Source organism: Neomesorhizobium albiziae, from assembly GCF_900114255.1.
GTDB lineage: Bacteria > Pseudomonadota > Alphaproteobacteria > Rhizobiales > Rhizobiaceae > Neomesorhizobium > Neomesorhizobium albiziae.
Window position 1 is genome coordinate 1 of the sequence record NZ_FOSL01000010.1, and the last position, 56,431, is coordinate 56,431.

53 protein-coding genes (1 of these 53 cut by a window edge) are annotated in these 56,431 nt (G+C 64.7%); 22 read left to right on the plus strand and 31 right to left on the minus strand.

Annotation, left to right across the window (positions count from 1 at the left end):
- A partial coding sequence (locus F3H98_RS16545; protein ID WP_149761264.1) for a transposase occupies nt 1–318 on the plus strand: 318 nt, incomplete at its 5' end.
- A 184-nt stretch (nt 319–502) separates the two neighbouring features.
- Nucleotides 503–820: a hypothetical protein gene (locus tag F3H98_RS16555; protein ID WP_149761266.1), complete on the plus strand. Its 318-nt coding sequence runs from the start codon at nt 503–505 to the stop codon at nt 818–820.
- A 204-nt stretch (nt 821–1,024) separates the two neighbouring features.
- Here the strand turns inward: F3H98_RS16555 and F3H98_RS16560 are convergent, their stop codons facing one another.
- From F3H98_RS16560 to F3H98_RS16625, 14 genes are all read right to left on the minus strand, one after another.
- Nucleotides 1,025–1,627: a nucleotidyltransferase family protein gene (locus tag F3H98_RS16560; protein ID WP_149761267.1), complete on the minus strand. Its 603-nt coding sequence runs from the start codon at nt 1,625–1,627 to the stop codon at nt 1,025–1,027.
- 92 nt (nt 1,628–1,719) lie between these two features.
- Nucleotides 1,720–2,517 carry a class I SAM-dependent methyltransferase gene (locus tag F3H98_RS16565; protein ID WP_149761268.1) on the minus strand — a complete coding sequence of 266 codons (798 nt, stop codon included), beginning with the start codon at nt 2,515–2,517 and terminating at the stop codon, nt 1,720–1,722.
- Between the two features lie 119 nt (nt 2,518–2,636).
- Nucleotides 2,637–5,045 carry a phenylalanine--tRNA ligase subunit beta gene (gene pheT, locus F3H98_RS16570; RefSeq protein ID WP_149761269.1) on the minus strand — a complete coding sequence of 803 codons (2,409 nt, stop codon included), beginning with the start codon at nt 5,043–5,045 and terminating at the stop codon, nt 2,637–2,639.
- Nucleotides 5,042–5,473 (minus strand): ASCH domain-containing protein, encoded by a 432-nt coding sequence (locus F3H98_RS16575; protein ID WP_149761270.1) that lies wholly within the window; start codon nt 5,471–5,473, stop codon nt 5,042–5,044. The genes pheT and F3H98_RS16575 overlap by 4 nt, the downstream gene beginning before the upstream one ends.
- Entirely contained in the window at nt 5,470–6,555 is a 1,086-nt protein-coding gene (pheS, locus tag F3H98_RS16580) for a phenylalanine--tRNA ligase subunit alpha (protein WP_149761271.1), read from the minus strand. Before pheS ends, F3H98_RS16575 begins: the two co-directional genes overlap by 4 nt.
- Nucleotides 6,556–6,701: 146 nt before the next feature.
- Nucleotides 6,702–7,103 (minus strand): 50S ribosomal protein L20, encoded by a 402-nt coding sequence (gene rplT, locus F3H98_RS16585; protein ID WP_149761272.1) that lies wholly within the window; start codon nt 7,101–7,103, stop codon nt 6,702–6,704.
- 36 nt (nt 7,104–7,139) lie between these two features.
- Nucleotides 7,140–7,343, minus strand: coding sequence for a 50S ribosomal protein L35 (gene rpmI / locus F3H98_RS16590; protein ID WP_149761273.1), 204 nt, complete (start codon nt 7,341–7,343; stop codon nt 7,140–7,142).
- 190 nt (nt 7,344–7,533) lie between these two features.
- Nucleotides 7,534–8,268 (minus strand): aspartate/glutamate racemase family protein, encoded by a 735-nt coding sequence (locus F3H98_RS16595; protein ID WP_149761274.1) that lies wholly within the window; start codon nt 8,266–8,268, stop codon nt 7,534–7,536.
- 213 nt (nt 8,269–8,481) lie between these two features.
- A complete protein-coding gene (locus tag F3H98_RS16600; protein WP_149761275.1) occupies nt 8,482–10,041 on the minus strand; it encodes an ABC transporter substrate-binding protein in 1,560 nt (519 codons plus the stop codon).
- A gap of 361 nt (nt 10,042–10,402) precedes the next feature.
- Nucleotides 10,403–11,155: a hypothetical protein gene (locus F3H98_RS16605; protein ID WP_149761276.1), complete on the minus strand. Its 753-nt coding sequence runs from the start codon at nt 11,153–11,155 to the stop codon at nt 10,403–10,405.
- A 268-nt stretch (nt 11,156–11,423) separates the two neighbouring features.
- Complete coding sequence (locus F3H98_RS16610; protein ID WP_149761277.1) at nt 11,424–12,248, minus strand: galactosyl transferase; 825 nt, start codon at nt 12,246–12,248, stop codon at nt 11,424–11,426.
- Nucleotides 12,245–13,258, minus strand: a complete 1,014-nt coding sequence (locus tag F3H98_RS16615; RefSeq protein WP_149761278.1) for a polysaccharide pyruvyl transferase family protein — start codon at nt 13,256–13,258, stop codon at nt 12,245–12,247. Before F3H98_RS16615 ends, F3H98_RS16610 begins: the two co-directional genes overlap by 4 nt.
- A gap of 52 nt (nt 13,259–13,310) precedes the next feature.
- Complete coding sequence (locus F3H98_RS16620) at nt 13,311–14,795, minus strand: lipopolysaccharide biosynthesis protein (RefSeq protein ID WP_149761437.1); 1,485 nt, start codon at nt 14,793–14,795, stop codon at nt 13,311–13,313.
- A gap of 324 nt (nt 14,796–15,119) precedes the next feature.
- Complete coding sequence (locus F3H98_RS16625; RefSeq protein ID WP_149761279.1) at nt 15,120–16,274, minus strand: NAD(P)-binding domain-containing protein; 1,155 nt, start codon at nt 16,272–16,274, stop codon at nt 15,120–15,122.
- Between the two features lie 154 nt (nt 16,275–16,428).
- Here F3H98_RS16625 and F3H98_RS16630 point away from each other — a divergent pair, with 154 nt between their 5' ends.
- Nucleotides 16,429–17,334, plus strand: coding sequence for a LysR family transcriptional regulator (locus F3H98_RS16630; RefSeq protein WP_149761280.1), 906 nt, complete (start codon nt 16,429–16,431; stop codon nt 17,332–17,334).
- 9 nt (nt 17,335–17,343) lie between these two features.
- Here the strand turns inward: F3H98_RS16630 and F3H98_RS16635 are convergent, their stop codons facing one another.
- A complete protein-coding gene (locus F3H98_RS16635; protein ID WP_244621749.1) occupies nt 17,344–17,643 on the minus strand; it encodes a hypothetical protein in 300 nt (99 codons plus the stop codon).
- 200 nt (nt 17,644–17,843) lie between these two features.
- Here F3H98_RS16635 and F3H98_RS16640 point away from each other — a divergent pair, with 200 nt between their 5' ends.
- From F3H98_RS16640 to F3H98_RS16655, 4 genes are all read left to right on the plus strand, one after another.
- Nucleotides 17,844–19,064, plus strand: coding sequence for a helix-turn-helix domain-containing protein (locus F3H98_RS16640; protein ID WP_149761281.1), 1,221 nt, complete (start codon nt 17,844–17,846; stop codon nt 19,062–19,064).
- 10 nt (nt 19,065–19,074) lie between these two features.
- Complete coding sequence (locus tag F3H98_RS16645) at nt 19,075–19,731, plus strand: Vgb family protein (RefSeq protein ID WP_149761282.1); 657 nt, start codon at nt 19,075–19,077, stop codon at nt 19,729–19,731.
- Between the two features lie 148 nt (nt 19,732–19,879).
- Nucleotides 19,880–20,518 carry a cupin domain-containing protein gene (locus tag F3H98_RS16650; RefSeq protein ID WP_149761283.1) on the plus strand — a complete coding sequence of 213 codons (639 nt, stop codon included), beginning with the start codon at nt 19,880–19,882 and terminating at the stop codon, nt 20,516–20,518.
- 78 nt (nt 20,519–20,596) lie between these two features.
- A complete protein-coding gene (locus F3H98_RS16655) occupies nt 20,597–21,673 on the plus strand; it encodes a D-alanine--D-alanine ligase family protein (RefSeq protein WP_149761284.1) in 1,077 nt (358 codons plus the stop codon).
- Nucleotides 21,674–21,795: 122 nt separating this feature from the next.
- Here F3H98_RS16655 and F3H98_RS16660 read toward each other — a convergent pair whose 3' ends face one another.
- Nucleotides 21,796–22,449, minus strand: a complete 654-nt coding sequence (locus tag F3H98_RS16660) for a methyltransferase family protein (protein ID WP_149761285.1) — start codon at nt 22,447–22,449, stop codon at nt 21,796–21,798.
- A 202-nt stretch (nt 22,450–22,651) separates the two neighbouring features.
- Nucleotides 22,652–23,188, minus strand: a complete 537-nt coding sequence (infC, locus tag F3H98_RS16665; protein ID WP_149761286.1) for a translation initiation factor IF-3 — start codon at nt 23,186–23,188, stop codon at nt 22,652–22,654.
- Between the two features lie 308 nt (nt 23,189–23,496).
- Here infC and F3H98_RS16670 point away from each other — a divergent pair, with 308 nt between their 5' ends.
- The 7 genes from F3H98_RS16670 to F3H98_RS16700 all read left to right on the plus strand — a co-directional run bounded on the left by F3H98_RS16670 (nt 23,497) and on the right by F3H98_RS16700 (nt 28,565).
- Nucleotides 23,497–24,273, plus strand: a complete 777-nt coding sequence (locus tag F3H98_RS16670) for an alpha/beta hydrolase (protein WP_149761287.1) — start codon at nt 23,497–23,499, stop codon at nt 24,271–24,273.
- 6 nt (nt 24,274–24,279) lie between these two features.
- Entirely contained in the window at nt 24,280–25,422 is a 1,143-nt protein-coding gene (locus F3H98_RS16675; RefSeq protein ID WP_149761288.1) for a benzoate/H(+) symporter BenE family transporter, read from the plus strand.
- A gap of 117 nt (nt 25,423–25,539) precedes the next feature.
- On the plus strand, nt 25,540–26,010 hold the full coding sequence (locus F3H98_RS16680; protein ID WP_149761289.1) for a DUF2852 domain-containing protein: 471 nt from the start codon (nt 25,540–25,542) through the stop codon (nt 26,008–26,010).
- A 259-nt stretch (nt 26,011–26,269) separates the two neighbouring features.
- Nucleotides 26,270–27,028 (plus strand): M48 family metallopeptidase, encoded by a 759-nt coding sequence (locus tag F3H98_RS16685; RefSeq protein WP_149761290.1) that lies wholly within the window; start codon nt 26,270–26,272, stop codon nt 27,026–27,028.
- 126 nt (nt 27,029–27,154) lie between these two features.
- Nucleotides 27,155–27,409: a type II toxin-antitoxin system Phd/YefM family antitoxin gene (locus F3H98_RS16690; protein WP_149761291.1), complete on the plus strand. Its 255-nt coding sequence runs from the start codon at nt 27,155–27,157 to the stop codon at nt 27,407–27,409.
- The gene (locus F3H98_RS16695) at nt 27,406–27,837 is read left to right on the plus strand and encodes a type II toxin-antitoxin system VapC family toxin (RefSeq protein ID WP_210249687.1); all 432 of its coding nucleotides are present in this window, start codon (nt 27,406–27,408) and stop codon (nt 27,835–27,837) included. The genes F3H98_RS16690 and F3H98_RS16695 overlap by 4 nt, the downstream gene beginning before the upstream one ends.
- Before the next feature lie 68 nt (nt 27,838–27,905).
- Nucleotides 27,906–28,565: a phosphoribosylanthranilate isomerase gene (locus tag F3H98_RS16700; RefSeq protein WP_149761439.1), complete on the plus strand. Its 660-nt coding sequence runs from the start codon at nt 27,906–27,908 to the stop codon at nt 28,563–28,565.
- On the opposite strand, the gene F3H98_RS16705 is transcribed toward F3H98_RS16700, so the two are convergent.
- Entirely contained in the window at nt 28,562–29,182 is a 621-nt protein-coding gene (locus F3H98_RS16705; RefSeq protein ID WP_149761293.1) for a dihydrofolate reductase family protein, read from the minus strand. The two genes, F3H98_RS16700 and F3H98_RS16705, sit on opposite strands and share 4 nt — an antisense overlap.
- A 212-nt stretch (nt 29,183–29,394) precedes the next feature.
- Here F3H98_RS16705 and trpB point away from each other — a divergent pair, with 212 nt between their 5' ends.
- The 4 genes from trpB to F3H98_RS16725 are packed head-to-tail and all read left to right on the plus strand — an operon-like array spanning nt 29,395 to nt 33,780.
- Complete coding sequence (trpB, locus tag F3H98_RS16710) at nt 29,395–30,615, plus strand: tryptophan synthase subunit beta (RefSeq protein WP_149761294.1); 1,221 nt, start codon at nt 29,395–29,397, stop codon at nt 30,613–30,615.
- A gap of 2 nt (nt 30,616–30,617) precedes the next feature.
- Nucleotides 30,618–31,457, plus strand: a complete 840-nt coding sequence (gene trpA / locus F3H98_RS16715) for a tryptophan synthase subunit alpha (RefSeq protein WP_149761295.1) — start codon at nt 30,618–30,620, stop codon at nt 31,455–31,457.
- 37 nt (nt 31,458–31,494) lie between these two features.
- On the plus strand, nt 31,495–32,415 hold the full coding sequence (gene accD, locus F3H98_RS16720; RefSeq protein ID WP_149761296.1) for an acetyl-CoA carboxylase, carboxyltransferase subunit beta: 921 nt from the start codon (nt 31,495–31,497) through the stop codon (nt 32,413–32,415).
- Between the two features lie 33 nt (nt 32,416–32,448).
- On the plus strand, nt 32,449–33,780 hold the full coding sequence (locus F3H98_RS16725; RefSeq protein WP_149761440.1) for a bifunctional folylpolyglutamate synthase/dihydrofolate synthase: 1,332 nt from the start codon (nt 32,449–32,451) through the stop codon (nt 33,778–33,780).
- Nucleotides 33,781–33,957: 177 nt separating this feature from the next.
- Here the strand turns inward: F3H98_RS16725 and trxA are convergent, their stop codons facing one another.
- The 12 genes from trxA to F3H98_RS16785 form a co-directional block, all read right to left on the minus strand.
- Nucleotides 33,958–34,281: a thioredoxin gene (trxA, locus tag F3H98_RS16730; RefSeq protein ID WP_149761297.1), complete on the minus strand. Its 324-nt coding sequence runs from the start codon at nt 34,279–34,281 to the stop codon at nt 33,958–33,960.
- A 76-nt stretch (nt 34,282–34,357) separates the two neighbouring features.
- Nucleotides 34,358–37,891 (minus strand): double-strand break repair helicase AddA, encoded by a 3,534-nt coding sequence (gene addA, locus F3H98_RS16735; protein ID WP_149761298.1) that lies wholly within the window; start codon nt 37,889–37,891, stop codon nt 34,358–34,360.
- Nucleotides 37,888–41,025, minus strand: a complete 3,138-nt coding sequence (addB, locus tag F3H98_RS16740; protein ID WP_244621750.1) for a double-strand break repair protein AddB — start codon at nt 41,023–41,025, stop codon at nt 37,888–37,890. The genes addA and addB overlap by 4 nt, the downstream gene beginning before the upstream one ends.
- Nucleotides 41,026–41,115: 90 nt before the next feature.
- Nucleotides 41,116–41,844, minus strand: a complete 729-nt coding sequence (locus F3H98_RS16745) for a nucleotidyltransferase family protein (protein WP_149761300.1) — start codon at nt 41,842–41,844, stop codon at nt 41,116–41,118.
- On the minus strand, nt 41,841–43,352 hold the full coding sequence (gene tsaE, locus F3H98_RS16750) for a tRNA (adenosine(37)-N6)-threonylcarbamoyltransferase complex ATPase subunit type 1 TsaE (protein WP_149761301.1): 1,512 nt from the start codon (nt 43,350–43,352) through the stop codon (nt 41,841–41,843). The genes F3H98_RS16745 and tsaE overlap by 4 nt, the downstream gene beginning before the upstream one ends.
- A 9-nt stretch (nt 43,353–43,361) precedes the next feature.
- Entirely contained in the window at nt 43,362–45,917 is a 2,556-nt protein-coding gene (locus tag F3H98_RS16755) for a sensor histidine kinase (protein WP_149761302.1), read from the minus strand.
- A 193-nt stretch (nt 45,918–46,110) separates the two neighbouring features.
- A complete protein-coding gene (ahcY, locus tag F3H98_RS16760) occupies nt 46,111–47,511 on the minus strand; it encodes an adenosylhomocysteinase (protein ID WP_149761303.1) in 1,401 nt (466 codons plus the stop codon).
- A 298-nt stretch (nt 47,512–47,809) separates the two neighbouring features.
- The gene (locus F3H98_RS16765) at nt 47,810–48,112 is read right to left on the minus strand and encodes an HPr family phosphocarrier protein (RefSeq protein WP_149761304.1); all 303 of its coding nucleotides are present in this window, start codon (nt 48,110–48,112) and stop codon (nt 47,810–47,812) included.
- Nucleotides 48,109–48,510, minus strand: coding sequence for a PTS sugar transporter subunit IIA (locus F3H98_RS16770; protein WP_149761305.1), 402 nt, complete (start codon nt 48,508–48,510; stop codon nt 48,109–48,111). Before F3H98_RS16770 ends, F3H98_RS16765 begins: the two co-directional genes overlap by 4 nt.
- Before the next feature lie 265 nt (nt 48,511–48,775).
- Entirely contained in the window at nt 48,776–49,243 is a 468-nt protein-coding gene (locus F3H98_RS16775; RefSeq protein ID WP_149761306.1) for an HPr kinase/phosphorylase, read from the minus strand.
- Nucleotides 49,244–51,025: a sensor histidine kinase gene (locus F3H98_RS16780; protein WP_149761307.1), complete on the minus strand. Its 1,782-nt coding sequence runs from the start codon at nt 51,023–51,025 to the stop codon at nt 49,244–49,246. It lies immediately after the preceding gene.
- 26 nt (nt 51,026–51,051) lie between these two features.
- On the minus strand, nt 51,052–51,753 hold the full coding sequence (locus F3H98_RS16785) for a response regulator transcription factor (RefSeq protein ID WP_149761308.1): 702 nt from the start codon (nt 51,751–51,753) through the stop codon (nt 51,052–51,054).
- Between the two features lie 352 nt (nt 51,754–52,105).
- On the opposite strand from F3H98_RS16785, the gene F3H98_RS16790 reads away from it, so the two are divergent.
- The 4 genes from F3H98_RS16790 to F3H98_RS16805 all read left to right on the plus strand — a co-directional run bounded on the left by F3H98_RS16790 (nt 52,106) and on the right by F3H98_RS16805 (nt 55,649).
- Nucleotides 52,106–53,716, plus strand: coding sequence for a phosphoenolpyruvate carboxykinase (locus F3H98_RS16790; protein ID WP_149761309.1), 1,611 nt, complete (start codon nt 52,106–52,108; stop codon nt 53,714–53,716).
- A 102-nt stretch (nt 53,717–53,818) separates the two neighbouring features.
- The gene (gene arfB / locus F3H98_RS16795) at nt 53,819–54,253 is read left to right on the plus strand and encodes an alternative ribosome rescue aminoacyl-tRNA hydrolase ArfB (RefSeq protein WP_149761310.1); all 435 of its coding nucleotides are present in this window, start codon (nt 53,819–53,821) and stop codon (nt 54,251–54,253) included.
- A gap of 174 nt (nt 54,254–54,427) precedes the next feature.
- Entirely contained in the window at nt 54,428–54,943 is a 516-nt protein-coding gene (gene lysM / locus F3H98_RS16800) for a peptidoglycan-binding protein LysM (protein ID WP_149761311.1), read from the plus strand.
- 88 nt (nt 54,944–55,031) lie between these two features.
- Nucleotides 55,032–55,649, plus strand: coding sequence for an alpha-ketoglutarate-dependent dioxygenase AlkB (locus F3H98_RS16805; RefSeq protein ID WP_149761312.1), 618 nt, complete (start codon nt 55,032–55,034; stop codon nt 55,647–55,649).
- Between the two features lie 25 nt (nt 55,650–55,674).
- On the opposite strand, the gene F3H98_RS16810 is transcribed toward F3H98_RS16805, so the two are convergent.
- Nucleotides 55,675–56,431, minus strand: the 3' portion of a protein-coding gene (locus F3H98_RS16810) for a glycerophosphodiester phosphodiesterase family protein (protein ID WP_210249688.1). Its footprint extends 167 nt past the window's final position; 757 of the gene's 924 nt are visible here — the last part of the coding sequence; the start codon falls outside the window, past its right edge; it ends in the stop codon at nt 55,675–55,677.

Sequence of the window (56,431 nt, forward strand, 5' to 3'; positions counted from 1 at the left end):
CGCGATGGCGCCGGACCGATCCTGAACGCCTCGCGGCGACCGTTTCCCTTTATCCGAATGGTGTTCGCCGATTCTGGATACCGAGGACCGCGTGTGGCCGAGGCCACCTCCATCGCAGTCGAAATAGTCAAAAGACAGCCAGATCAGATCGGCTTCGCCGTGCAACCGAGACGTTGGGTCGTGGAACGCTTTTTTGCGTGGATCAGTCGCAACAGACGCCTATGGAAGGACGCCGAGGCCACCATCGAATCCGCAACAGCATTCCTCTACGCCGCAGCCGTCATGATCCTTGTCCGGCGCATCGCACGAAATCAATGACTTTCGGCACGGACTCTGAGAAAATGGGCTCCCTGAACGGCAAATGCATCAGCGCTCAGGCCACGCAGAAGGTCCCGGTCGCGCAACCAACCGAACAGCAAGTCCATTTGACTGTCAATGTTTTCAGGATAGCAGAACATGCTGTCCTCCTTGCTGACACGCACGGTGCGGAATTCACCCGCCCATGCGTAGACATCTGGAACAGATGACGGTGAATGCCTTGCAGGTGGCTTGGTGTAAAATCGCCGTCAGGCAAGGGCTCGTCGCCGCGCTGGAGAACGGCGTCGGCCTCGAACGCCTCCAGCGCGCGGGCATCGCGAAGATCGAGCAGATTCTTGAGAACTGGGGTTGCGGGATAGCAGTACGGGTCGGGCTCGGCCGCGTACACCGGGAAGGTCAGGCCTTCTTGCTGTGCCTGGCGGCAATCGCCTTGCGCCGCTGCTCCGGTGAAGCACCCTTGTGGTCGAAAGCCGCGAACATCGCGCGCGAAGCAGCCGACTGAGAAATGCCTTCCATGGCGTTCAACTTGGTCATGGTTTCGCGTCCGGCAATGAACTTGCCGGAACGGCTGTCGCGGGTGATGAATTTGGTTTTCAGCATCGACCGTACCGTATCACAGTTTCATGCCTTCGCCAGCCGGCCGCGGGAAAGGCGTTGCCGGCCAAGCCTTCCCGAGACGTCGGCGCACCGCATGGCCTGCAACGGGCTACCAGGGCACGACCGTGATTTCAGGCCAGTTGTTGCGCGCCCTGGCGCCCTTTTCCTGGTGCGTGGTCTGGTTGTCGATGATGCGGTTCGGGGTGATGCGAAAAGAAAAGATGTCATCGAGGCCGAAGGGCGCAGTGACTTCCAATCCTTCGGCCTCCGTCAAGCGTATGCCGACCGCGTGGGTGCGCGACGCGAAGTAGCCAAGCGCCTGCGCCGAGGATTTATACGCCGGGCATGGCCTGCCGAAACGCTCGGGATACCAGAGATGCACGCGCGCCTGGTTGCGGATCTCGACCGCGCGCGGCAGGTCGGCGAAATGTCTTTCGCCGACCTTGATGAAGGCGTCCTCCGCCTCCCAGGAAAGATCGGAGCCGTCGCAATAGAAAAGGTCGATGTCCTTGATGCCGTATCCGGGAGGCTTCCCGGTCAGACTGTTCCAGACCGTGTTGTAGATGGCGCCTGAAACGATCATCCAGTCCGGCAGGTTCAGGTCGCGCGCCCGCCGCAGCGCCGTCCAGACGATGGGATCGGCCTTCAGGATCGCTACAAGTGCTTGGCGTTGTGCTTCGAAATCGAGGCGGGAAAATCGCAGATGTCGCATCGCCCACCTTGAGGGCGATTCGCCCGTCCGCCGCAATGCCTCCGAAGTCCCCGACCGACACGTGGGTGCGGCAAGCCGTTGCCGGCAACTCTTCACGCAACGATGCCACGCACCGCCCATGCGACATTCGCGAAAGACCTCGGGCCGTCTGGCCGTCCGTCCTCGTAGGCGTCGCGGACGGCCGCGTCCGTGCGTGCCCGCTCGGCTGCGTCGAGCGTCGCTACGTATTTGCCCAACGGCCCTTCGCCCGCGGCGATCGGCGCCCAATAGTCGAAGTTCTTATAGTTCATGCGGATCATCAGTTCCGCTTCCTCGACGTTCACCAAGCCCTGATCCATGAATGTCCGCTTCATTTCACCCGGCTGCATCATCGGCTGGAATAAGTAGCGGCTGCGCAGCTGGCGCCCGCCTTCGCTCAGCGCCGCCACCGTGTCCACCATCATGCGCATGCCCGGCATTCCGCCGAGATGATCCCACACGACGGCGGCGACCGTGCCGTCAGGCCGCACGACGCGGCGCATCTCGGCCACCGCCTTTGCCGTTTCCGGCACGAAATGGAGCACCAGCAGGGCCATCGCGCGGTCGAAACTGGCGTCTACGAAGGGCAATGCGCAGGCATCCGCCTGCTGTATCTTCACGCGAGGGTCGGTGTTTCGCAGGGTCGCCTCCTCGACGAAGACCGGCGAATAATCGATCGCGGCAATCTCTGCGAGGCCGGCGGAACCCGCCAGCGCGAAGGTCAGGCTTCCGGTGCCGCAGCCGACGTCGAGAATTTTTTCGCCGTCGGCAAGTCCCGCGAAATCGATAAACAGGGGCGCTAGTTTTTGACTCCACCGGCCCATGAGTTGCTCATAGCCGGCTGCGTCGTGGACATTGAAACTCGATGTCATCGAAGCCTCCACAAGGCAGGGATGACGCTATACTTCGGCCGGATGACTGACAAGGTTCGGCGGAGCGTACGCCTCCCCCGCAGTGTTCGGGGGAAGAGTCCGGCTCCGGAAAGGGCTCCTTACCCCCGCAGCACGCCGCCGGTCTGCTTCTTCACATTCTCGACGATGCGTCCGGCAAGCTGCTCGAAATCCTCGTCGGTCAGCGTCTTCTCGACCGGCTGGATCGACACCTCGATCGCCACCGACTTCTTGTCCGCGCCGAGGGAAGCGCCTTCGAAAATGTCGAACACCGAGACGGCGGTGATCAGCTTCTTGTCGGCGCCAAGCGCTGCGCGCGTTAGCGTCTGCGCTTCCACCGCCTTATCCACGACGAAGGCGAAATCGCGCTTCACCGCCTGGAAGGCGGAGAGTTCGAGCTTCGGCTTGGTTCTGGTCGGCTTGGCCTTCGATTCGGGGATCGCGTCGACGAACACCTCGAAGCCTGCAAGAGGCCCCGAAACGTCAAGCAGTTCCAGCGTCCTGGGGTGGAACTCGCCGAAATGCCCAAGCACGGTCTTGGGGCCGAGCTTGATCAGCCCGGACCGGCCGGGATGATACCAGCCGGGTCCGCCAGCCTCGATCTGCAGGCGATCGACCGGCGCGCCGCAGGCTTCGAGCGCGGCCAGCGCGTCGGCCTTGGCGTCGAACACGCCGACATTCTGCGCATTGCCGGCCCAGCTGCGGCCGGAACCTTCCAACCTGGCGGTGCCACGGCGGATGCCGGCGGCCACCCGGCGCTGCCTGTCCGGCGTGTCGCCCTCATAGGTGCCCGACACTTCGAACAGCGCGACGTCGCCAAAACCGCGGTCGGCATTGCGCTGCGCGGCCGAGATCAGGCCCGGCAGCAGCGACGGCCGCATGTCCGACATGTCGGCGGCGATAGGATTGGCAAGCTTCAGTTCCGGCTGCCCGCCGCCGAAGGCTTCCGCGTGCCTTGCCGGAATGAATGACCACGTCACCGCTTCCATCATGCCGCGCACCGCGAGCGCGCGCCTGGCTGCGCGGCTGCGCACCTGCAGCGGCGTCAGGATCTTGCCGTTGACCCTGCCGTGGCTCGGCAGCGGTTGCGGCGCGATCTCGTCGACACCGTGGATGCGCATGACTTCCTCGACGAGGTCGGCCTTGCCGTCGACATCCGGCCGCCACGAGGGGACCGAAACATCGACCACATCGCCCGAACCATTCGGACCGAAGCCCAGCCGCTTCAGGATATCGAGGCTCTCCGCCTTCGGCACGTCGAGGCCGGTCAACCGCTTCACTTCCGAGACCGGGAACGAGACGACCTTGGGCTTGTGGCCGGCATAGCCGGTCACCTCGATCTCGCTCGGCGTTCCGCCGCATAGGTCGAGCACCATGCGGGTCGCAAGCTCCAGTCCCGGGACCATGAATTCAGGGTCGACACCGCGTTCGAAGCGGTAGCGCGCGTCGGTAATGATGCCGAGTTCGCGGCCGGTGCGGGCGGTGGCGATCGGGTCCCACAAGGCGGATTCGATCAGCACGTCGGTTGTCGCCTCGTCGCTGCCCGTGTGCTCGCCGCCCATGATACCGGCGATAGACTCGACGCTATTGTCATCGGCGATCGCGCACATGTCCGGCGTCAGCGTGTATTCGCGCCCATCGAGCGCCAGCACCGTTTCACCGTCCTTCGCCCGACGCACGGTCAGGTTACCCTTAACCTTCGCCGCGTCGAACACGTGCAGCGGCCGGCCGCGGTCGAAGGTAATGTAGTTGGTAATATCGACCAGCGCGTTGATCGGGCGCAATCCGATGGCGAGCAGCCGCTGCTGCAGCCATTTCGGCGAATGGCCGTTCTTCACGCCCGCTACCCGCCGCAGCGCGAAGCCAGGGCAAAGGTCTGGCGCTTCGATCGTCACCTTCACCGGGCAGGCGCCCGAGCCCTTGACCGGCTCGACCACGCCGTTCTTCAGCGTGCCGAGGCCGGAAGCGGCGAGGTCGCGAGCAATGCCGTAAACGCCGGTGGCGTCAGGACGGTTCGGTGTCAGGCCGATCTCGATAACTGGATCGTCGAGATGCGCATAGGTTGCGAAGCTTGTGCCTACCGGCGCGTCCGCCGGCAGATCGATGATGCCGTCATGCTCCTCGGAAAGCTCCAGCTCGCGCTCCGAACACATCATGCCATGGCTCTCGACGCCGCGTATCTTTCCCACCGACAGCGTCACGTCGATGCCGGGAATATAGGCGCCGGGCGCGGCGAAAGCGCCGATCAGGCCAGCGCGTGCGTTAGGCGCGCCACAGACCACCTGGATCGGCGACTTGCCGTCGCCAATGTCCACGGTCAGCACGCGCAGCTTGTCGGCGTCGGGATGCTTTTCCGCCGTCAGCACCTTGGCGATGACGAACGGTTTGAGCGCCGCCTTGTCGTCCACGGACTCGACTTCGAGGCCGATCGACGTCAGCCGCTCGACTATTCTGTCGAGCGATGCGTCGGTCTTGAGATGGTCCTTCAGCCAGGAGAGGGTGAATTTCATGGGTTCACTCGTTTCGTGTCGTTGCGGTCGAACACTTCGACCAGGCGGAAGCGTTCGCAAACCAGGATCATATCCGGCGAGAAGCCGCCATTGCGCGCGAAGTAGGCCTCGTGGGCTTTCCGCCAGTATTCGTGGGACAGGTCGCCTTCACCCTCGTCGCGGGCAAAAGCCGCATCGACCTCGTCGAAGCGGCGCTGGATCGCCTCTACGGTCTCAATGACGGCGGCGCGCCTTCCCTGGCCGTCGAGCACCACATCGCGGCGGCCGACAACCGGCATCGGCTCGGCGACACCGTAGTCGCGCAGCGCACCGCAGGTCGCCGTCTTGCGTCCCGACAGCACCAGCGCCAGCAATTCGTCGGCCAGTTCGGGGCTGTCGCCAAAGGCGAAGCTCACCGCATCGGCATACGGGTCGGCGGCAGCAATCACGAACTCAATCCCCCGAACAGCGTCGGCAGGTCGAGCGGCCTGAAGCCATAGTGCTGCAGCCAGCGCACGTCGGCATCGAAGAAGGCGCGCAGGTCCGGCATGCCGTATTTCAGCATGGCGATGCGGTCGATGCCCATGCCCCAGGCAAAACCCTGGTATTCGTCGGGATCGAAGCCGCCGAAGCGCAGCACGTTGGGATGCACCATGCCGCAGCCCAGAATCTCCAGCCAGTCGTTGCCCTCGCCGAAGCGCACTTCGCCCGGCCGCGAGCGGTCGCACTGGATGTCGACTTCGAGGCTCGGTTCAGTGAACGGGAAATAGCTCGGCCGGAACCGCATCTTCAGCGCCGGCACCTCGAAGAAAGCCTTGCAGAATTCCTCCAGCACCCAGCGCATGTTGGCGACGTTGGCTGATTTGTCGATCACCAGGCCCTCGACCTGGTGGAACATCGGCGTGTGCGTCGCGTCCGAATCCATGCGGTAGGTCTTGCCCGGAATGACGATGCGGATCGGCGGCTTCTGCGCCTCCATTGTGCGGATCTGCACCGGCGAGGTGTGGGTGCGCAAAAGCTTGCGCGCGCCGTCCGGCCCGGGATTGAGGAAGAACGTGTCATGCATCTCGCGCGCCGGGTGGCCTTCGGGGAAGTTCAGCGCGGTGAAATTGTAATAGTCCGTCTCGATGTCCGGCCCTTCGGCGACCGAGAATCCCATGTCGGCGAAGATCGCGGTGATCTCGTCGGTGACCTGACTGATCGGGTGGATGCGGCCGCGCTCGGCCGGCGACTGGCGCACCGGCAGCGTCACGTCGAGCTTTTCGGCGGCGAGCCTTGCTGCGATCGCCACCTCGCGCAGCTCCGCCTTGCGGGCGGTCAGCGCATCGGTCACGCGGTTCTTCAGGCCGTTGATGGCTGGGCCTTTCACCTGCCGTTCTTCCGCGCTCATGGAGCCCAGCGTCTTCAGCATTTCGGAGACCGAGCCCTTCTTGCCCAACGCCGCGACGCGAACGGCCTCGATCGCCTGTTCGTCGGAGGCCGCGGCGATCTCGCCCAGCAAGGAGTTTTCGAGCGTATCGAGAGTGCTCATGATCTCGTTCACGATTTTGACCCTCTTGGTCGATGACGACTTCGCTTGTCAGGCCGAGAATTTCAGCCCAAAGAAAAACCCGCGCCAGCCCTGCCAGCGCGGGTTTCCCAAATCAAGTATCCTGATGCTTCGGGAAAACGCTGGCCTTAGGCGACAGCGCTTTCAAAAGCATTCGGGGTGGTGTTCTTCAGGTATTCCAGTGCGACCTTCGCCTTGGCGACCAGCGCAGCAAACGCCTGCGGCTCGTGGATCGCCATGTCGGAAAGCACCTTGCGGTCGATTTCGATGCCGGCCTTGTTGAGGCCGTCGATGAAACGTCCGTAGGTCAGGCCGTGCTCGTGCACCGCCGCGTTGATGCGCTGGATCCACAGGGCGCGGAAGTTGCGCTTGCGGTTCTTGCGGTCGCGGTAGGCATACTGCAGCGACTTCTCCACCGCCTGCTTGGCGATGCGGATGGTGTTCTTGCGGCGGCCGTAGAAACCCTTGGCGGCTTTCAGGACCTTCTTGTGCTTGGCGTGCGAGGTGACGCCTCTTTTTACGCGTGCCATGTCATGATCTCCTTAAACAGCTGTACCGGCCGCGGCTCAAAGGCCGTTCGGCAGAAAATTCTTGATGACCTTCTTGCCGTCCGGTTCAGCCAGAACCATCGTGCCGCGGGCATTTCGAATGAACTTGTTGGTACGCTTGATCATGCCGTGACGCTTGCCGGCCGCAGCCGACAGAACTTTACCCGTACCGGTGATCTTGAACCGCTTCTTCGCAGCGGATTTGGTCTTCATCTTGGGCATTTTGCTTACTCCGTTTCTATGAGGATCCTCTGGCGTGCCGTCGGCACGCCGCGCCTCTTGTTTCGTTTTCGGACCGACCAAGCCCGAAAAGCATTGCGAACCGCCACGGCATGCCCTGCCGGGACGGTTCTGAACGCGCGCTATTACCAGCAAGCCGGCGCGGGCGCAAGTGTCGGCGTTTGCGCCACCGCTAAACCTCGGCGGATATTGGTTGGCGCCCGTGCGGGCCCTTGATCCGCGGAAAATCATAGGCATTCGCCTTCGAGGTCGCATACCCCGCACCCACCAGCGCTTCGGCAAATTTCACCGCGGCGGTAACGCCGTCGATGACCGGCACACCGGTCGCAGCACTCAGCCGGTCGCAAAGCACCGACATGCCGGCACAACCAAGCACGATTGCCTCGGCGCGGTCTTCCTTCTTGGCGCGCTCGATCTCGTTCGCCAGCAGGCGTTCGGCCTGCAGCGGGTCTTCCTCCAGGGCCAGCACCGGCAGATCGATGGCGCGCACATTGCGGCAATGGTGATTGGCGCCGTAGGAGACGACGAGATCCTCGATGATCGGGATGGAACGCGGCAAGGTCGTTATGACGGAGAAGCGACGGCTGATGGTCATCGCCACCTGCACCGCGGCCTGGCAGATTCCGATCACCGGCCCGCGGGCGACCTCGCGGGCGGCATGCAGCCCCGGATCGTCGAAGCAGGCAATGACATAGGCATCGACGCCCTCGGCCTCGCCCTTGCGGATCTGCGACAGCATTCCGGGAACCGCCATGGCCTCGTCGGCCCCGCCCTCGATGCTTGCCGGCGTGTCCGTCGGGTTGGTGGCGGTAACGCGTGTGCCCGGCTGCTTCACCCGCAGGGCGCTTGCCAGCGCCTGTTCGGTCATCGAGGCTGTCGAATTGGGGTTGATCAGAAGAATATGCACTGCCCGGGATCCTTCAGCACAGTCGATTGCAACAGAGGTTGGAAAAAGTCGGAAATCGCAGGTGCCTCGAGGACAACCGACAATCTGACCCGATGGGGTGGTCAGGCGAAGGCGGTCGATCCCCGGTAGATCTCCGGATCGACCTTAGCCGCCCCTTATTCGACGCCGTGGTTCGACCTGAGGCGGAATTCCACCTCAGGTCCCGTGATGCAGCTACTCGGCGAAGCGGGTCAGCCAGTGACGCGATTTGTTGTCGGGCAACTGGACGATGCGATCGATCTGGTCGGTCATCACCCAGGCCATCGGCTGCTGGTGCAGTGGCAGCATGATGATCTCCTCCTTTGTCATTTCCAGCGCCTTGGTCTGCAGCGCCAGCCGCTTTGTCCGGTCCATTTCCGTCGACGCCTGCACGATCAGCTTGTCGATCTCGGGATAGCTCCAGCCACCCCAGTTGAACACGCCCGCATTGTCGGTTTTGGTTTCGATCATCTGCAGCAGTATGGAATAGCTGTCGAGCATGGGCTCGTTGGCCCAGCCGATGAGATAGACGTCAGCCTGGCCGCCGGCGCGTTTCGGTGTCTGGGCGGCGGCCGGCGCGATATCGAGCTGCGGCTTGAAGCCGGCGCGGCTCAGCATGTTGATGAGGCCCTGGCACAGTTCCTCTTCGTTCACGTAAGCGTCGTTGGTGCAGACAAGCGTGAATTCCATGTCGGTCGCGCCAGCATCGGCCAGCAGTTTCGCCGACAGCTCCGGATCGTAGTCGAATGGCTTGTCGAGCGCTTCGGTATAACCCGGGATCTCCGGCGCTATGATCGCGCCGGCGGTCCGCGACTTGCCGCGCATGATGCGCTTCTGGATTAGTTGCGGGTCGAGCGCGTGCGCGAACGCCTGGCGCACCCGCAGGTCGTTGAACTTGTTGTCGGCGCCGTTGTGAAGTTTCGGCTTGCGGTTGAAGCCTATCATGACGGTGCGCAGATCGGTGCGTTCCATCGCCTTCAGCCCAGGCTGGGCCACCAGGCGGGGAAGATCCTGCGAGGGTGCATTCTCGGTGAAGTTGATCTCGCCCGACAGCATCGCGGCGACGCGTGTCGCGGCTGACGTGATGGGGATGAATTCGATGCGGTCGATGTTGGTTTGCGACTTGTCCCACCACGCTGGGTTCCTGGTGAGGACGGTCTTGCTGTCGGGCACCCGGCTTTCGGTGACGAAGGGGCCCGTCCCATTGGTGTGGTAGGTGGCGTAACCTTCGATCTTGGCGCCGACATCGGTCGGCTTCAGCGAATCGTTGTCGGCCAGCCAGGTCGCGTCGAACATGTGGATGTTCGTCAGGTCGTTGAGCAGCAGAGGATAGGGACCGGTAAGTTCTATGTCGATGGTGTAGTCGTCGACCTTCTTCGACGACTTGTAGGCGGGCAGGTTGCCGCGCAGCGGCGAAACGTCGTCGCTGACGCGCGTCAGCGACGCGAGCACGTCGTCGGCGGTGAACTCAGCGCCGTTGTGAAACTTCACGCCTTTCCTGAGATGGAACCGCCACACGGTTTCAGACACCGTTTCCCACGAGGCTGCGAGCGCCGGTTCGATCTTGAGATCGGCGTCGTAGCGGACGAGCCCCTCATAGACATGATTGAGGAAGGCGATGGTGTAGCTGTCACCGTAGGAATAGGGATCGAGGGAATAGATATCCCTTGCGGCTCCCCATTTAAGCGTTTCGGCGCTGGCGCCCGAAACAAGTAAGGCTGCCGCCGTAACCGCAAGGCCAATTCTTTTCAGCATCTGTATTTCCTCCACTCTGGAAAGGTTGAGCCTCCTTGGACGGAGGACTTGTTTTTCTGGGCATGCGGTGTCGCGCCGACGGGAGGACACCTCAGCGCATTTTCGCCACGGCCGAAGGTTTGTCAACCAGATTGTCGACAATCTTTTATTATATTGGCGGCATGTTAGTAGACCGATGCTCGACCTGGTGACGGAGCGACCGTCCCGTCGTGCTTGAGCGAGCGGCCGATCGCCCGCCCGCGCCGCGAGTTCTGTTGAAAAATGTCGAGGTTTCAGAAGGCCGATGGCTGCCTTGCCACGGTTCAGCTCTTCTCGATGGCCTTCGGCGCAGCTTGTGCGGACACGGCGGCGAATTTCGCCGTCACGTCGCCTGCCGCCAGGATTGGTGCGCCTGCTGGGCGACATAGAATGCCAGCGCCAGGGCTGCGTTGAACTCGAGCACCTCTTCGACCGCGGCGAATATGTTCGATGACGACGAGGTGATGTCGATCACCTGCGCAAGGCCGATAAAGCCCAGGTGCAGGAAAAGCAGGACATGTTCCGCCAGCCACGACCGGCGGCGCCCGAACCCGCTCCTCAACTGATTGGCCACCACGAGCATCAGCCCGAGCGACACGGCGAGCATCAACCCGACCAGAAGCCAGGCCAGGCCGCCATTGATGTCGCGCAACAGCCGATAGGCCAGCATGAGCAGGTCGTGAAAGCCGTCCAGCTGGCCACCGCCATAGAGGGCCGGCGGCTCGAAGCCGAAGAGGCGCGAGCCGAAACCGGTTTCGTCCATCAGTTCGGCGAGACCGATCAGCCCGGCCAGAAGAAGCGGCCTGCTCCATCCCAACGCAAGGGATGCGTATGCGGAGCCGATGACGATGGCCAGCAAGCACGCAACGGTCGCCATTTCGACGATGCCATCTTCCTGGAGGAGCAAGGGCCGGGCATGTGGAGCGAGGACCGCAACGGCGGCGGCGGCGAGCGTGCAGAGCCCTATTGCCGCAAGCGCGCAGGCCAGCCAGCGGACCGGGTTCGTCTGTCGCGAGTGGATGCGGCCAAGCTGAACGAAGGGCGCAGCCCCAGCCAGGATATCGGCACTCTTTCCCTGGCGAACCACCGAGGCCATGGCCGCTCTCCCTTGTAACAAATCTGTCAAGAAACCGTCACATATGGACAGTTTCTGGCCAAGGGAAGGCAAGTCGCGGTTGCAGAGCGCTGGCGCGATCACAACTGATTAACGACTGTGTCGGGGATGGTTCGCGGTCGGTCGCCGGCTTGCTGGAGCATTTTGCAAGCCAAATGGAATCATTTGACGTCCGCATAAATGCGGCAAAACAAATAGTTAGAGCGCGTTATCGGTTCTGAAAGAACAGGGAACCGCTCTCTCTAAAGCGTCAGGCGTTGGCCTGCGCCGGTTCTCCGAAAAACTCGCGCCGCGCGGCATCGTCCACGCGCCTCAGCCTTGCGAGGTTGCGCAGGAGCCGTCGCGGCCGCTTCAGGGCTTCCCGGCTGAAGAAGTACTTCTTGAGAAGGCTGGGCGCCTTGCTGTGCGAACCGCCATGGGCCACCCGGTAGACCGCGCCGTGGAACGGCAGCGTCGCCAGCGCCTGGCCGCGTCCCGCCAGGATGTCGGCGATGCGGACATGGCTGCCGAGCATCGATTTGATCCAGTCGAGGGAAGCGTCCTCGAACCGCTCGGGCACGCCGTAGACGTCCGACCGGATGATCAGCGACGTCCCGCACAGATGGTTGAAATCGTCGTATCCCAGCAACAGGCCGCCGCCATCGTCCCAGATGTAGCCGCGGTCGATCGTCCATCCGTTGGCGCCGCGGTGTTCCGAGACGTACTCCACCAGCCGGGCGCTGACGAAATCGTCGTCGTCGACGATCATGAAAAAGCGGCTGTCTCGCGCCCGCAACATGCCCATCAGCACGCGGCGTCCCTTGTCGGCGCGGAAGGCGTCGTAGAAAACCTCCATGTCGCCGGACTTGCCGAGCTCGTGCATGTCGTTGGGAGGAAAGGTGACGCGCTCGACCTCGAATCCCTCGGGAAGCTCGGGCAGGTCGGCGCCCTCGTTGGCAACGATGACGCCCCGCCAATCGCCATTGGTCTGGTTGGCGATCGAACGGACGGTCTGGGTGAGGTTTGCCTTGAGCAGGGCCCAGTCGCGCGCATTGTCCTGATGGCGGACCGGAATGATGAAGGTGAGAAGGGTCATCGGGCATCCCCCCTGCCGGTTGCCTGACCGGCCTGGCGACGCGCCCAGCCAATGCCGTCGTCGAGCGAGGCGGCCATGTAGGAAAGGTCGGTTCCGCCCGAAAAAGCGTTCATGAAACGCCGCACCTTGCCATAGCTGTTGTCGAGCACGGCGTGCGGGCGGCCAAGCAGCAGCGAGCAGATATGGACATGCAGGCGATCGGTGACGATCGCGCGTCCGCGCGAGATCTGGCGGATGCCACGGCGGAAGCGGTTGTGCGCCGCGGCGTCGAGCTTGCGCAGCCGCACTTCGCCAGGCTTCAGTGTCAGAAGTCCGGACGCCGCGCCGATCGCCTTGGAGACGCGCACGCGCCGCGCCGATTCGGTCGTCCAGTCTTCGACCGGCACGTCGGGATAGGCCGAGACATCGAGGTCGCCGGCCTTTTCGAGGTCCACCCTCAGCATGGCGAGAACCGGGAATTCGGCGGCGGCCGGCTTCAGGCCGCCGATGGCGAAGGCCATGTCCGGGCAGAGCCGCACCTGGCAGTCGAAGTGCTTTTCGGCGAACTGCTTGGATTCCTCGTCGCGGACCAGGAGCACGAAGTTCTTGTGGCGTCCGATGGCGCGCGCGCTCTGTTCCACGCGCTCCTTCGACTTGTAGTGGATCGACTGCGGAAACTGGATGATCTGGCGGTTCGGGAACCGCTCCAACACGAGCTCGCGAAAGTCCTGGTGCGCAACCCAGAGATCGCCGAAATTGCCGCCGCCATGGATGAAGATCGGCCCGCTCGGCATGACCTGCTCGAGCTCTTCGGCCGAGAAATCGTCGATGCGCGAGACATAGGCAGGCCGCTTGCGGTAGCGGTCCTTCAGATAGGCCATTTCGCCAAGCCAGATCGCCGAATCGCCGCAGTTGCGGATGTCCGGAAAGTCGAGGATCGCCATCGGCTCGTCGGCCGAGACGTAATCCTTCAGGCAGTCGTGAATCATGTCCTGCAGTTTGGCGATCAGGACCAGATTTGATTCCGGCATTTCATTCTCCATTTCGATGGCGGCAGGGGTGTGCAGCAGGATTGCAGCAATTTCAGGCTGGACGGACCTTCGCCAGGACTTTTCCCAATATCTGCCAGACCTCTGTTTCGGGACCGGCCGGGCGCTTCATCAGGGTCCAGAGCAGGAAGCTCGTGCCGCAGTAGAGAAACGCGCCCAGCCCGGCGAGCGCGGCCAGTTGCGTGGCCAGCGCGAATTTGTCGTCGGTTTGCACCATGTGGCTCAACGCCAGCGACACGCCCGCCGCCATCACCACGATGCTGGCAAGCGCGCGCACGTTGGCCGAAAGTTGCTTCAGCACTGTGACACCGATGAAGCGTTTCACCAGGATCATGTTGACGAACGCGCTGAACAGGCCGGTGAAGACGCGGCCGATCACCACCCCCTGGAGCCCCCCGAGCAGCAGGCCGGCGATCATGACGGGGACGCGCACGCACAGCATCTGCGCGTCGCGGATGAACAAGAGCCGCGTCTCGCCCTTGGCCATGCCGAGCGGCTGCACCAGCGAACCCAGCGTCTGTAGCGCGAAGACCGAGGCGAGCGACTGGACGATGAAGATGATCGGCACCCATTTTTCGCCGAGCGTCAGCCTGACCAGCGGATCGGCGACCACCGCGACGCCGATGCCCGCGGGCAGCGCCACCGCTGCGACCAGCGCCTGAACGCGCTGATAGGCGGCTGCGAGACGGGCGGGATCGTCGCGAATGCTGGAAAAACCGGGATAGATCGTCTGGGTGAGCGGCGCCGTCGCCTCTCGCGTCGGCATCATGGCCAGGTTGCTGCCCACCGAATAGTAGCCGAGCGATGTCCCGCCCAGCATCTTGCCCACCAGCAGATAATCGAAACGCCAGTTGAGCGTGTTGACGATCTGGCCGGCGGTCAGCCACGCCGAGAAGGAAAAGAATTCCTTCATGTGCCGGAAGGTGATGCTTGGGCGGAACGGCAGCACGAGATAGGAAACGATGACGTTCGTCGCCTGGCTCACCAGCGTGCCGATCACCAGCGCCCAATAGCTGTGGTAGATCATCGCGATCGCAACGGCGGCAACGAAGCCGGTCAACTTCTGCGACACGGCAAGCACGAATTCCTGCCAGAAGATCAGGTCGCGTTGCAGCATGATCCGGCGCGGATTGGTCAGGCCGCCCAACACTATGCTGAGCCCCAGCGCCAGCATGACGCCGGAGAGCCGCGGCTCCTCGAACAGCACAGAAGCCGGATAGGCGCAGGCCGCGAAGAGGAGGCCGAGCAGCAGGCCGCGCGTCGCATTGAGCGTCCAGGCGGCGCTGAAATGCGACCTGTCTGGCGCGCTGTGACGGATGAGGGCCTCGGAGAGCGAGAGTTGGGTGACGGTGTCGACGATCAACAGCATGGTGGTCGCCAGCGCCACCAGGCCGAAGTCTGAAGGCGCCAGATACCACGCGAGCACAAAAGTGCTCAGCGTCGCCAGCCCGTTGACGATCACCCGGGACAGGCTCAGCCACATGCTTCCCTTGACGAGGCGCCCGGTGATGTTGGTCATGGCGTTGCGGTGGCCGTGCGCGTTCAGGCCAAGCCCTCCGTCGAGGAGGCTGCCTTCGCCTTCATACCAATGTTGAAAAGAGCGTCGTGCGCCACTGCCAAACCGTACTCCAATGGAACTGATCGAGGCGGCGATCAGCACGCCCGCATGATCGCACACGGGTGAGGATGCTTGTCCGATCGGGCCGCCGGCCGAAGCGGGCGCAATCTAGTTGCGCCTATGCTGCACTGCAATAGACAGGCGATCACGGTTGATGTCAGGCGTTTTCGGTATTTTGCCGCCGGGGCCCTGAAAATGCCGTCTTCGAAGGCCTGCCGCGATGGATCAGCCTTGTATTGCGCCGGCGTTGAGATAGGCGGTCAGCTCGCGCGCGGCCGCACCTCCGGCCCGGTTGGCGCCGATGGTCGAGGCGGAAGGGCCGTAGCCGACCAGATGAACGCGCGGATCCCTGGCGACCTGCGTCGCCAGGCGACCGGACATGACGATGCCGCCGTTTTCCTCCCTCAGTTGCAGCGGTGCCAGGTGATCGAGCGAGCTGCGAAACCCGGTGCACCAGAGGATCACGTCGGCTTGCCTTTCGCTGCCGTCGGCCCAGCGGATGCCGCGCTCGGTGATCTCGCTGAACATCGGCAGCCGGTTGAGCACGCCGCGTTCCTGCGCTGCCCGCAGCGCGGGCGTCCACGGAATGCCGGTGACCGAGACGACCGAACCGGGGACGAGCCCGCGCCTCACCCGGTCCTCGACGACAGCGACGGCGGCGCGCCCGTCCTCGGGCGTGAACGGTGTTTCGCGAAACCGCGGCTCGTCACGGGTTACCCAGGTGGTCGAGGTGACGCGCGATACTTCGTCAAGCAGCTGCAACGCGGAGATGCCGCCGCCCACGACGACGACGTGCTTGCCAGCGAACTCGCCAGCGGCCTTGTAGTCGCGCGTGTGCAACTGCCGCCCCTTGAACAGGCCGGCGCCGGGATAGTCCGGGATATAGGGCGTCTCCCAGGTGCCGGTGGCATTGATGATGCCGCGGGCGGAAAACGTTTCCCGGTCGGTTTCCACGCGGAATCGTCCGTTGCGTTCGCAGACGACCTTTACGGTCACCGGGCGGTACACTGGCAGTTGGAACTTCCTTTCATAGGCCGCATAATATCGCGGAACCGCGACGGAGGCCTTCACTTCCGGATCGGCGGTGTCGATCGCATCGGTAAACTGCATGCCCGGAAGGTCGTGAACGCGGTTGACCGTGCTCAGCGTCAGCGACGGCCAGCGATGCTGCCACGCCCCGCCGGCATGCGGCGATTTGTCGAGAACCACATAGCCGGTGCCGGGCGCCAGGCCGAGATTGCGCAGATGATAGGCCGAGGATAGGCCTGCCTGGCCGGCTCCGATGACCGCGATTTCGGTCTTGAAGGTGATCCGGACATCGCTCTGTTCGACTGGGCTCTCGACATTCGGGATGTTTTTTGAAGGCAGGTTTTCGGTCATCGCCACAACCTGAGATACCGAAGCCGGGATTTCAAGGACCCCCGCCGCAACCGCGACTGCAAGCCCAGGGGGGACGTGGCGGCGTTTATGACCCGTTCAAACTTCCTACAAACGATGATAAGTCGGACCAGCTATAAGATGAACTTGGGCATCGATGGTCCGACCCTTCCTTCCACTGAACGCGTTGCGGGCGTTCGAGGCTTCGGCCCGGCATCTCAGCTTCACGCGGGCCGGGATCGAACTTCACGTCACGCAGGCAGCCGTGAGCCAGCAGGTCCGCGCGCTTGAACAGCACATGGGCGTTCAGCTGTTTCGCCGGCTGCCGCGCGGCCTGATGATCACAGCCGAGGGCGAGGCCCTGCTTCCGGTCGTTGGAGACGCCTTCGACCGCCTGGCCACGACGCTCGACCGGGTCGGGTCGGGGAAAGTCCGCGAGCTGCTGGTGGTGGGGGTGGTGGGCACCTTCGCCGTCGGATGGCTTCTGCCCCGGCTGGAGGATTTCAGGCGCTCTCATCCGTTCGTGGAACTCAGGCTTTCAACCAACAACAACCGCGTCGACATGGCAGCCGAGGGGCTCGACTTCTCCATCCGCTTCGGAAACGGCGCATGGCACGGCCTCGATGCGACGGAACTGTTCGAAGCGCCGCTGACACCGCTTTGCACGCCGGAGCTGGCGGCCAGGATCCGTTCACCCGGGGATCTGGCCGAGCTCACATTGCTCAGAAGCTACCGCATGGACGAGTGGGCGCGCTGGTTTGCCGCCGCCGGCGCGGAGGTCCCGGCAAACATCGCCGGCGCCATCGTGTTCGATTCGTCGCTCGCCATGATGGAGGCCGCCGAGCAGGGCGTGGGCGTCGCGCTCGCTCCGCCCCTGATGTTCTCGCGTCAGATGCGCGGCGGTTCGATCAGGCGGCCATTCCAGGCCTCCATTTCGCTCGGCAGCTATTGGCTGACCAGGCTCAAATCGCGAACGCCCACCGCGGCGATGACGGCGTTCGCCGAATGGATTGCCGCCCAGGCGCCGGATTGCGGCGCCGGGCCGTTTCCCGCTTCGTCCTGACCGAGCCCTTCACGAAGAGCCGGAGGCGATTCGCCGACTGGCGGCCAGCTTCAGCCAGGGCGCCAGATGGAAGATGCTCATCAGCACATACATCAGGCCCATGCCGCTCAACGGCGAAGCATCCGGCATGGCCGAGCAGATGATGTCTGGGCCGCCAGCTGCGGTCAGCACCGCCATGACGGCGAAGGTTGGCGTCGCCGCGAGGCACAGCCAGTCGGCAACGCGGCGCGTCGGAGCTGTCCCGACTTCGAGCGGGTCGACCTCGCCCGCCGGCCGCTCGTCGCCCATTCCGGTCATGCGCTTCATCATCGTTCTGCTCGCTCGGGCATTTTGCAGCCGGGCGGAATCACCTGGCGTCGCACAAATGCGGCTAAACAAGCGCCGGCGCGTGGGTTGACGTGGGGCGCGCAGCGTCCTTTCCTCCGTCGGCGCGGCGCGCCGGTGGTGGTCGCGATCACACTAGGGCCGGATATCGGGATGGCGGGAGTTACAAGTCTGGCGGGATTCCGATGGACTCGCTGATTACGGCCGCGGCGCGCGCACTTGCCGCGGGCGACCCGCTCGGCGCGTTGAAACGGGTCGCCCTGCGCGACGATGCGCCGGCGCTCGCGCTCAGGGGCATCGCGATGGCGCAGCTCGGCGATCTCGCCCGGGCCAAGGCGCTTCTGAAGAGTGCTGCCCGCGCCTTCCGGCCCAGGGAGGCGGTGGCCCGCGCGCGCTGCGTCGTCGCCGAAGCCGAAATCGCGCTCGTCTCGCGTGATCTCACCTGGCCCGCCAAGGCTCTCGATGTCGCGCGAGCAACGCTCGAGGCGCATGGCGACCGCATCAACGCCGCGCATGCGCTGAACCTCGAGGCCCGGCGCCTGCTGCTGATCGGCCGCCTCGACGAGGCGGAGCGTACGCTCGCCGGGTTCGACCCCACGTCGCTCCCGCCCGCATCGCGGGCCGCCCACGAACTCGTGGTCGCGGGATTGGCTGTCCGGCGCCTACGCACACGGGCGGCGCGCGCCGCCCTCGATCGCGCCGAGCAGGCGGCGCGGGCGGCCGACATTCCCGCGCTGACGGCGGAGGTCGAAAACGCTGCGCTCGTCATGAATGCGCCGGCGGCGCGCCTCATAATGCGTGGGAGCGAACGCCTGCTGCTGCTGGAAGATGTCGAAGCGTTGCTGGCCTCGGGGACGCTCGTCGTCGATGCGTTCCGCTTCGTCGTGCGGCAGGCAGACACCGTGATTTCGCTTGCTACGCGCCCGGTGCTGTTTTCGCTCGCACGCGCGCTGGGCGAAGCCTGGCCTGGAGACGTATCCCGCAGCATCCTGCTTGCCCGCGCCTTCCGGGCCAGGCATGCCGACGAATCGCACCGCGCGCGGCTGCGGGTCGAGGTCGGCCGGCTGCGCGAGAAGCTTCGGCCGCTGGCTGATATCAGCGCGACCGGCGGCGGCTTCACGCTGTCGTCGCGCCGCGCACCGGAAATCGTCGTTCTGGCGCCGCCCGTCGAAGAGCGGCACGCGGCGGTGCTCGCCTTTCTCGCCGACGGCGAGTCATGGTCGAGCTCGGCGCTGGCGATAGCGCTCGGCGCCAGCCCGCGCACCGTGCAGCGGGCGCTCGAGCAGCTTGCGTCGACAGGCAAGGTTCAGTCGTTCGGCCGCGGCCGCGCGCGGCGTTGGTTGACCCCGCCGGCGCTCGGATTCCCGACAACCTTGTTACTCCCCGGCCCGCTGCCGAGCGACTAGGATGGAAAGCATGAAACAGGTAGCAGCCGAAATTCTCCGCGAATACGGACCCTTTCCAGAGGCCGAGCATGTGCATGGCGTCACCTTCGACGGCAAAAACGTCTGGTTCGCGTCCGGCGACAGGCTGAACGCCTTCGATCCGGCGAGCGGCGCGGCGGTGCGCTCGATCGACGTCGCCGCCCATGCAGGAACCGCCTTCGACGGCAAGCACCTATTCCAGATCGCCGAGGATCGCATCCAGAAGATCGATCCCCGGACCGGCCGCGTGCTGGCGACGATTCCGGCGCCCGGTGGTGGCGCCGACTCGGGGCTCGCATGGGCCGAGGGGTCGCTCTGGGTGGGGCAGTACCGCGACCGCAAGATCCATCAGGTCGATCCCGAGACCGGGGCCGTCCTGCGCACCATCGATTCCAGCCGCTTCGTCACCGGGGTCACCTGGGTCGACGGCGAGCTCTGGCATGCCACCTGGCAAGACGACGAGAGCGATGTGAGGCGGATCGATCCGCAAACCGGAGAGGTGCTGGAGAGACTGCAGATGCCATCCGGCATGGGCGTGTCGGGCCTCGAATCCGATGGCGGCGACGTGTTTTTCTGCGGCGGCGGAAACAGCGGGATCGTGCGGGCGGTGCGCCGCCCGAAGCGGACGCCGACGAAAGCGCGAAGGTAACCATCGACCCGTTCAGCCACTGCAGGTGCGGCACGGTCTTCGGCAAGTAGACTTGGAGCGACCCGCCAGTCGGCTCTCGACCGTGCGGAAAACCGGCATCCGTGCTATTGTGCGGCTCCATCGCAGCCTTCCCGTCCCGGGCTAGTCCATGTCGCGTTGCGGAGACGTCTACGAAAACCGCGTGACCGGCGAATACGCCGTGATCCTGCGCGGCACCGAAGATCGCGGCGAGGGTCCCGGCATCGCCCACCTCCTGGCGAGGCCGGGCGCTGCCGTCGTCGGCGAACACTTCCACCCCTACATCGTCGAAAAATTCACGGTGCTCAGCGGCAGGCTCGATGCCCGCATCGCGGGGAAAACCCTGGTGCTCGGCCCCGGGCAATCGGCAACCGTCGAACCCGGCGTCTCGCATGACTGGTGGAATTCCAGCAAGACCGACGACGCCCATGTGCTGGTCGAAGTCGCGCGCGCAAGCGGCACCGCGGAGATCGACCCCGACCGTTTCGAAATGCTGATCGGCATGCTGTTCGGCCTCGCCAATGACGGCCTGGTGGATGGTAAGGGCCGGCCCTCGCTGCTGCAGGCAGCGGTGATCGCCAGGGAATTCGCCGACGTCATCATGTTCACGCAGCCGCCCCCCGCCGTCCAGCGGGTGGCGTTCGGCGTTCTCGCCCCGCTCGCCCGGCTGTTAGGCTACCGGGCTATCATCCCCGCCTACTGCAAGCCGCACGCCCGTGTGACGCCCTCGGCCGAGGCGCTGGCCGCCGCAGGGCTCCCGGCGGGCTGACGCCACCGCTCCGACCAAACTTGATTTTGCCCACTGCGTCTGCTTCTCCATACGAAACCGAATCAATTTGGAGCGTTCATGGCCCCCTCTTCGGACAGATTGCGCATTGCGGTGCTGTTTGGCGGACGCTCCGCCGAGCATGACGTCTCGGTGCTTTCAGCAACCAATGTGATGCGTGCGCTGGACCCGGCGAAATACGACGCCGTTCCCATCTTCGTCACCCGCGAGGGCCAATGGCTGCTCAGCGGCTTCCAGGACGACGCGCTGGCGACGCCTTCGGTCGGCACGGAAATCTGCCTGGTGCCAGGCGGACGGGGTCGGGCAATGGCAATTCCGACGGATGGGGGTGCGCTCGGCGAACTGCCTGAGATAGGCATTCTCTTCCCGGTGCTGCACGGCCTCCACGGCGAGGATGGCGCCGTCCAAGGGCTTGCCGAGGTGACGCGCGTACCACTGGCTGGATGCGGCATCGTCGGCTCCGCCAACGCGCTAGACAAGGACATCGCCAAGCGCCTGCTGGGCGAGGCGGGCCTGCCTACCGCGCGATCCCTGACCATCCGCGCGGGCGCCGCACTAGCCTTTGCGGAACTGCAGGCCACGCTCGGTCTTCCGCTTTTCATCAAGCCGGCGCGACAGGGCTCCTCCGTCGGCGTCAGCAAAATCTCGACCGAAAGCGACTATGCGGAAGCGCTTGCCGAGGGTTTCAGGCACGACAGCAAGCTGCTGGCCGAAGAATTCATTCGCGGCCGCGAGATCGAGTGCAGCGTGCTCGAGGATCCGCAAGGCGGCCTCTTCGTTTCCCGTCCGGGCGAAATCGTGCCGGCCGAGAGCCACGGTTTCTACAGCTACGACGCCAAATATATCGATCAGGATGGAGCGGCGCTCAACGTGCCCGCCAGCCTGCCGGAGGAAATCGAGGACAGCCTGCGCGTCATGGCCGCACAGGCATTCCGGGCGGTCGGCTGCGACGGCATGGCGCGTGTCGATTTCTTCGTGACGGCGGAGATGCGCCTGCTGGTCAACGAGCTCAACACCATTCCGGGCTTCACCGATATCAGTATGTATTCCAAGGCGATGGCGGCGAGCGGCGTCAGCTATGCCGAAATCATCGACCGGCTGGTGGCGCATGGGCTGGCGCGCGCCAGTTCGCAATAGAGCATGATCCCGAAAAGTGGAAACCGGTTTTCGGAAAAGATCATGCTCCAACAGAGAGAGTCCCATTCCGACTCAATCGGAATGGAACAAGCTCCAGGCTTGAAAGCTGAGAACAGGCCTTTTCAGTAGAACCGTAGCAGCACCGGCAGGGCGCCGCTTTGCTGCAGGTATTCGACGAATTCGAAGAAGGGATAAGCGGCGAGGAACAGGAGCCCGTCGGCAAAGGTGCGGTACAGAAGCTGCGGCCGCACCGTCAGCATCTCGCTTTCCTTGAATAGGCTGGGATTGGGGAAGAAGCGCGGCACCTCCCGCATATACTGCCGGTAAGGTTCGCCGAAATTCTCTTCCAGATAGGCTTCCTCGACCAGGATGACGGCATGGAACGCCGCGTAGCAGAGAACGGCGAAGACGACCGCCACGGTGATGCTGCCGGTCATCGCGCCGATGCCGGCTGCACCGATGGTGCTGAACACGTAGAGCGGGTTGCGGGTGACCGAATAGGGTCCGCCTCTGACGATCTCCGCGCTTTTGCGGCCGCCGATATAGAGCGTGCACCAGCTGCGGCCGAGGATGGCGATCAGCATCGCGCCGATGCCGAAGGCCTCGACATCCTCATGCAGCGTGTCGTCCGTCGGCCAGGCGGAGGCGACGAAGAACAGCGCGAGGAAGATCGCGGCCACGAGCAGGGCGAGCACCAGCCGCCGGCGCCGCTGGTAGCGGCTGAGTTCGTCGAACGATTTGGCTTTCGGCTTGGAGGCAGGCGTTGCGGTGGTCATCGCTGAAAATTCCTGAAACCGCGACGCAACCGCGGCCGGCAGCCCTTTTCGGCGCAACTTGCGGAGAAATCGTGGCGGAAAAGCAAAAGGCCGCCGAAGCGGCCTCGATTGCCTGTAATCCGAGGCCGCCGAAGCGGTCTCAGAGGACTTTTCGCCGGTGCCGCCTCTAGCGCGGCGCCAACAACGTCGCCATGCGCCGTCTCTAGCGCGGCGCCAGCACCATCATCATCTGGCGGCCTTCGAGCTTGGGCTCGGCTTCGACCTTGGCGATCGGCGCGACTTCCTCGCGAACCTTGTTCAGAAGCTGCATGCCGAGTTCCATATGCGCCATCTCGCGGCCACGGAAACGCAGCGTCAGCTTGACCTTGTCGCCTTCCTCGAAGAAGCGGCGCACCGCCTTCATCTTCGTCTCATAGTCATGGCTGTCGATGTTCGGGCGCATCTTGATCTCCTTGATCTCGATGACCTTCTGGTTCTTGCGCGCCTCGGCGGCCTTCTTCTGGTTGGCGTATTTCAGCTTGCCGAGGTCGAGAATCTTGACAACGGGGGGTTCAGCATTCGGCGAAATCTCGACGAGGTCGAGGCCCGCCTCTTCGGCGGCGAGCAAGGCATCGTTGATCGACACATTGCCGCGGTTTTGTCCGTCTGCATCGATGAGCTGGACCCGGGGAACCCGGATGTCTCGGTTTGCACGCGGCCCGTCCTTGGTGGGCGCTGCGGCTTTGAATGGTCTGCGAATGGTCGTGGTCTCCTGGCTGTTTCGATTCAGGGTTGTGCTTGAAAAATCGGTATGCGCTATGTCGTTCAGACAACGGCGCTGTCAATACCACAGCCAATCGAAAGAATCACGACCAAACCTTGGTCTATGGGCATGATCTGTGGCGCGGCTTCCCGCGGCGGCTGTCCCATGGCAGAAGAGGCGCCCGAAGTTCGAAGAGCATTTTGCAGCCGGGCGTATCGCCTCGTATCGCGCAAATGCGGCGAAACAAACAGATCGAGCGGAATGCCCAATTCAACCTGGATGCATCCGTTCCAAAGAGGACCACGATGGCCGATACCGCACCGCAAATTCTCGATGTCGCAGGCATTCCGGTGGCGGTCCGCCGCCGCGAAGGGCGCGAACCGGGCATCATGTGGCTTGGCGGCTACCGCTCCGACATGCGCGGCACCAAGGCGGAAGCGCTCGACGGCTGGGCCGCGAAATCAGGCCATGCCTTCACCCGCCACGACTATTCCGGCCATGGCGAATCCGGCGGGATCTTTCGCGACGGCACCATATCGCTGTGGGTCGAGCAGAGCCTCGCGGTGTTCCGCAGCTTCGCCCATGGCCGCCAGATCCTCGTCGGCTCGTCGATGGGCGCCTGGGTGGCTCTGCGGATGATAGAGGAACTCCACAGATCAGGCGAAAGCAAGCGTATCGCCGGCCTGCTGCTCTTGGCGCCCGCACCGGACTTCACCAGCGAGCTGGTCGAGCCGAACCTCACCGAGGAACACCGCCGCGCGCTGGAACAGAACGGCTATTTCGAGGAACATTCGGAGTATTCGCCCGACTATCCCAACATCTACACCCGCGCGCTGATCGAGGATGGCCGCGCCAACCGCGTCATGGACCGTCCGATCGACACCCATTGCCCCGTCCACATCATCCAGGGCATCCAGGATCCCGACGTGCCCCACACGCATGCGCTGAAGCTCGTCGGCCGGCTGCCGGCCGACGACGTGACGCTTGCGCTTGTGCCCGATGGCGACCACCGGCTGTCGCGGCCCCAGGATATCGCGATGATCCTGCGCGCCGTGGAAGAACTCGTGAAACAGGCGGGCTGACCCTTCATGCGCGTTTCCATACCGGTCTCGGCGTTCGTCGCCGCAATCGTCGGCTTCGGCGGCACATTGGCGCTGATCATCGCGGCCGCCGACGCCGTCGGCGCGACCCGCGAGCAGACCGCGAGCTGGGTCACGGCGATCTGCCTCGCCATGGCGCTGGAGACGGCATGGCTGTCGTGGAAGACCAGAATGCCGGTCATCACCGCATGGTCGACGCCGGGTGCGGCACTCATCGCCGCCTCCAGCGGCTTCACCATGGGCGATGCGGTCGGAGCCTTCATCGTCACGGCGCTGCTTCTCGTGGCCACCGGTCTGTTCCGGCCGCTGACCAGGCTGATCGCCATGATCCCGGCCTCGGTGGCGTCCGCCATGCTCGCCGGCATCGTCGTCACCTTCGCCATCAATGCGGTGAAGACCATTCCCGCCGATCCGGCCCTCATCCTGCCGCTGATCGCGGCGTTCTTCGTCATCCGCCTGTTCAACCCGGCGCTGTCGGTGCTGGCGGTGCTGGTCGGCGGCGGCATGCTGGCCTTCGCGCTCGGCCGCGTCGGCGGCCTGCCAGCGCCCGAACTGTCGACACTCGTGCTGACCGCGCCGACCTTCTCGCTGGCCGGCGTCATCGGCCTGGCGTTGCCGCTCTATCTCGTCACCATGGCCTCGCAGAACCTTTCCGGCCTCGCCGTGCTCAAGGCCGCGGGCTACCATCCGGAGCCGGGACCGATCATCACCGTCACCGGCCTGCTCTCGCTCATCAGCGCGCCGTTCAATGCGCTGACCACCAACCTCGCCGCGATCTCGGCGGCGATCTGTACCGGTCCCGACGTGCATCCGGACCCCGCTGAGCGCTGGAAGACCGGCCCCTTCTACGCGCTGGCCTACCTCGTCTTCGCGATTTTCGGCGCCTCGCTGGTCGCTCTCTTCGCGGTGCTGCCGCAGAGCCTGATCGTGCTGGTGGCCGGGCTGGCGCTCATGGCCGCGCTCGCAAACGCGCTGGCGATCGCGCTCAAGGACGAGAGCCAGCGCATGGCCGCCACGACCACGTTTGCCGTCACCGCGTCGGGCCTTTCCCTGTTCGGCGTCGGCTCGGCATTCTGGGGCCTTTTGGCGGGGCTGGTCGTGCTTGCTCTTGATTCCATCAAAAAAAGATAATCGTTTCAATCTCTTCTCCGGTTTCGGAGAATACCATCTTGAATCGCCATTTTTGCTTTCCCATCTCGATCTGAGCGGCAAGGAATTGGCCGCCTCCAACCGAAGGAACGGGAGAAAATGAACACGACTGCACTGATCCGCCCGGCCTGGACGCCGGCGACCATCGCGTTGATGGTGATCGGCTTCATGGTGTTCTGGCCGCTTGGCCTCGCCATGCTCGCCTACATCATCTGGGGCGACCGGCTTGAAGGTTTCAAGCGTGACGCAAACCGGGCGACCGACGGCATCTTCGCCGGCTGCCGCCGCGCTTCCGACAAGGCGCATCGCTGGGGCCACGGCTCCGCCCGCACCGGCAACGTCGCTTTTGACGACTGGCGCGAGAAGGAACTCGAGCGGCTCGCCGAAGAGCGCAAGCGCCTCGACGACATGCTGGAAGAGTTCGACAACTATGCCCGCGAACTGCGCCGGGCGAAGGACCAGGACGAATTCGACCGCTTCATGGCCAACCGCAACAAGTCGACCGCGCCGACGACGACAACCCAGCCGAAGGGCAAGGGTAAAGGCACGAACCTGCTCGACGAAGCGTAAGCTTACGGTCAACCGCATGTGTTTTACGGCGCCGTTTTCATCCGGCGCCGTTTTTCTTTCCGGAGAATCTTCCCGGAGCATGATCCCGAAAAGTGGAAGCCTGTTTTCGGAAAAGATATGCCCCCACAGAGAGATAGAGCCCCATTCCGTTTTTCAATCGGAATGGAACACGCTCTAAAGGGATTCTTCCGGCCAGGTTTTTCGTAAATCCGTCGCGATTTTCCGCGATTTTTCCTCTCGAATCGGCGACTTTCCGGCAATGGCTTTCGGCTTTTTCAAGCACAGGGAATCAGACGTCCGTCCCGCGGTCCAGGAGCGGCTGCACGACGTCGCCGGGCGCAGCCTGCCGCTGAGAATCGTCGAAAACGAGCGCGCCCGCCGCCTGACGCTGAGGATCGACGCCGGCGGCCGCGGGCTCAGGGTCACTGTTCCGCCCGGTATCGCGCGCGGCGAGGTCGACCGCTTCCTCACCCGCCATCAGGGCTGGCTGGAACAGCGGCTCGCCAAGGTTCCCGATCGCCCGCAGGTGCGGCCCGGCATAAAGATCCCGCTGCGCGGCGTGCCGCACCTGATCGTGCACGAGCCGGCCTCGCGCGGCACGGTCGAGGTCGGCACAGTCGACGGCGCGCCGGCACTGATCGTCCATGGCGACCGTCGGCACCTGTCGCGGCGCGTCGCCGACTTCCTCAAGCGCGAAGCCAAGCGCGAAATCGAGGCGATGGTGGCCAGGCACACCGGCGTCATCGGCAAGCGCGCCAAGGCGATCCGTTTCAAGGACACCAGCAGCCGCTGGGGGTCGTGCACCTCCGACGGAACCCTGTCGTTCTCGTGGCGCATCATGATGGCGCCGGCGCCGGTCATCAATTACCTCGTGGCGCACGAGGTCGCGCATATAAGGGAAATGAACCACGGTCCGAAATTCTGGAAGCTGTGCAAGGAGTTGTGCCCCGACACGGAGCGCTGCAGGGACTGGCTGAAACGCAACGGCGGGGCATTGCAGGCGATCGGGTTCGAGTGAGGGTCCCCGCCTCCACCCGGCGAAGTGATCCCCCTGCATGAGATTTCAGGCCTTGTCACGCGCCTTGTGGAGATGTAGTAACGTACCTACATTCTCGAGCGAACAACCACGGACGGAGTTTCCGCCATGACCATCACGACTCTCTCGAGTCGAGAACTGAACCAGGATGTCAGCCGGGCAAAGAAGGCGGCCGGTAAAGGACCCGTCATCATCACCGATCGCGGCAAGCCGGCACATGTGCTGCTCAGCTTCGAGGAATATCAACGCCTCACCGGCCAGCGCCGAACCATCGTCGAAGCGCTGTCGATGCCAGGACTCTCGGAGATCGAAATCGAGTTCCCGCGCTCGCGCGCATTGCCGCGTCCAGCGACGTTCGAGTGATGTTCCTGCTCGACACCAACGTCATTTCGGAACTGCGCAAAGCCGGGGATGGCAAGGCCAACCCCAATGTTACGGCGTGGTTGTCACGCGAGGATGCCGCACAGTTCTACGTCTCAGCCATCACCCTGATGGAACTCGAACTGGGCACGCTACGGATCGAGCGGCGCGACCCTGCTCAGGGAGCAATGCTGCGAACGTGGATCGACGGTCATGTCCTGCCGGAGTTTTCCGAGCGGACGCTGCCGGTTGACAGAGCTGTGGCGCTGCAATGCGCCCGGCTTCATGTGCCAGACCCGCGCCCGGACCGGGATGCGTATATCGCTGCGACCGCGTTAGTACACGGCATGACGGTCGTTACGCGGAATGTGGCTGATTTCGAGCCGGTCGGCGTCCGCCTGCTCAATCCCTGGACCGAAGGCGCGGGTTGACCGATGGCCACCGCGCCATCACGGGCAATTTCCTCGACTCTTCCGCAATTTCGTGTCACTTCCCCGCCATGTCCCTCGACGTAAAGATCTGCGGCTTGAAGACGCCGGAAGCGGTTGCGGCGGCACTCGCCAATGGCGCGTCGCATGTCGGCTTTATTTTCTTCCCCAAAAGCCCGCGCTACGTCCTTGCCGGAACTGCCGGCGAACTGCGCAAGGCGGCGGTCGGCAAGGCGAAGGCCGTGGCGGTGACCGTCGACGCCGACGACGCTTTCCTCGATGAAATCGTGGCTGCAATGCAGCCCGACATGCTGCAGCTGCACGGCGACGAGAGCCCGGAAAGAGTGGCCGCCGTGAAGGCGCGCTATGGCCTGCCGGTGATGAAGGCCCTGTCGATCCGCGACGCAGCCGACCTCGACGCCATTCAGCCCTTCAGGGGTATCGCCGACCGCTTTCTGTTCGACGCGAAACCGCCCGTCGGTTCCGAACTTCCCGGCGGCAACGGCATCCAGTTCGACTGGCGCATTCTTGCCGGTCTCGACCGCAACGTCGATTATCTGCTGGCGGGCGGCCTTAACGCGGAAAATATCGGCGAGGCGCTCAGCCTCACCAATCCGCCCGGCGTCGATATTTCGTCGGGCGTCGAAAGCGCGCCCGGCGTCAAGGATGTAGGCCTGATCGAAAGCTTCTTCGATGCGGTGCGCTCGGCGAGGGCAAGAAGCGCCGCCTAAGGATTTGTCACTCGGCGGCGAGCTTCTAGTACGCCTGCCTCGGCTTCGACCTTGTATCTCAGCCGGACATTGCCCGATTTCAGCCGGTCGACCGCTTCGAGGCTCAGCGCGTGGCGCTGTTCCACGTCCTTGAACAGGGCTTTGCCGGCGCCCAGGACGATGGGGTTCACCACCAGCCGCAATTCGTCGACCAGGCCTGCGTTGATCATGCTCGACACCAGCGTGGCGCCGCCGACCAGGTGCATGTTTTTGCCCGCCTCATTCTTCAACGCCCGGATCGCGTCGAGATCGCGGACGATACGCGCGACGTCCCAGCGGGTTGCCTTCAGGGTCCGCGAAACCACGAAGTGGGGTGTCCGGGCCGCGAACTCGGCGTAGTCGCGCTCGCCCTTCGTGGCCGGGCGTCCGGTGAGTTCGAGGACCCCGTCGGGGTCGGCTATGATCGAGGTCCAGTATTGTTCGTAGGCGGGATACATGCCTCTGCCGAGGATACAGGTGTCGATCTCCGGCATGAGCTCGAACTCGTCCTCCCAGTTGTTGATCCAGTCCAGTTCGCCTTGCGGCCCCTCGATGAGGCTATCAAGCGAAACCTGCAGCGCCGCGATGATTTTCCGCATGTGTCCTGTCCTTGGTTGGAATTCATATGCTCAAGGACGATCGACCGCGCACGATTCCGACAGATGGACCAAGGATTTTGGGCGCCGCGGCGGCGAAACCGGCAGTGCGACCCGATCCGGGGAACAGTCGGTGGTTTACATTTCGCGCCGGAAAGGGATAAGCGATAGTCCTGAAACCCGGCCTCTTGCCGGCAGTTGAGCTGGAAAACGCCATGGACACCCCGGTAGAGCCCAATTCCTTCCGCACCGGACCCGACGAGCAGGGCATGTTCGGCATCTTTGGCGGCCGTTTCGTCGCCGAAACGCTAATGCCGCTGATCCTCGACCTTGAACGCCACTGGCACGAGGCCAAGGACGATCCGGAATTCAAGGCGGAACTGCAGAACCTCTCGACCTTCTATGCCGGGCGGCCGTCGAAACTTTACTACGCCGAAGGCCTGACGAAACATCTCGGCGGCGCGAAGATCTATTTCAAGCGCGAGGATTTGAACCACACCGGCTCGCACAAGATCAACAACTGCCTCGGCCAGATCCTTCTTGCCCGGCGCATGGGCAAGACACGCATCATCGCCGAAACCGGCGCCGGCCAGCATGGCGTCGCCTCGGCGACGGTTGCGGCGCGCTTCGGTTTCCCCTGCGTCGTCTACATGGGCGCCACCGACGTCGAGCGGCAGAAGCCCAACGTCTTCCGCATGAAGCTGCTCGGAGCCGAAGTGCGCCCGGTCAGCGCCGGCCACGGCACGCTCAAGGACGCCATGAACGAGGCGCTGCGCGACTGGGTGACCAACGTGCACGACACCTATTACCTGATCGGCACCGCCGCCGGCCCGCACCCTTATCCGGAGCTGGTGCGTGAGTTCCAGTCGGTGATCGGCAGCGAGGCGCGCGCGCAGATCCTCGAACAGGAAGGCCGCCTGCCCGACGTCATCGTTGCGGCCGTCGGCGGCGGTTCCAACGCCATCGGCCTGTTCCACCCGTTCCTCGACGACCGCTCCGTCGCCATCTACGGCGTCGAAGCCGGCGGCCGCGGCCTCGACGGCATCGAGCATTGCGCTTCGATGAGCGCCGGCAGCCCCGGCGTGCTGCATGGCAACCGCACCTACCTCCTGCAGAACAAGGACGGGCAGATCCTCGACGGGCACTCGATCTCGGCAGGCCTCGATTATCCCGGAGTCGGGCCGGAGCACTCGTGGCTGCGCGACAGCGGCCGGGTCAGCTACGTGCCGATCCTCGACGACCAGGCGCTTGAAGCCTTCCAGCTCACCACGCGGGTCGAAGGCATCATGCCGGCGCTGGAATCGGCGCATGCCATCGCGCAGGCGGTGAAGCTGGCGCCGACAATGGGCAAGGACAAGGTGATGATCGTCAACCTCTCCGGCCGCGGCGACAAGGACGTGCACACCGTCGCTGGCATGCTGGGCATGGAGATTTAGGAATGACCACCCGCATCGACCGCCGTTTTGAAAAGCTCAAGGCCGAAGGCCGCCCCGCGCTCGTCACCTATTTCATGGGCGGCGACCCGGATTACGAAACCTCGCTGTCGATCATGAAGGCCTTGCCCAAGGCCGGCAGCGACGTAATCGAGCTCGGCATGCCGTTTTCCGATCCGATGGCGGACGGCCCGGCGATCCAGGCGGCCGGCCTGCGCGCGCTGAAAGCCGGCCAGACGCTGGAGAAGACCTTGCGGCTGGCGCGCGAGTTCCGCGCCGGCGACAACGAGACGCCGATCGTCATGATGGGCTATTACAACCCCATCTACATCTACGGCGTCGACCGCTTCCTGGCTGACGCCATCGACGCCGGCATCGACGGGCTGATCGTCGTCGACCTGCCACCCGAGATGGACGAGGAGCTGTGCCTGCCTGCGCTGAAGGCAGGCATCAACTTCATCCGGCTGGCGACGCCGACCACCGACGACAAGCGGCTGCCGAAAGTGCTGCAGAACACCTCGGGCTTCGTCTATTACGTTTCGATGACCGGCATCACCGGATCGGCGCTCGCCGACACCGGCAAGGTCGCCGAAGCGGTCAGGCGCATCAAGGGACACACCGACCTGCCGGTCTGCGTCGGCTTCGGCGTCAAGACGGCCGAACAGGCGCGCGTCATCGGCGCTTCGGCCGACGGCGTGGTGGTCGGCACGGCGATCGTCAACGCTGTCGCCAATGTGATCGGCCCGAAAGGCGAGAAGACCGCCGACCCGGCCGAGGCGGTGGCGACGCTGGTCAACGGCCTGTCGCAAGGGGTGCGCGCCGCACGCCTTGCTTCGGCCCAATAAATTTTCCATCACTCTCGGACAATTTGGAGCCGATCAGATGAACTGGATCACCAATTACGTCCGGCCGAAGATCAATTCGATGCTCGGCCGCCGCGACATGCCGGAGAACCTGTGGATCAAGGATCCCGAGACCGGCGAGATGGTCTTTCACAAGGACCTGGAGAGCAACCAGTTCGTAATCCCATCTTCGGGGCACCACATGAAGATCTCGGCCAAGGAACGGCTGCGGTTCTTCTTCGACGACGGCAAATTCGAGCAGCTCGAAAACCCGAAGGTCGCGATCGACCCGCTGAAGTTTCGCGACGAGAAGCGCTATACCGACCGCCTGAAGGACGCCAGGACCAAGACCGGCATGGACGACGCCATCGTCAATGCGCTCGGAACCATCGAGGGCCTGCCGATCGTCGTGACCGTACAGGATTTCGCCTTCATGGGCGGCTCGCTGGGCATGGCTGCCGGCGAGGCCATCATCCGCGGCTTCGAGACCGCAGTCGAGAAGAAGCGGCCCCTGGTGCTGTTTGCCGCGTCGGGCGGCGCGCGCATGCAGGAGGGCATCCTGTCGCTGATGCAGCTGGCGCGCACCACGGTCGCCGTCGACCGGCTGAAGGAGGCCGGTTTGCCTTATGTCGTGGTGCTGACCAACCCGACCACCGGCGGCGTCACCGCCTCCTATGCCATGCTGGGCGACGTCCACATCGCCGAGCCCGGCGCGCTGATCGGCTTTGCCGGGCCGCGCGTCATCGAGCAGACCATCCGCCAGACCTTGCCGGAAGGCTTCCAGCGTTCCGAATATCTGATGGAACACGGCATGGTCGACATGGTGGTTTCGCGGCTCGAACTGAAGCAGACGATCGCACGCCTGCTGAAGATACTGCTGAAAACGCCGGTTTCCGACGCAATCGAGCCTGAGATCATGCCTCCGGCGGTGGTATCGGGCGAAATGCGCCCCCATCTTTGACCCTTGCTGCCGGGGCGATTGGTACAATTCATGATGACGACAACCGCCGCCGATCGGGAAATCGACCGCCTGCTGGCACTGCATCCGAAAGGCTTCGACCTTTCGCTGGAGCGCGTCAGCCGGCTTTTGGAAAAGCTCGACAACCCGCAGGACCGGCTGCCTCCCGTCATCCACATCGCCGGCACCAACGGCAAGGGTTCGGCGGCGGCGTTTTCGCGGGCGTTGCTCGAAGCCGCCGGGCACAGCGTGCACGTGCATACCTCGCCGCATCTGGTCAATTGGCATGAGCGCTACCGCATGGGCGCCCCGGGCGGCGGCAGGCTGGTCGAGGACGAGGTGCTCGCCGAAGCCGTGGCGCGCGCCGCCAAGGTGAATGGCGGCGAGCACATCACCGTATTCGAGATCCTGACCGCGGTTACCTTCCTTTTGTTTTCCGAACATCCGGCCGACGCGGCAATCATCGAGGTCGGGCTCGGCGGACGCTTCGACGCCACCAATGTCATCAGCCGCCCGGCGGTCTCAGTCATCATGCCGATCTCGCTTGACCACGAAGCCTTTCTCGGCGACCGCGTCGAACTGATCGCCGCCGAAAAGGCCGGCATCATCAAGCCCGGCGCGCCCGTGGTGATCGGGGCACAGGAGACATCCACCGCCCAGGACGTGCTGGTGGCGACCGCCGAGCGCCTCGGCTGCCCGCATCTGGTCTACGGCCAGGATTTCCTCGCTTACGAGGAGAACGGCCGCATGATCTTCCAGGATGAAACCGGCCTGATGGACCTGACGCCGCCAAGACTTCCCGGCCGCCATCAATACGCCAACGCGGCGGCGGCGATCGCCGCGGTGAAGACCGCCGGCTTCACCCTCAGCCATCGCGCCGTCGACAAGGCGATGACGAGTGTCGACTGGCCGGGCCGCATGCAGCGGCTGCCCAAGGGAAAATTGTCGGAACTGGCGCCGGAGGGCGCGGAAGTCTGGCTCGACGGCGGCCACAATCCAGGCGCGGGCGTCGTCGTCGCCGAGGCGCTCGCCGAGCAGGAAGAACGTTTCGCGCGGCCGCTGTTCCTGATCTGCGGCATGCTCAACACCAAGGACCAGGTGGGCTACTTCCGCGCCTTCGAAGGCATGGCGCGGCATGTCTACACCGTGCCGGTCAGTTCCAGCGATGCCGGCGTGCCCAACGCCGAGCTCGCCAACCGGGCGATGTCGGCCGGCCTTTCCGCCGAGCCGGTCAATTCGGTCGCCAACGCGCTGATGCTTCTGCGCGACACCTGGGATCCCGGCGAAACCCCGCCGCGCATCCTGATCGGCGGCTCGCTCTACCTCGCCGGCGAAGTGCTGGCGCAGAACGGGACCCCGCCGGCCTAGAGCAATTTACAGCCAAATGGAATCATTTGGCGTCCGCATAAATGCGGCAAAACAAATGGTTAGAGCGAGTTGCCGGCTCTGAAAGAACCGGAACCGTACTAACGTATTCCAGCCAGCAAAAAGCCCGGCAAGACGACGTCTGCCGGGCTCCAATTTCAGAATTTTTATTTTAGGCGATCAGGCGACGGCGCCGTTGATCCAGTGGGAAAGTGCGGTCTTCGGCGCAGCACCCACCTTTATGTCGGCCACTTCGCCATCCTTGAAGATCATCAGCGTCGGGATCGAACGCACGCCGAACTTGGCGGCGAGCTCCGGATTCTCGTCGATGTTGAGCTTGGCGATCTTCACCTTGCCGCCGAGTTCGGTGGCGATCTCTTCGAGCGCAGGCGCGATCATCTTGCAGGGACCGCACCATTCGGCCCAGAAATCGACGACCACCGGCTCACCGGCCTGAAGAACGTCTGCCTGGAAATTGCTGTTGTCGACCTTGACGGTGGCCATACGGGAAATCCTTTCGGGTGTTCAATGTCGCACAATATGTGGTGCAGACAGCCGGCTTGTTCAAGCTGATCTTGTGTCACGGCTGCGTGAGTCGGGCAAGCGCGGCATCCATCGTCGCTGCCGGCAGTGCAATCAGGCGCGCGGCTTCGGTGAACAGCAGCGCCGCCGTCACCGCCTTGCCGGGATAAAGCGGCTGCAGCAGGGCCCGGTAAAGCGCCATCTGAAGCACATGGGCAGCGGGGACTTCGTTGATGCCCGTAGGTGCTGGCCGGTTGGTCTTGTAATCGACGATCATCACCGCATCCGGCGTAATAGTGAGCCGGTCGATCTTGCCGGACACGGCGCGCTCGCGCCCTCTCACCGCAAGCTTGCCCATGATCGAGACTTCGGCGCGCGAGCTTTCCGAGAACAGCGGCGCGAAAACGGCATCGCCGAGGATGGCGTCGACCGCCGTCAGCGCCTGCTGCCTGTCGGCCTCGCTCCAGGCAGCGCCGGCGCGGCCGAGATAACGCAAGGCGGCGGCCTGCCGCTCGGCCTCCGGCAGGCCGGGCAGCATCTGCAGCAGGCGGTGCATGGCAAGGCCGCGCTGGATGGCGAAGGACGGCTCCTCCGCCGCGTCGAGCACCGGCGAGCGGGCCGACACCACCGGCTCGTTGCCTTCCTCGATGAGAGCGGATGCGCCGGATGGCGACAGCGGCCGCGGCAGCGCCGGCGGGGCTGCCGGCGTCTCGAACAGTTCAGCCGGCAATGGCCCCGTCACGGGCGCCATGGCGACGTCGTCCTCGGCCGCGGCGGCGGCCTCCGGCATCCCGGTGACGCGGTAGCGCAGAATGGCCTCGCCGCCCTGCGGATCCTGCCGCTCGGCGCTGTATTCGGAACCGCTGAGCGCTCGCCCGACGATCGAATGCCAAGTGCCGCCGTCGGGTGTCCGCTTGCCGTGGTAGCCGCAGACGATCAGCCGGTCCTCGGCGCGCGTCATGCCGACATAAAGCAGCCGCCGGTATTCCTCCTCGGCCTTTTGGCGGGCGCGGCGGCCAACCTCTCGCGAAAAGCCGTTGGCGACGTCGCTGGCAGACCGCCACAGGAAACCGCTGCCCGACCACAGTTCGCGCTGCGGCTCGAACGGCATCAGCCGCGACAGGTGCTGCTCGCTGAACGGCGCTGCGCCGCTGTCGACGAGGAAGACCACCGGCGCCTCCAGCCCCTTGGCGGCATGCACCGTCATGATGCGGACCTCGTTGCGCGTCTGGTCCATCTCGCGCTTGATCTCGGGGCCGGCGCTGTCCAGCGTGGCAAGGAAGGCTTCGAGACCGGGCAGGCCGGTCTGTTCCTCGGCGAGGCAGAAATTCAGGAACTCATCGAGGATATCGCCCGCCTCGTGGCCGAGCCTGCCGACCATCCTCTTGCGGACCTGGTCGCGGCCGAGCACGCCGGCATAGAATTCGAACACCGGCCGGAAGGCGGCCTCGTTAGCCCATTTGTCGAGCTGGCCGACGATGCCGGTGAGCAAGAGGTCGGTCTCGGCCTTGCGCCGCAGCGCCGCGATCAGCGAAACGCCGGGCGCGCGGTTCCAGGCAAGTTCGAACAGCGTCTCCTCGCTCTCGCCGAAGATCGGGCTCTTCAGCACCGCGGCCAGCGACAGGTCGTCCTCTGGCTGCAGCAGGAAACGCCCGAGGGCGGCCAGATCCTTGATCGCGATATGGCCGGGCAGGCTCAGCCGGTCGGCGCCGGCAACCGGCACGCCGCGGCTCTTCAGGCTGCGGGAGAGCGCATGGACGAAGCGGTCGCGCTTGCGCACCAGCACCAGCACGTCGCCGGCTGTAAGCCGCTTGCCCGAACCCTCGATGATTTCGCCCGACCTGATCCAGCCTTCGATCGTGGCTGCGATGTTCTCGGCCACCCGCACGGCCGGCGCCTTGGTGTGGTCGACCGAGAGCCTCCAGTCGTCCGGTTCCTCGACCGCCTCAGTGCCGAGGCTCGGCCAGACCTCCACATAGCCCGCAGCACCCGCGCGGATCGCCTTGTGGCCGAGCGGATCGGGATCGCGGGTCAGGCCCTTGCGCACCTCCTCGCGGGCAAAGACGAGATCGACCGCGGAAAGCACGTCGTCGGTCGAACGAAACGACCAGGTGAGCCTCACCGGCTCGAAGCTGCCGTCGGCGGAGCGCACCTGCGCGGAGAATTCGTGCCCGCTCGACGCGAAGGATTCCGGATCGGCGCCCTGGAAGGAATAGATCGACTGCTTCTCGTCACCGACGGCGAAGATGGTGCGATGGATGTCGTCGCGCGCGCCAAGGCCGGCAAAAAACTCGGCTGCCAGTTTCTTGACGACGTCCCACTGGTCCGGGCTGGTATCCTGCGCCTCATCGATCAGGATATGGTCGATGCCTTTGTCCAGCTTGTACTGGACCCAGGGCCCGGCATCCTGGCGCGCCAAAAGACGCACCGTGCGGGTGATCAGGTCGTTGAAGTCGAGAAAGCCGCGCGCACTCTTCAGCTGCTCGTAGCGGGCGATCAGCCAGTCGGCGATGGTGAGCGCGGCGCGACTGCCCTCCAGCATACGAAACAGCGCGAGCCGGTCGGAGGCGTCGCGGATGCCGATCGCCATGCGGTCGAACTCTTCCTCGAACCGCGTGAAATGGTTGGCGACATTCTTCGCCGCGATCTGCCTGATGCTGCGCGGCTGCCAGCCCTCGCCGGATCTTTTGGTGAGGAAGACATTCTTGAGCCCCTGCAGGCGCTTCAGCGGATCGTCGATGCGGCAGGCTTCGAGGAGACTACGGGCAAAGTTCTCGGCCACGCTCTTGCCGGCGCGTTCGGCGCGCTGGAGATATTCGCGGGCGAAGTTCTCATCGAAATAGGCATCCGGCCAGACCGAGCCGGCGATGCCCGCCGCCGTGTCGCCCGGTTCGAAACCGAATTCATCGAACAGGTCGATGAAAGGCGGCTCGCCGGGGCTGGCGACCTGCTCGATGAAGCGCCGCAGCCGGTCGCGCTTCTGGACGATCTCGGAGAGCAGGCTGTCGAGGCCGAATTCGCCGCCGCGCTCCAGCACGAAGGCGAAGGCCTCGGCGAGTTCGACATTCTCCGCGCTTGCCGCGCCGGAAATCATGTCGCGCCGCGCTTCGCCGACGAGCGCTGCCTCCATCTGCTGGTCGAGCATTTCGAAATGCCCGGCGATGTTGGCTTCGAGCGGGAACTGATGCAGCAGCGCCTCGCAGAAGGCGTGGATAGTCTGGATCTTCAGGCCGCCCGGCGTTTCCAGCGCGGTGGCGAAGAGCCGGCGCGCCCGCGCCAGTTTGGCGCGGCCCGGCCGGCTGCCGTCGATCGCCTCGATCTCGGCCGACAGCTCCTGGTCGTCGAGCATCGTCCATTTGGCGAGGTTGCCGAAAACGCGGTTCGCCATGTTGGCCGCCGCCGCGCGCGTATAGGTAAGGCACAGTATTTTAGAGGGGTCGGTGCCTTCGAGCAGAAGCCGCGTGACCCGCTGCGACAGGACGTGGGTCTTGCCGGAACCGGCATTGGCCGACACCCAGACGGAGTTGCGCGGGTCGGACGCCTTCGCCTGCAGCGCGATGGTGTCGCGCGGGATAACCGGCCGCCGCTTCATTCGGCGCCGTCCGCTTCGGCATCCTCGGCGCCCGCCGACCATTCGAGCACCCGGGCAAGGTGATCGTAGTCGCCGTCCATGTCGCCCTCGCGGAACGGCAGCGCCCGCGACAGGTACCCGCTGTCGGCGTTGTTGTAGTGGGCAAGGAGCTGTTCCAGCCGGCGCCACGCGTCGTCGGCGAGTTCAGGCGCGCTCTTGGACTTGCGGTCGTGCTCCAGGATCGACTGTTCCTCGACCTCGCCATTGGCCTTGAAGCGGACGAAGGCAAGCTGCGCGGGCAGCATGGGGCCGATATCCTTGAACGCGCCGCGTTTCAGCAATGCGCCTTCCAGCGCCAGTTGCGGCGCCAGCAGCGTGTGCGCCTGGCCGCGCGACGGCGAAGACCCGGTCTTGTAATCCAGGATGTCGGCCATGCCGGCGGGCCGCAGATCGATTCGGTCGGCGCGGCCGGAAAGCGTGGCGCCCGTTTCGCCGACAGGCAGGGCTTCGGCGCGCTCTTCAGGTCGGCGTCCGGTTACGCCGTCGGCGCGGCCGCGTTCCCAGTCGAGGATGTTGCCGGCGAGTGCTTCGAAACGCGGCCACCACACGGCCTGAACGTCGACAGGCAGCGCGATCTCGGCAAAACACGTTCTGCCGATGTCCAGCAGCACGGACGCCGCGTCCGGGCCTGCGGCGTCGACATCGGCTTGCGCGAAGCGGTGCATGATTTCGTGAAACAGCGTTCCGCGCTCGGCAGCCCCCGGGTCGCGGACCAGCGCCTCGACCGGAGCCAGCCCAAGGATGCGCCGGGCGTAGACGGCGTAGGGATCGCGGCGCAGCGTCTCGATCTCGGTCACCGAAAAACGCTTCGGCCTGGCGTCGAGCCGTGGCTTCGGTTTCGGGCGCTTGACGAACGGCTTCTCCGCGCCCTTGTCCAGCGCCCGCGCCCAGCCAAGCAGTTCGTCGCCGCGCGCGCGCAATTGCCTGGCATGATCGTCGCCGGCGAACGTCAGCAGCCGCTGCAGCCAGCGCGACGGCACAGCCGGCGCGTCGCCGGAGCGTGCCGCGCGCGTGAGCACCACTTTTTCCGCTCCCATCGCAGTCCAGAAGTCGTGCGCGGCAAGACCGATGCGGCGCTCCGGCGGCTCGAGGTCGATGCCCGCCTTCATGACACGCGACATGAAACGGTCGGCCTCGGCGCGGCGCGGCCAGCTGCCCTCGTTCAGTCCGCCCAGAACCAGCGTGTCGACCGTCTGCAAACGGGCTTCGAGCGCGCCCCAGATGGAGACGCGGCCATCGCCGCCGGATGCTGGCTTGACCACCTCCGTGGCGATCAGCGCGGCAAGCACGTCCGGCCACTCGGCGGCGGTGAAATCCAGCGTGGCGGTGGTGGACAGAACCTGGCGCAGGAAGCCGGCTAGTTTCTGGCCGGCGTCTTCGGCGTAGAGATCCGCGAGGTCGCCTGCCGCACCGCGGCCGATGTTCTCAAGCGCCTCGACGGTGGCGCGCACGATGTCGGGCAGGTTCACCTGGCCCACCCCGCGAAACGCCAGCAGCGGCTCCAGCGCCCGGTTCAGGCTCGCCAGCAATTGCCTCGCCTCCGAGCTGCGCCGCGCATTCAGCCGGGAGAGCCATGACGGGGCGTGGCGGTCGGCGCCAAGCGACCGAAGCCGGCGCTCGAACGTCTCACCAAGTCCGGCGATATCCGGCCGGCCGGTGCCGCCGCGCAGCGCCACGAGTTCGATCGCCTCGGCGGCGCGGCGCACCGTGGCGCGATCCGACGCGAGGCCGAGCAGCGGGTGCTTCAGCAATGCGAGGATGGCGACGGGATCGCCCGGCCGGAAGACGGTTTCGGTGAGCAGGCGCAGCAGCGTCGCAGGCGCGGTGCGCGCCAGCGGCAGGCCGCCGGAATCGTCGGCCCGGATGTCGAAGCGCAGGAGTTCGGCCGAAACCCGCCGCGCCAGGTTGCGGTCCGTGGTGACGAGTGCTGCACTCCTGTCGCCCGGCGCGATGGCGCGCCTGAGCGCGATGGCGATCGCCATCGCCTCGTCGCGCTCGTTGGCCGCCTCGACCAGCGTGACGTCGGCGAAGGCGGCGGCGATACCGGCTTCCGGGAACGCTCTTCGGCTGGCGATCCAGCCATCGGTCGTCGCCGCCGGACGCAGCGCCTCACTTACCAATCCGGAACGCAGCGCCAACGGCTGGGGTGCTGCCGCGATCTCCGGCACATCGGCACGGCTGAGCCCGAACCGGCGCAACAGCTTGGCGAGGCCGTACTGCGGGTGGCCGAGCACCGAAGGCTCGGGCGCGGCATCGGCGATGACCGACCATGTCTCGTCGTCGAGATGCCGGTCGAGCCCCGGCAGCACCACCGCTCCATTCGGCAATCGCGCGATCACCGACAGGAGTTCGGCCGTCGCCGGCACCGAGCCAGTCGACCCGGCAGCGATGACCGGCCCGGCCGGCGGCATCCGCTGCAGCCGCGCGGCCTCTGCCAGGATCAGCGCATTGCGGTGCGCGGCGGGATTGGAGCGGTCGCGTTCCCGCAACAGTTCGGGCCAGGCGGCGGTGACGATCTCCAGGAAGTTGAGGGTCACCTGCCACCAGCTCGCCAGGTCGCCGGAGACGAGATCGCCAAGCCGCGACCAGTCGGAGCCCTCGGTCTCGATCTCGTCCATCAGGGCGGCGAGATCGCGCGCCAGCCAGATCGAATCGGCCGCCGACGCGGGCACCACGACCTCTTCCGCAAACAACGCGGCGACGTGCGCCGGCAGCCGCTTCTTCCAGGCGCGCACCAGCGGCGCCAGAAGCAGCAGGCGGTCGATCGCGGCGATCGGAGGCGCGATGTCGAGCGCCGCACCCCCGCCCGGCTCGAACAGCACCTCGTCCTCGTCGAATTCGCCCAGCGCCCGGATCGTCGGCAGGATGGCGGAGCGGCCACCATGAAGATCGACGAAGACGCCGCGAAGCTCGCGCGCGGCGCGCCGCGTCGGCACGAAGATCGTCGCGCCGGCTAGTTTCAGCGGGTCGCCGTCGAAACTGAAGCCGGGCGCCAACTCACCCGACAGCAACGCCTTGGCAAGTGTGGGCAGGAACGGGACGCCGGTCGGGATGGAAAAAACACTAGAGCGCCGCGCGTCCTGTTGGACGCGCAAAGGACGCTCTAAAACTTTGAACCTATGCATCGTGCTTTCCGAAAATCGGAATCGATTTTCGGGCCGATGCCTTCGGCGGCTCGCGGCCGGTCATCGCCCTTCCGCCAGCCTCACGGCGGCCTCGGCCGCCGGGATGGCATCCGGGGTGCCCACGGTGATCCAGCGCCCTTCCATGGTCACGCCGTGGAGCCGGCCCTTGGCGATCGCCTGATCGAAATAAAGGTTGAGCGAATGGCGGCCGGCCGGCGCGCCCTCGAAAATACCGGGGTCGACGATTGCCGCGCCGGCATAGATCAAACCATCCGCCGCGCCGTTCGAGCGCGCGAGCCTGCCATCGGCGGCACGCAGGAAGTCGCTGCCGCCGCTGTGACCCGTCGCCGATTGGAAGTCCGCCAGCATCAGCAAGATATCCATTCTCGACGCGTCCCATGCAAGGGCAAGCCAGTCGAGATTGAGAACCGAGCGATCGATCCAGAACGTATCGGCATTGAGGACGAAGAACGGCTGCTCGCCGAGCATCGGCAGCGCACGAACGATGCCGCCTGCCGAATCCAGCAGGCCATCGCGCTCGTCCGATATGACAACCTTCGGCTCCTGCCTTTCAGCCACATGGGCGATGATCTGGTCGGCCAGGTAATGGACGTTGACAACGGCTTTCGACACCCCGGCCGCGGCAAGGCTGTCCAGCCCCCAGTCGAGCAGGGTCTTGCCGGCGATCTTCACCAGCGGCTTCGGCAATGTCGCGGTGATCGGCAGCAACCGCTTGCCCAGTCCGGCCGCCAGCACCATCGCCACGTCGGGCTTTTCCTGTCCGCTCATAAAACGCGCTCCTCGAGGAAGCCGGATTTTTCATAGAGCGCCCGCAGTTCTGCAAGCGAGGAATGCACCAGCACCCGCCGCAGATAGTCGCGGATCCTCGGCAGGTGCCGGAGATAGTCGGGCTTGCCGTCGCGCCGGTACAGCCGCACGAAAATGCCGAGTATCTTGGAATTGCGCTGCGCGGCCATGATCGCATAGGCCTCGGCGAAGCCGTCCACGTCGAAACCGCCGGTTCGCTGCCTGGCCGCGACATAGGCCTCGACCGCCGTCTTCTCCAGCTCCGGCGTCATGGTAACCCGCGCGTCGAGTGCGAACGAAGCGACGTCGTAGGCGGTCGGGCCGATCAGGCCGTCCTGGAAATCGACGATGCCCAGACGGTAATGGCCGGTCCTGTCGCCGCGCCAGACGATGTTGGGTGACTGGAAATCGCGGTGCATGAAGCCGTATTGCTTGCCTTCAAGCCTGTCGAAGACGCGATTCCACGCCTGCGTGAAAGCGTTGCGCTCGGCAGACTCTGCCGCCCTGCCGAAGGCTTCGGGCACGTACCAGTCGAGCAGCAGCTCGACCTCGATCATCATGGCGTCGCGGTCGAAAGGCGGAATGCGGTGCACGACGCCGGGCGCCGCTTCAGCCTCATCCGGCCAGTCCCTGACATGCATTGCCGCCAGCAATTCGGCGGCGGCTGTAAGGCGCTCCGGCACCGGTAGGCCCGCTTCGTCGAGGAAGTTGCCGGTGCCGAGATTCTCGATCAGGAGGAAGCCCGCGTCGAGATCCCGTTCGAATATTTCGGGAACGGTCACGCCGTTCTTCTTCAGCATGCGGGCGATGGCGACGAAAGCCGCCACCGTCTGCGCCGTGTGTGCGATCTCGGCGTAGGGCTTGCCGTCGCGGACGGGCGGCCCGAGCACCAGCCGCGGCGAGTTCATCAGGATGCGCGAGGGCAGCGCAGCGGCCGTCACGGTCTCGTAGCTGCGTGCCGAGGCATCGCCCGAAAAGAGCGCGCGATCGGCGTCGCCATTGCCGGTGCGATCGAGAAAATCACGCGCCGCAAACGAGCGTGCGATGCGCGAAAGCGCCGCCTCGGGGCCGCTCAGCACCGCGCGGCGGCCATCGCCTTCATGCTCCAGCGTAATGAAAATCGTGCCAGCCGGGAGATGACTGCCAGCCTTTTCCGGCCATTCGATGATGGCGACGCCATTCTTGCCGGCCTCGTCGAAGCCCAGTTCGTCGAGTTCGTCCACGGACGAAAGCCGGTAGAGATCGAAATGCTGGACGGCGAGCCGCGTCTCGTAGCTCTGCACCAGCGTGTAGGTCGGGCTCGGCACCTCGAGGTCGGGATCGGCGGCCAGCGCGCGGATCAACCCGCGCGCCAGGGTGGTCTTGCCAGCGCCCAGATCGCCCCGCAAGGCCAGCACGTCGCCATTGCGCAAGGCCGCCGCGATATCCTGGCCGAGCAGCACCGTGGCGCGGTCATTGGCCAGGCTGCATTCCAGCACGCTGCCGTCCATGAAGCGCCGCTACTCCGCTGCCGCCCTGGCCTGCGCCGGGACCATCGGAAACTGGCAGACGACCGTGGTGCCACGATCCTTCGCCGAATCGATGCGGACGCTGCCGCCATGGAGTTCGACGAAGCTCTTGACGATCGACAGGCCGAGTCCGGCGCCACGGCGGCGGCCGCCATTGGAGCGCGGCTCGAAACGCCGGAACACGGTGTCCAGCACGTCCGGCGCCATGCCCGGACCGTCGTCATGCACCGAGAATTGCACGTTGCCGGCCGACATTTCGCAGGTCAGGCCGATCGTGGAGCCTTCCGGCGCATAGTTGGCGGCGTTGCTCAGAAGATTGAAAAGCACCTGGCGCACCCGGTTCTCGTCGCCGTTGAAGCTTTTGGGCGCGCGCGACACGTCGATATCCAGCACGATCGCATGTTCGCGCAGCCTTTCCGTCACCAGGTCGGAGGCAGCGCGGATGGTGCTGTCGACGAGGATTTCGCCGACATCCAGCTCCATGATGCCGGCATCGACGGTGGCAAGGTCGAGAATGTCGTTGACGATGGTGAGCAGCACCGACGACGAGGAGCCGATGTGGCCGACATAGTCGCGCTGGCGCGGCGTCAGCGGCCCGGTGTCGGGCAGGGCCAGAAGTTCGGTGAAGCCGATGATGTTGGTGAGCGGCGAGCGCAGCTCGTAGGAAACGTGCTGCACGAAATCGTTCTTCAGCTGGTCGGCGCGCTGCAACGCTTCGTTCTTTTCCTTCAGCGCCTTCTCGACATTGGCGCTGTCGGTCACGTCGACGAACGTCATCATCACCTGGCCGTTGGGCAGGTGGATGATGGCGTAGTGCAGGATGTTGCCGTTCTTCAGCTCGGCTTGTCCATCGCGGTCGCGGCGCTCGTCGTCGAAGCCGGTCACCGCTGCGACAAAGCCTGCCCACGGGCTGTCCTCGGTCAGGATATCGCAGACAGCCCTGATTTCCGAGACATGGGTGTTGGGCTTGACGAAATCTGCGTCCAGCCCCCACAGCGTCGAGAAGGCGGGATTGGCAAGCCTGACGCGGCCGTCCGGCCCGAAGACGGCGACGCCCTCGGCCAGGTTGTCGAGGGTTTCGCCCTGCACCCGCACCGCGGAGTTGTAGCGGCTTTCCAGGTCTATCTTCTCGGTGAGGTTCTCAAACACCCAGGTGACGCCGCCCTTCGGCTGCGGATTGGCGATGACGCGGATGGTGCGGCCGTCGGGTAGATGCCACCAGTGTTCCTGCGGATCGACCGAACGGTAGGCGTTCAGCACATTTTCCTTCCAGCGCCGCCACTCCGGCTGTTCGGCGAGCTTGCCGTCGGTGCGCAGCCGGTCGAGCAGGATGGCATTGTCGGGCGCGCTGGCAAGGAACTTGGTGTCGAGATCCCACAATTTCTGGAACGCCTGATTGTGGAACACCAGCTTGCCATCGGCATCGAACGAGGCGACGGCGGTGGTCAATTGGTCAAGCGTGTCCGCATGGCTGCGCACCATGCGCTCATATTCGGCGCGGATGCTCTCGGCGGCGGTCATGTCCACGGCAATGCCGGCCGAGCCGCCGCCGCCGGCAACGTCGGTGATGGCGAACATGCGGCGGTCGCCCTCCACCACGGTCGACATGGTCTGTTCGAAAACCGCCTGGCCGGCCTGGTGCTTCGCCACCGCTTCGCGGGCCTGGCTGCCGAGGAATTCCCTGCCGTCGCGCACGGCCGCCGCCCCGTTCTCGGCTTCGACGGCTTTCGCGAAAGCCCGGTTCACCCATTTCAGCCCGCCGTCGGCGCTACGGACCCAGAATGGCATGGCAAGCGCGTCGAGCAGGCCCAGAATGGTTTCGCGGTCGGCCGAAAGCCGCTGGTTTTCAAGCTTCAGCCGCGCGGCAAGGCGGTGGGTCTCCGACAGCGATACGAAGCGGACCAGAATGTGCGCGGCGGTCTTGCGGCCATGCACCTCCAGCGGCGCGGATTTGTGGGTCTCGACGACGAGGTCGAAGGCGGTCGCCTTTTCGCGGAGCGCCGTCACCGCCTGCTCCAGCGCCGCCGCCGAGCGCGGCATCAGCCAGCGCCCGAAGGCCAGGAAGCTGCTGCGGTCCTCGGGCGCTCCGGTTTCGGCCGGCAGCGCGCCGACGACCTCGGGCTTCGACTTCTCGCCGGCCCACACCACGATGCGCTGGTCGCGCAGGTTGAGCAGCGCCTCCGAACGCTGCAGCGAAGCGTTGACGTCGGCCAGACGGGCGCGCAGCAGCACGTTCTCGGCAGCCGTGCGGCCCCTCTCGCGGATAAGCCAGATGGCCGAAAGCAGCGCGGCACCCATGACGCCGGCAAAGACGGCGGCCTGCATGACTTCGGCGGTGCCGACGGAAATGCCGGTGTCCTCGACGGCCTGCGCGATGGCCTGCGTGGGCAATGCGGCGGAGATCGAGAGCAGGGCGCCGCGGCGCCATGTCCGTATGATCGCGGCAGGCCACAGCCTGTGCATGCGGGAGCTTTCGTCGTGCCCGCTGGAATCGATATGGCCGCCGGAACCGGCGCTTCCCGCTCGACGCGGGCGTTCCCCTGGCATGTCTTGTCCTCTCCGCCGCCTCAAGACCGCCTGAGCGTGCCCCTTAGTCCCCTGACCCCGGAGCCTGAGGCGTCGCGAATCACCTCACTGTACCTGTTGAGCGAATCGCCGTGAAGAAGGCAGGCGGGCAAAAAGAAGCCGGGCGAAAAGTCAATCGCCCGGCTTCAATATCTTGTATGTACTGGTTACAAAATCAGTACCTGTAGTGTTCCGGCTTGAACGGACCCTGCGGGGTGACGCCGATATAGGCGGCCTGTTCGCCGGAGAGTTCGGTCAGCTTGGCGCCGAGCTTGTCGAGATGCAGGCGCGCGACCTTTTCGTCGAGGTGCTTGGGCAGAACGTAGACCTCGTTCTTGTACTGGCCGGCCCTCGAATAGAGCTCGATCTGGGCCAGCACCTGGTTGGTGAACGAGGCCGACATGACGAAGCTCGGGTGGCCGGTCGCGTTGCCGAGGTTGAGCAGGCGGCCTTCCGACAGGAGCAGCAGGCGCTTGCCATCCGGGAAGGTGACCATGTCGACCTGCGGCTTGACGTTGGTCCATTTGAGGTTGCGCAGCGCGGTGACCTGGATCTCGTTGTCGAAGTGGCCGATGTTGCCGACGATGACCATGTCCTTCATGGCACGCATGTGGTCGAGGGTGATGACGTCCTTGTTGCCGGTCGTGGTGATGACGATGTCGGCGGTCGGCGCGGCATCCTCGAGCGTGACGACCTCGAAGCCGTCCATGGCGGCCTGCAGCGCGCAGATCGGGTCGACTTCGGTGACCTTGACGCGGGCGCCGGCGCCCTTGAGCGAAGCCGACGAGCCCTTGCCGACATCGCCGTAACCGCAGACGACGGCGACCTTGCCGGCCATCATCACGTCGGTGCCGCGGCGGATGCCGTCGACCAGCGATTCCTTGCAGCCATACTTGTTGTCGAATTTCGACTTGGTGACGCTGTCGTTGACGTTGATCGCCGGGAAGGGCAGCAGGCCCTTCTTCTGCAGCTGGTAGAGACGGTTGACGCCGGTCGTGGTCTCCTCGGTGACGCCACGGATGGCGGCCTTGTGCTTGGCGAAGAAGCCCGGCGTCGCCGCCATGCGCTTCTTGATCTGCGCGAACAGGATTTCTTCCTCTTCGCTGCCCGGATTGGACAGCACGTCCTCGCCGGCCTCGGCGCGCGCGCCGATCAGGATGTACATGGTGGCGTCGCCGCCGTCGTCGAGGATCATGTTGGTGGCGCCGCCGTCGGACCACTGGAAGATCTGGTCGGTGTACTGCCAGTATTCCTCAAGCGTCTCGCCCTTGATGGCGAAGACAGGAATGCCGGCTTCGGCGATCGCTGCCGCGGCATGGTCCTGCGTGGAGAAGATGTTGCAGGAGGCCCAGCGGATGTCGGCGCCGAGTTCCTTCAGCGTCTCGATCAGCACCGCCGTCTGGATGGTCATGTGCAGCGAGCCGGAAATGCGCGCGCCCTTCAGCGGCTTCTTTTCGCCGAATTCCTCGCGGCAGGCCATCAGGCCCGGCATTTCGGTCTCGGCGATCTCGATTTCCTTGCGGCCCCAGCCCGCCAGGGAAATATCTGCAACAACGTAATCTTTGCCAGCGGCCATGGTCGTACTCCGATGAAATGGACGAAAGCGCATCGCAGCCGAAGGCCGGCGGACCCGCGCAAATTTGCGCCCTGACTAGCAGATCGGGCTAGCGGCGACAATGGATATAAAGAAATCTTTATTCGTGCATGTGTTCACGCAGCACGGATCCGCTCAGAGGCTGTTTGATAACTCGCTGCGGTGAGTCAAATGGCGGTGGTTTCGAGAACCGGAGCGGAGCGTACTTATAGTACGTGAGCACCGGAAGCGCAGAAAACGCCGTCAGTTGGCCGCCGCAGTAGGGTTAGCGAACAGGCTCTCAGATTTCTTCGCCGAAGCGCGAGGCAATCAGCGTTTCCAGCGCCGCCATGACCGCTTCGGCGTCCGGCCCGCTGGAGGAAACGCGGATGCGGCAGCCGGGGCTGGCCGCCAGCATCATCAGGCCCATGATCGACGTTCCGCCGACGGTGGTGCCGTCCTTCTCCACGTCGACGACGGCGTCGAACCCGCTCACCAGCGAGACGAACTTGGCGGAAGCCCGCGCGTGCAGGCCGCGCTGGTTGACGATTTCGAACTCACGCATCAGCGGCTGGCGGTCTTGGCGCGCATTCGAACCGGTCATTTGCTGCTCAGGAGCTGGCTAGCGACGTTGATGTATTTGCGGCCGGCTGCCTGCGCCTGCGTCAGCGCCATGTCCATGTCGTCGCCGGCGCGCACGCTGGACAGCTTGATCAGCATCGGCAGGTTCATGCCCGCGATGACTTCGACGCGGCCGGGCTCCATCACCGAAATCGCCAGGTTGGACGGCGTTCCGCCGAACATGTCGGTCAGGATGACGACGCCGGCGCCGCTGTCGGCACGCGCCACGGCATCGACGATGTCGCGGCGGCGCTGTTCCATATCGTCATCAGCGCCGATGGCGACGGTTTCGAACTTTTCCTGGGGTCCGACGACGTGCTCCACGGCGTTACGGAATTCCTCGGCCAGTTGACCGTGCGTTACAAGCACGAGTCCTATCATGCTGCTTTGGCTCCCGTCATGGCCTCTTCGGCGCATCGTTTTTCGGCCGCTTTTCCCGCTGGCCCCGCGGCAAGAGCGCTATCTTGTCGACGCGCGGTCCGTTGACAAGCACAATTTTGAAACAATTTTGAAATCGGATCGGCCATTTTGACGCATTTCGAAGCACTGTCCTGCGGGTCTGCCTGAGCATTTTGCAGCCGGGCGGAAACGCCTCGCGTCGCACAAATGCGGCTAAAACAAACAGATAGGGCCTTATGCATGGGTGTCAGCCTGAATGCATCGCGCTCTGCCGGAAGGGCGGGGCTGAAAACCAGCTGGCGACGGCAAGGACGGCGGCCTGCGCGTTGCCGGCAGCGAGTTGGAGGCAAGGGATATCGCAACCGGCCAGCGATTCGGTCCCTGCTTCCTGGAACCGTTGCGCACTTGCCGCCGGAACCAGCCTGACCAGCAGGTCGGCGATCATGCCCGGCTCGAAGTCCAGCGGCCGCGGCCCGACGCCGTGGATTTCAGCCAGGCCGGCGATCGTGCTGGGCGCCCGGCAGAAAATCCGGCCATTCCTTGCCGAGATCAAAATCTGGTCGTCCGAGACGAGGCGGGCAAAGCGTCCATGCCGGGCAAAGCCCTCGATCAGGGCAAGCGCGAGCGTCGTCTTGCCCGAGCCCGACGCGCCGGCGATCAGGACGCCGCGGTCGCCAAGCAGCAGCGCCGACGCGTGCAGGTTCTGCCCGGCCACTTAACCCTCGGCCGGCAGCGTCATCACGAAGCGCGCGCCCCGGATCTCGCCGGGCTTGCCGCCGGGAATGTTCTCGGCGGTGAGCGTGCCGCCATGCGCCTCGACGATCTGCCGGCTGATCGACAGGCCGAGGCCGGAGTTCTGGCCGAACGCCTCGCCTGCCGGCCTGTCGGTATAAAACCGCTCGAAGATGCGGTCGATGTTGTCGGCGCGAATGCCGGGGCCATTGTCCTCGATGGCGACGACGACATGTTTTCCAACCCGCGACAGGCTGATGCCGATGCGACCGGTATCGTCGGGAACGAAGGAACGGGCGTTTTCGATCAGGTTGGTGAAGACCTGGCCGAGACGAAGATCGTGACCCAGCACATTGTAGCTCTTGGCGCCCTGCGGCAGCTTTTCGGCGGTGAATTCGATCTCGACTTGTTTCTTGTGCCGGCCGGCGTCGAGCGAGGCCCCGGCGATATCCGTCAGGAACTGGCGCATGTCGATGCGCTGGGCATCGTCGCGGGCGAGTTCGGCATCCAGCCGGGATGCGTCCGAAATGTCGGTGATCAGGCGGTCGAGCCGGCGCACGTCGTGCTGGATGACCTCCATCAGGCGGCCGCGCGACGCGTCGTTCTTGGCCAGCGGCAGGGTCTCGACGGCGCTGCGCAGCGACGTCAGCGGGTTCTTCAGTTCGTGCGACACGTCGGCGGCGAAACTCTCGATCGCCTCGATCCGCGCATAAAGCGCGTTTGTCATCTCGCGCAAAGCAACCGACAGGTTGCCGATCTCGTCCTGGCGGTCCGAGAAATCTGGGATTTCCTCGCGGCTCTTGACGCCGCGGCGCACCCTGACCGCCGCCGCGGAAAGCCGACGCAGCGGGTTGGCGATGGTCGAGGCGAGCAGCATCGACAGCACCACCGTCACCATGGCCGCGACGCCGAACACCCGCAGGATGGCCTTGCGTTCCTCGGCGACGATCTTGTCGATGTCGCCGCCCTGCGTCGACAGCATCAGCACGCCCATGACGGCGCGGAAGCGCTGGATCGGCACCGCGACGGAAACGATCTGCTCGCCCTGCTCGCTGACGCGAACCACCTTGGACGGCACGCCGGTCAGCGCGCCCATCACTTCGGGGAACGCCGCGCCGTTGCCGCCCGGCTGCTCCTTGTAGACCGGCAGTTCGGTGTTGCGAAAAAAGCCCGAGACAAGCTTCTCGGCTTTCGCCAGCAGGCTCTCGTCCTCTTCCTCGACGGGAGGCAGGTCGTAGCGCAGGATCTGGCCGCGCGAATAGAGATGCCGCGAATCGAGCAGCAGGTTGGCATCGCGGTCGTAGATGCGGGCGCGGGTGCGGGTCGGCGAGATCAGCCGCCGCAGCACCGGCGCCACGCGTTCGGGATTGATCGGGAAATCGAGGCTGTCGAGCTGGTCGGAGCCCGGCGCCAGGCTCTCGCCGGCCTGCAGTTCCAGAAGCTTCTCCGGGTCGATGCGGATCGAATCGGTCTCGACGGTTGCCGAGGCGGCAATGGCGCCGGCGATGATCTCGCCCTGGGTCATCAGGCTTTCGACGCGGGCCTCGATCAGCCCGTCGCGAAACTGGTTGAGATAGAGGATGCCGATGACCAGCACGCCTAGCCCGGCAAGGTTGAGGAACAGGATGCGCCGCGTCAGGCTCGAAAACATGTAGTGGCCGAGCAGCCGCTGCAGCCTGTGAGTCAGCTTGGCCAGCAGGACGGGCGACAGCCCGGGCCGTTTCGCCGCGCCCCCCGGCGCTTTCAGCTGTGTATCAACCGCCATCTACAACAACTCGTGCCCGGGACGGCTTACGCCTCGCGAAAACGGTAGCCGACCCCATAAAGCGTTTCGATCATGTCGAAGTCGTCATCGACCGCCTTGAACTTCTTGCGCAGCCGCTTGATGTGGCTGTCGATCGTGCGATCATCGACATAGACCTGCTCGTCATAAGCCGAATCCATCAGCGCGTCACGACTTTTGACGACGCCAGGGCGTTGCGCCAGCGAATGCAGGATCAGGAATTCGGTCACCGTCAGCGTCACCGGCTCGCCCTTCCAGGTACAGGTATGGCGTTCCTGGTCCATGACAAGCTGGCCGCGCTCCAGCGAGCGCGCCTGCTGGCTCGGCGTCTTGGCAGCGGCGTCGCGGGCGCCGGCCCGGCGCAGCACCGCCTTCACCCGCTCGACCAGGAGGCGCTGCGAGAAGGGTTTGCGGATAAAATCGTCGGCGCCCATCTTGAGCCCGAAAAGCTCGTCGATCTCATCGTCCTTCGAAGTGAGGAAGATGACCGGCAGGTCGGTTTTCTGGCGCAGCCGACGCAAAAGCTCCATGCCGTCCATGCGCGGCATCTTGATGTCGAGGATCGCCAGATTCGGCGGCCGCGCCGCCAGCCCCTCAAGCGCCGAGGCCCCATCGGTGTAGGTCTCCACACGATAGCCTTCGGACTCCAGTGCGATCGACACCGAGGTCAGAATATTCCGGTCGTCGTCGACAAGCGCGATCGTTGCCATATCAAGCTGCTCCCTCATGAGCGGTGTCCCTTCCTGTAGCGGAAGGGCTTTAGGCGGACAAATTGGGTACAAAATGTGGCATGGTCTCCCGGCAATGTCACAGATAGGCGGCGGGCGCCACCCCCAATTTCCGCCGGGAGGCAGGCGTCGTGCTGGTTCGGGCAGGCGGTGCGGGTGCGACAAACCTGCTCAATTCTAAACGATTTAAACGAATTTAAAATCTTTAAATCGATTAAATATTTGAAATCGCTGATCTTTTCTGTTTCTGACCTCTTTATCCCTGTTTCGCTCGCTAGACGCGGCTGGATGCGGGAGAGCGAAAAATGCGGCATCGCGGCAAATGGGAGCCAGAATGAGCGAAATCGGCAAACGCAACCCCGCTTGCGGGATCGACACGGCTGGCCTGAAAACGACCGGCAAGGTCCACTACAATCTCGGCGTGGCACTCCTCGCCGAAGAGGCGATCCGCCGTGGCGAGGCCAGGCTGACGGCGCATGGCGCCATTGTCGCCGATACCGGCCAGTACACCGGCCGCTCGCCCAAGGACAAGTTCGTGGTGCGCGACGAGAGCACCGAGGCGAACGTCTGGTGGGACAACAACAACGCGATGACGCGGGCCGAGTTCGACGCCCTCCACGCCGATTTCCTGGCGCATGCCGCCACCAGGGATCTGTTCGTGCAGGATCTGATCGGCGGCGCCGACCGTTCGCTCTCCCTGCCGACCCGCGTGGTCACCGAATACGCCTGGCATTCGATGTTCATCCGCAACCTGCTCATCCGCCCCGACGAGGCGGAACTGGCGGGCTTCGTGCCGAAGATGACGATCATAGACCTGCCGTCGTTCCGCGCCGACAAGGCCCGCCATGGCGGCCGCGGCGAGACGCTGATCGCGGTCGACCTGACCCGCATGATCGTTCTGATTGGCGGCACCCAGTATGCCGGCGAAATGAAGAAGTCGGTGTTCACCGCGCTCAACTACATCCTCCCCGCCAAGGGGGTGATGCCAATGCATTGCTCGGCCAATGAGGGGCCTGACGGCGACGCCGCGGTGTTCTTCGGCCTGTCGGGCACCGGCAAGACGACGCTGTCGGCCGACCCGAAGCGCACGCTGGTCGGCGACGACGAGCATGGCTGGGGTCCACACGGCATCTTCAACTTCGAGGGCGGCTGCTACGCCAAGACGATCCGCCTGTCGGCGGAGGCCGAACCGGAAATCTTCGCGACGACACGGCGCTTCGGCACCGTGCTCGAGAATGTCATCCTCGACGAAAACCGCGTCCCGGATTTCAACGACGGTTCGCGCACCGAAAACACCCGCTGCGCCTATCCGCTGGACTTCATCCCGAATGCCAGCGCCACCGGTCGCGCCAGCCATCCCAAGAACATCATCATGCTGACGGCAGACGCCTTCGGCGTGATGCCGCCCATCGCCAAGCTGACGCCGGCGCAGGCGATGTATCATTTCCTTTCCGGCTACACCGCCAAGGTCGCCGGCACCGAGCGCGGCGTCACCGAGCCGGAAGCGACGTTCTCGACCTGCTTCGGCGCGCCGTTCATGCCGAGGCACCCGTCGGAATACGGCAACCTTTTGCGCCAGCTCATCGCCGAGCACAATGTCGACTGCTGGCTGGTCAACACCGGCTGGACCGGCGGCGCCTATGGCGTGGGCAAGCGCATGCCGATCAAGGCGACGCGCGCGCTGCTGTCGGCCGCACTTGACGGCTCGCTCAACACAGCCGAATTCCGCACCGACGCCAATTTCGGCTTCGCGGTGCCGGTCGAGGTGCCGGGCGTCGACACGGCCATCCTCGATCCGCGCTCTACCTGGGCCGACAAGGCGGCATATGATCGGGCGGCAAAACGCCTGGTCGGCATGTTCATCGATAATTTCGGCAAGTTCGAAGCGCATGTCGACGCCTCGGTGCGGGGCGCGGCGCCGCAATTGCGCGATGCGGCCGAGTAATTCGGCGGGGGACAATCGACGTCTCCCGAAAAGGCCCGGCACTGCCGGGCCTTTTCTTTTGTCCGGCTGCAGGGCATGCCTTGCGCAGGAGGATGTTATCCCATGACCGCTGCAGGCATCGATGTCGCGCCGGGCGCTTTCATTGGCGAGGACGACCTCGTCGAAAACTTCATCCGCTCCTCGGGCCCGGGCGGCCAGAATGTCAACAAGGTCGCCACCGCCGTGCAGCTGCGCTTCGATGCCCGCAACGCGGCGGGCCTTTCCGACTATGTGCGCGAGCGCACGATCCAGCTTGCCGGCCAGCGCGCCACCAAGGATGGGGTCATCGTCATCGAGGCCGGCCGTTTCCGCACCCAGGAGCAGAACCGCGCCGACGCCCGCGCGCGGCTGACGGCGCTGGTGGCCAAGGCGGCGGAGCCGCCGCCCAAGCCGCGCAAGAAGACCAGGCCATCGAAAGGCGCTGTCGAAAGGCGGCTGAAAAGCAAGGCCGGGCGCTCCACTGTCAAGAAACTGCGCGGGAAGGTCGAGAGCGACTGAACCACCGCTGCACGGCCTGATTGCAGCTTCCAATTTGCGGCGGCAAATGCCAGATTTCGATGGGCGCTATTGCATGTCGCCCGAAAGTGTCTTCGGTTTCGGGAGAAACGACATGCACAACCGAGAAGCTACAGCGCGGCGGCGCCGTAGCAGGCAGCAAGGAGATTTCTGATTATGGGTATGTTCGATTTCGTCAAATCCGTCGGCAAGAAGCTTGGCTTCGGCGACGAAGAAGCGCCGAAGGCGGAGGAGCTGAAAAAGGAACTGGATTCCCACAAGCTGGGCACCGACAACGTCCAGGTCGTTGTCAAGGGCGACACCGCCGTGCTGACCGGCGTGGTCAAGGATCAGTCGATCTTTGAAAAGGCGGTCATCGCCGTCGGCAACACGCTTGGCGTCTCCAAGGTGCAGGCCGACGAGCTGAAGGTGGTGGCGCCCGATTCCGGGCTGAAGCTCGACGGCAAGGTCGACATGACCGAGCTGGTCAAGGCGGCGACACCGGCCAAGGAGCCGCGCTTCTACACCGTGAAGAAGGGCGACAACCTCTCGAAGATCGCCGAGGCTCAGTACGGCAAGGGCAAGGCTTCGAAATACACCGTCATCTTCGAGGCCAACAAGCCGATGCTGAAGCATCCAGACAAGATCTATCCCGGCCAGGTGCTTCGCATCCCCGATCTGGAAACGGCTTGACAGCCTGAGCTCCCGTAACCTTCACTCGGCGGACGACGGCGGCTTGACGGCCGCCGTTTTCATTTCAACGAGGTGAAGGTCGAAGATCATGCAGGTTCTTCCGCGGGGCGTGCGGCACATGCCGGGCTATATCGGCCGCGACGACCAGGTGGCGCTGGTCGAGGATATCCGCGCCGTCGTGCAGGCCGCGCCACTCTACGTGCCGACCATGCCCCGCACCGGCAAGCCGATGAGCGTCAGAATGACGAATTGCGGGACGCTCGGCTGGGTGACCGACAAGGATGGAGGCTACCGCTACCAGGCCATGCACCCGCAAACCGGCGCGCCCTGGCCGGCAATCCCGGAGCGGCTGCAGCGCCTGTGGCAGGAGGTTTCCGGCTTCCCCCATCCGCCGCAGGCATGCCTGGTCAATTTCTATGATGCCAGCGCAAGGATGGGCATGCACCAGGATCGCGACGAGCAGGATTTCGACGCTCCCGTGGTTTCGGTCTCGCTGGGCGATAGCTGCCTGTTTCGCGTCGGCCAGACCGCGCGCGACGGGCAGACGGTGTCGTTCAGGCTGTCGAGTGGCGATGTCGTGGTGCTCGGCGGCGAAGGCCGGCTGGCCTTCCACGGCGTCGACCGCATCTATCCGTCGACGTCGGCCCTGCTCAGGAATGGCGGGCGCATCAACCTGACGCTCAGGCGGGTGACCAGACCCGCCTGAGCGGCCCAAAGCGTGTCGCGATCTTTCAAGGCTTGCCCGAGAAGCTTTTCGCCTCCTTCGGCGAATTGACCATCACGCCGTCCGCGCCAAGGGCGACGGCCTTGTGATAGTCGTCGAGCGAGTTGATGCCGAACAGGATGATATGAGCAGCACCTTTGGAACGGAAGCAATCCATAGCCTCCTTGTCCCAGGTTAGCTCCGCTTTGGATATGCCCTCGCCGAGGGTGTATTTTTCGACCACCTCGACCTCTCGCGCCAGTTCCAGCCCATGCCAGCGCGGGGCGCTGTTGTCGGCCGTCAGGTCGCATTGGTGAGCCATGGTGACGTTGGCCAGCAACGTTCGCGTATCGTCGCGCGCTTCAAATCGCCGGACCGCCGAGGGAAGTGCCTGCAAATACTTGGTATCGGTGGAATAGACACGGGTACGATCGAGGCTTTGGCTTGCTTCCAGCGTGGCCAGCAGAGCCTTGCCAAGCTGTTCGGGGTTGGCGTCCGGCGACTTGATGTCGATGTAAAACTTGGTCTTGGGAAACGCCTGCAGCACGGCGTCCAGGCGGGGAATGCCTATGCCCTTGCCGCGGAAGGGGTGGTTCTGCCCCTTGTCGTGGGAAAAGGCCCAGCCCGCATCCGTCCCGGCCAGTTCCGAGGCAGTGTAAGCGGATACCGGACCGCTCATGTCGGTCAGGCTTTTCAGATCGGACGGCCGGTAGAGCACGATCACCCCGTCCTTGGATTCCTGCACGGTCACCCAGACGGCGTCGGCGCCGTTGTCGAGTGCGGTC

Bases quoted from the DNA above. Each gene is read 5' to 3' on its own strand.
- F3H98_RS16785 (WP_149761308.1), bottom strand. From the start codon at position 51,753: ATGGCAACGATCGCGCTTGTCGACGACGACCGGAATATTCTGACCTCG.
- F3H98_RS16685 (WP_149761290.1), top strand. From the start codon at position 26,270: ATGGCTTTCGGCTTTTTCAAGCACAGGGAATCAGACGTCCGTCCCGCG.
- F3H98_RS16605 (WP_149761276.1), bottom strand. From the start codon at position 11,155: ATGGCCTCGGTGGTTCGCCAGGGAAAGAGTGCCGATATCCTGGCTGGG.
- F3H98_RS16745 (WP_149761300.1), bottom strand. From the start codon at position 41,844: ATGAGCGGACAGGAAAAGCCCGACGTGGCGATGGTGCTGGCGGCCGGA.
- F3H98_RS16670 (WP_149761287.1), top strand. From the start codon at position 23,497: ATGGCCGATACCGCACCGCAAATTCTCGATGTCGCAGGCATTCCGGTG.
- F3H98_RS16680 (WP_149761289.1), top strand. From the start codon at position 25,540: ATGAACACGACTGCACTGATCCGCCCGGCCTGGACGCCGGCGACCATC.
- F3H98_RS16755 (WP_149761302.1), bottom strand. From the start codon at position 45,917: ATGCCAGGGGAACGCCCGCGTCGAGCGGGAAGCGCCGGTTCCGGCGGC.
- addA (WP_149761298.1), bottom strand. From the start codon at position 37,891: ATGAAGCGGCGGCCGGTTATCCCGCGCGACACCATCGCGCTGCAGGCG.
- F3H98_RS16650 (WP_149761283.1), top strand. From the start codon at position 19,880: ATGTCGCGTTGCGGAGACGTCTACGAAAACCGCGTGACCGGCGAATAC.
- trxA (WP_149761297.1), bottom strand. From the start codon at position 34,281: ATGGCCACCGTCAAGGTCGACAACAGCAATTTCCAGGCAGACGTTCTT.
- F3H98_RS16690 (WP_149761291.1), top strand. From the start codon at position 27,155: ATGACCATCACGACTCTCTCGAGTCGAGAACTGAACCAGGATGTCAGC.
- F3H98_RS16630 (WP_149761280.1), top strand. From the start codon at position 16,429: ATGGTCCGACCCTTCCTTCCACTGAACGCGTTGCGGGCGTTCGAGGCT.
- F3H98_RS16725 (WP_149761440.1), top strand. From the start codon at position 32,449: ATGACGACAACCGCCGCCGATCGGGAAATCGACCGCCTGCTGGCACTG.
- pheS (WP_149761271.1), bottom strand. From the start codon at position 6,555: ATGAGCACTCTCGATACGCTCGAAAACTCCTTGCTGGGCGAGATCGCC.
- F3H98_RS16635 (WP_244621749.1), bottom strand. From the start codon at position 17,643: ATGATGAAGCGCATGACCGGAATGGGCGACGAGCGGCCGGCGGGCGAG.
- F3H98_RS16620 (WP_149761437.1), bottom strand. From the start codon at position 14,795: ATGACCAACATCACCGGGCGCCTCGTCAAGGGAAGCATGTGGCTGAGC.
- F3H98_RS16790 (WP_149761309.1), top strand. From the start codon at position 52,106: ATGAGCGAAATCGGCAAACGCAACCCCGCTTGCGGGATCGACACGGCT.
- ahcY (WP_149761303.1), bottom strand. From the start codon at position 47,511: ATGGCCGCTGGCAAAGATTACGTTGTTGCAGATATTTCCCTGGCGGGC.
- rplT (WP_149761272.1), bottom strand. From the start codon at position 7,103: ATGGCACGCGTAAAAAGAGGCGTCACCTCGCACGCCAAGCACAAGAAG.
- rpmI (WP_149761273.1), bottom strand. From the start codon at position 7,343: ATGCCCAAGATGAAGACCAAATCCGCTGCGAAGAAGCGGTTCAAGATC.
- F3H98_RS16600 (WP_149761275.1), bottom strand. From the start codon at position 10,041: ATGCTGAAAAGAATTGGCCTTGCGGTTACGGCGGCAGCCTTACTTGTT.
- tsaE (WP_149761301.1), bottom strand. From the start codon at position 43,352: ATGGACGGCAGCGTGCTGGAATGCAGCCTGGCCAATGACCGCGCCACG.
- F3H98_RS16780 (WP_149761307.1), bottom strand. From the start codon at position 51,025: ATGGCGGTTGATACACAGCTGAAAGCGCCGGGGGGCGCGGCGAAACGG.
- F3H98_RS16565 (WP_149761268.1), bottom strand. From the start codon at position 2,517: ATGACATCGAGTTTCAATGTCCACGACGCAGCCGGCTATGAGCAACTC.
- arfB (WP_149761310.1), top strand. From the start codon at position 53,819: ATGACCGCTGCAGGCATCGATGTCGCGCCGGGCGCTTTCATTGGCGAG.
- F3H98_RS16640 (WP_149761281.1), top strand. From the start codon at position 17,844: ATGGACTCGCTGATTACGGCCGCGGCGCGCGCACTTGCCGCGGGCGAC.
- F3H98_RS16700 (WP_149761439.1), top strand. From the start codon at position 27,906: ATGTCCCTCGACGTAAAGATCTGCGGCTTGAAGACGCCGGAAGCGGTT.
- F3H98_RS16610 (WP_149761277.1), bottom strand. From the start codon at position 12,248: ATGACCCTTCTCACCTTCATCATTCCGGTCCGCCATCAGGACAATGCG.
- F3H98_RS16560 (WP_149761267.1), bottom strand. From the start codon at position 1,627: ATGCGACATCTGCGATTTTCCCGCCTCGATTTCGAAGCACAACGCCAA.
- F3H98_RS16615 (WP_149761278.1), bottom strand. From the start codon at position 13,258: ATGCCGGAATCAAATCTGGTCCTGATCGCCAAACTGCAGGACATGATT.
- F3H98_RS16625 (WP_149761279.1), bottom strand. From the start codon at position 16,274: ATGACCGAAAACCTGCCTTCAAAAAACATCCCGAATGTCGAGAGCCCA.
- accD (WP_149761296.1), top strand. From the start codon at position 31,495: ATGAACTGGATCACCAATTACGTCCGGCCGAAGATCAATTCGATGCTC.
- F3H98_RS16805 (WP_149761312.1), top strand. From the start codon at position 55,032: ATGCAGGTTCTTCCGCGGGGCGTGCGGCACATGCCGGGCTATATCGGC.
- lysM (WP_149761311.1), top strand. From the start codon at position 54,428: ATGGGTATGTTCGATTTCGTCAAATCCGTCGGCAAGAAGCTTGGCTTC.
- F3H98_RS16655 (WP_149761284.1), top strand. From the start codon at position 20,597: ATGGCCCCCTCTTCGGACAGATTGCGCATTGCGGTGCTGTTTGGCGGA.
- F3H98_RS16645 (WP_149761282.1), top strand. From the start codon at position 19,075: ATGAAACAGGTAGCAGCCGAAATTCTCCGCGAATACGGACCCTTTCCA.
- trpB (WP_149761294.1), top strand. From the start codon at position 29,395: ATGGACACCCCGGTAGAGCCCAATTCCTTCCGCACCGGACCCGACGAG.
- F3H98_RS16705 (WP_149761293.1), bottom strand. From the start codon at position 29,182: ATGCGGAAAATCATCGCGGCGCTGCAGGTTTCGCTTGATAGCCTCATC.
- trpA (WP_149761295.1), top strand. From the start codon at position 30,618: ATGACCACCCGCATCGACCGCCGTTTTGAAAAGCTCAAGGCCGAAGGC.
- pheT (WP_149761269.1), bottom strand. From the start codon at position 5,045: ATGAAATTCACCCTCTCCTGGCTGAAGGACCATCTCAAGACCGACGCA.
- F3H98_RS16660 (WP_149761285.1), bottom strand. From the start codon at position 22,449: ATGACCACCGCAACGCCTGCCTCCAAGCCGAAAGCCAAATCGTTCGAC.
- F3H98_RS16675 (WP_149761288.1), top strand. From the start codon at position 24,280: ATGCGCGTTTCCATACCGGTCTCGGCGTTCGTCGCCGCAATCGTCGGC.
- F3H98_RS16555 (WP_149761266.1), top strand. From the start codon at position 503: ATGCGTAGACATCTGGAACAGATGACGGTGAATGCCTTGCAGGTGGCT.
- F3H98_RS16770 (WP_149761305.1), bottom strand. From the start codon at position 48,510: ATGATAGGACTCGTGCTTGTAACGCACGGTCAACTGGCCGAGGAATTC.
- F3H98_RS16765 (WP_149761304.1), bottom strand. From the start codon at position 48,112: ATGACCGGTTCGAATGCGCGCCAAGACCGCCAGCCGCTGATGCGTGAG.